The organism is Clostridium sp. YIM B02551 (assembly GCF_022324735.1).
Taxonomy (GTDB): domain Bacteria; phylum Bacillota; class Clostridia; order Clostridiales; family Clostridiaceae; genus Clostridium_T; species Clostridium_T paridis.
Genome location: NZ_JAKGTF010000008.1, coordinates 115343 through 173013, shown reverse-complemented (window position 1 = coordinate 173013; position 57671 = coordinate 115343). Strand labels below are relative to the sequence as shown.

The window sequence follows — 57671 nt, the reverse complement described above, 5'->3', positions numbered from 1 at the left end:
AATTATTGCATCTTGAAGATTTCCACCTAAGTCTCTTATAAAACTTATTACTTCTCCTTTAGCCCCTTTAAACTGTCCCTTTGCTTTTATTAAATCTAAGAATCTATTAGTTTCCTCATTTGGCACTTCAACCTTTCCTTCAAATAAAGGTATTATAACTGCATCTGCTTCAGAACAAGGAAACTTTTTGTAGTTTATGTCCATATTTATCACCTCTTAATAGTTACTATCAATTAATAATTTAAATATACCATAATCTTCATAAATATACTATTACTAATGATACATAATAAAGATTAGAAAACATTTATCTTTTAGTGGTATAATAAACTTAAATATCTACCTTTGTAGGAGCATAAATTTATGAAGAAATTGATTAATCGTTTTATTAAAATAATAATAACTTCATTATTACTACTTATAGGTTTTTCTTATCTTACGAATTTATTCATTTCTATTTCTTATGAAGACAAATTTAAAGATGAAAAATTTCTAGAATTAAATAATTATAAAATTAGGTATACAGATGCAGGAAGTGGCGCACCTATAATCCTTATTCATGATTTTTTAGGAAGTTCTAATGACTTTTATTCAATTAAGAATGAACTTGCAAAAAATCATAGAGTTATTACTATAGATTTACCTGGTTTTGGTCTTTCATCAAAAGACTCAAAGCAAGAATATACATATACTTCATTTAGTGAAGTCGTACTTAATGTAGCTAATGCATTATCAATAAGTAAATTTTCAGTGCTAGGACATGGAATGGGAGGAGCTGTTGCAATAAACCTATCCTTAACTCATTCAGATAGAATTAATTCTTTAATTTTAGTTAATCCCATAATACAAGCTGGTAAAAAACAGCCGCCTGTGCCTTCAGTAATTAAGAAGGAAACATACATAAACTATTACATACAAGGCGCAAGCTTTTCTAAAAAATTTATTAAAAACAGCAACATGGATATGGATTACTTTAGAGAAGATTACTATTTTAATAGGACTATTCCAGCTCAAACCCTTAGTAAACTACTTACTACTAAGAATACAGGAATTCCTATGGATAAAATAAAGACCATACCTAATAAGACTTTGCTCTTATTTAGTTCAAATGATACATCAGTGCCAGTTTCACTAGGTATGGACTTAAATAGCAATATAGCTAATAGTAAGCTTGTAGTCTTTAATAATTGCGGTCATTATCCATTTATCGAAGCAAAGGATTTGTTTTTAAAGGAAGTTAATAATTTTTAAGATAAAAAGAAGAGAGTTTCATTAAAAACTCTCTTCTTTATTTAAATTTCAACTAAAATAACTTTTCCCTCTTTTAAACTCTCTGGAACATTGATAATCCTTTGGTTTGATGATCCTCTAAACCTAAGTCCATCTTCCTTTTTATCTATTTCAAATCTTCCATCAACTAAAGCATCAATATTATTAATTAGCTCTTTCCAGCTTTCTCTTTCCTCTATATGACTTAATATATATTCAAAAGTATATCCTGTATAACTCCAAATATTTAATCCAAACTTTTTAAACTCCTTAGCCATGTAAGAGAACTTATCAGCTTGTTCAAATGGATCTCCACCAGAGAAAGTTATTCCCTTTATCATTGGATTTTCCTTAACATCTAGTATAAGTTCATCCATATCTCTAAGTTCTCCACCATTAAAATCATGGGTGTCTGGGTTAAAACATTCCTTGCAATTATGTAAACATCCTTGGGAGAAGAAAACTCTTCTAATGCCAGGGCCATTAACTAATGACTCATATGCAATTCCTGATAATCTAATATTTTTATCCATGTGTTATTCACTCCAACTTCCTAATATTCTATTATTTAATTTTATCATAAATTTATATAGAAAAAAGAAGAGTGTAAAATTAACTTTTTTTCACACTCCCTTGAAGATTTTTCTTAAATCTTTTGCTCTATATGTTTATCTAGTTCTACCGTCTGATTACTTATCTTCTCCACACCATCTAGGGTGTATTTAAATCTTATATCTATTGCTTTGTCTACCTTTATCTTTTCTGGAAAAACCCTTGAATCCCCTAACTCATCCACTGAAGCTTCATACTCCTGATTATGTTCAAATCCAAACATGGAACTTTTTATGATTTTTCCATCCTGATATATTTCCATCGAAATATCACTAATCTTTTCTTTTAAAGAACCTCTTTTCTCAATTTTATAACTTTTAGGTATATAATATTTATTCTTAAATGTAACTAAAGTAAAATCTCTAACTATAAAATCATCAGCTATTACATCAAAATTATATTTAACTACTGTATAAGTTCTCAAATTAAAATACATGGTAATCACCACTATTATAAGTGTATATAATATAACTAGTATAAATTTTGATTTCTTTCCCATAGTTACTCCACCTTTTATTTTCCATATATTACAATTTTACCACAGGTATTTTTATAGTGTCTATATTAACTTAATTACAATAGAAAAAGAACCTAGATTTCTCTAGGTCCTTTCTAAATCTTAAAGCACAGCTTCAAGTCTAGTTCTTATTTCTTTTATAAAATCTTCAGTATTTACTACTTTAATATCTTTTATTGAAGAAAGACTTGCTAAATCTTTTGTCATCGCACCTTCTTCTATTGTTTGAATAGATGCTTTTTCTAGCTTATCTGCAAAAGTTATAAGCTCAGGGATATTATCTAATTCCCCTCTTTTTCTTAAAGCTCCTGTCCATGCAAATAAGGTTGCCATAGAGTTAGTTGAAGTTTCTTTTCCTTTTAAGTGATTGTAGTAATGTCTTTGTACTGTTCCGTGAGCTGCTTCATATTCATAGAAACCTTCTGGTGAAACAAGTACTGAAGTCATCATAGCTAATGAACCAAAGGCTGTTGCTACCATGTCACTCATTACATCTCCATCATAGTTCTTACATGCCCATATAAAGCCACCTTCTGATTTAACTACTCTCGCTACTGCATCATCTATTAGTGTATAGAAGAATTCTATACCAGCTTCATCAAATTTAGCTTTATATTCCTCTTCAAATATTTCTTCAAATATATCCTTAAACGTATGATCGTATTTTTTAGATATTGTATCCTTTGATGCAAACCACAAATCTTCTTTTCTATCTAATGCATAGTTAAAGCATGCTCTTGCAAAGCTTTCTATAGATTTATTTGTATTATGCATTCCTTGAAGAACTCCTGGTCCATCAAATGTATGGATTACTTGCTTTTCAACTTCTCCATTTTCTGAAGTAAATACTAATTCAGCAGTTCCTTTTCCAGGAACCTTTATTTCAACATTTTTATAAACATCGCCATATGCATGTCTTGCTATTGTTATAGGTTTTTTCCATGTTCTAACGAAAGGTTCAATAGAATCTACTATTATAGGACTTCTGAATACTGTCCCATCTAATATAGCCCTTATAGTTCCATTTGGACTCTTCCACATTTCTTTTAGATTATATTCCTTAACTCTTGCTGCATTTGGAGTTATAGTAGCACATTTTACTCCAACACCATACTTTTTAATAGCCTCAGATGCTTCAGTTGTAACTTTATCATCTGTTTCATTTCTATATTCTAAACCTAAATCATAGTACTCTGTTTTTAAATCTATAAATGGAAGTAGTAACTCATCCTTAATCATCTTCCATATTATTCTTGTCATTTCGTCTCCATCCATTTCAACTAATGGAGTTTTCATTGCTATTTTCACCATTTGTATAGTCCCCCAATTCTTTGTATTATGCATTAATCTTTACGTAGTTTAATCTTCCACCTGCATTTATTACTTCTATTTCTTTTTCAGTTAATTCTACATTTACCTTGAAGGTATAGTTTCCTGTTTTATTTACAACTTCTAATACTCCAGAATTAAGAGCTTCTTTAATATCAGAAATAACTAACTCATCAAAATGATTTATCTTATCATAGTCTTCTTCATTAACAAAAGTCATAGGAACTATTCCATTATTAATTAAGTTAGCCTTATGAATTCTAGCAAAACTCTTAGCTATAACACCTTTAACTCCTAGGTATAGTGGTGCAAGTGCAGCATGTTCTCTTGATGAACCTTGACCGTAGTTACTGCCTCCAACTATAAATCCACCGTTATTTTCCTTTGCATACTTAGGGAAATTTTCATCTACTGTATTGAAACAGTAATCTGCTAAGTAAGGAATATTAGATCTATATGGTAGTAATTTAGAATTTGATGGCATGATATGATCAGTTGTAATATTGTCTCCAACCTTTAATATAGCTTTCCCTTCTAATGAATCCCCAAGTGGATTATTAACTGGGAATGGTTTTATATTAGGTCCTCTCTTTATTTCAACTTTGCTTCCATCTACTGCTGGAGCAATTATCATACTATCATCAATTAAGAATCTTTCTGGTAATTCAACCTTTATATCAATATTTAGTTCAGTTGGATCAGTTAAATATCCATTTATAGCTGATACAGCTGCTGTTTCTGGTGATACTAAATAAACTTTTGCTGATAGGGTTCCACTTCTTCCATAGAAATTTCTATTAAAGGTTCTTAAGGAAACTGCATCAGTTCCTGGCGCTTGCCCCATACCTATGCAAGGACCACAAGAATTTTCAAGTATTCTAGCTCCTGCACTTATAATATCTGCAAGGGCTCCGTTTCTAGACAACATCTCCATAACTTGTCTTGAGCCTGGCGCAATTACTAAGCTAACTTCTGGATGTACTTTTTTACCTTTAAGGATTTTAGATACTTTCATTAAATCCTCATATGATGAATTAGTACAACTTCCTATAGCAACTTGATCAACTTTTATTTTTCCTATTGATTTAATTTCTTCAACATTATCTGGTGAATGTGGCTTAGCTGCAAGTGGCTTAAGCTCAGATAAATCTATAGTAATTTCTTCATCATATACTGCATCTACATCTGGTTTGAATTCTATCCAATCTTCTTCTCTTCCTTGAGCTTTAAAATACTCAAGAGTTCTTTCATCACTTGGGAATATTGAAGTTGTAGCTCCAAGTTCAGCTCCCATATTTGTTATAGTAGCTCTTTCTGGAACTGAAAGAGTCTTAACCCCTTCTCCTGCATATTCAAATACTTTTCCAACTCCACCTTTTACAGTAAGCCTTCTTAATACTTCAAGAATTATATCCTTTGCTGCTACCATAGGCTTTAATTCACCTATAAGATTAATCTTGCAAACCTTAGGAGTATTAATATAATAAGCTCCTCCGCCCATTGCTAAAGCAACATCTAATCCACCTGCTCCCATTGCAAGCATTCCAACTCCTCCTGCTGTAGGTGTATGTGAATCTGATCCTGTTAAAGTTTCACCTGGTGTTGAGAATCTTTCTAAGAAGACTTGGTGACATATACCGTTTCCTGGTTTTGAAAAATATACTCCATATTTAGATGCTACTGTTTGAATAAATGCATGATCATCAGCATTCTCAAAGCCTTGTTGCAGCATATTATGATCAATAAAAGCAACACTTCTTTTAGTTTTTACTCTATCTATCCCCATAGCTTCTAATTGAAGATATGCCATTGTACCTGTTGAATCTTGCGTAAGGGTTTGGTCTATTTTAATACCTATTGGTTCTCCTACTACAAGTTCTCCTTCTACTAAATGTGATTTTAATATTTTATAAACTAAATTTTCGCCCATCTTTCTTCCCCCTTGCTTATTGCTTGTTTATTCTCTTATAATCTCTATAAAGCTGAACTATTTCTTTGTCAAAAAGGCTTCTCTTAAGGTTAACAGAGACTTCCCTAACTTTAGCTAAAAGCCACTCTGCAGCCTGACTATCTAGTTCTTCCCCATACTCCTTAAACTTATTTACTATGCTAGCTCTTCCAGAATGCTTACCTATTACTAATTGTCTTTGCAGACCAACTTCATCTGGTGAAAAAGCTTCATAGTTTTTAGGATTTTTTATTGCCCCATCTGCATGAATTCCTGATTCATGAGCAAACATATTTGTACCAACTATAGCCTTCCATATAGGAAGCTCTCTTCCTGAAGCTCTAGATACATATTCAGATAACTCTCTAAACATTTTAGTATCTGCATTAACTTCATATCCATAAACATGTTTAAGAGCCATTAACACCTCTTCTAGTGCAGCATTTCCAGCTCTCTCACCTAACCCATTTACCGTAACACCTACATGAGTCGCTCCCCCTAATATTCCTGCAATAGCATTTGCTGTGGCCATACCAAAATCATTATGGGTGTGCATTTCTATATCAAAATTTGTATTATCTCTTAAATCTTTAATGATACTATTAATTTTAAATGGTTCCATTATTCCAACAGTATCACAATATCTAAATCTATCGGCACCTGCCTTTTTAGCTTCTGTTATAAACTGTACAAGGAAATCTCTATCAGCTCTTGAGGAGTCTTCACCATTAACAGATATATATACTCCATTTTTCTTTGCATACTCTACAGCTTTTACCATGCTTTCTAAAACCCATTCTCTTGAGGTTTTAAGCTTATGCTCAATATGGATATCTGATACTGATATTGAAATAGCAACAGCATCAACACCACAATCAATAGATTGCTCTATATCTGAAACTACAGCTCTATTCCAAGCCATTATTGAAGCTTTTAAACCTCTTTTTGCGATAGTTTTTATAGCAGCTTTTTCATCTCCACCCATAGTAGGAATTCCAACTTCAAGCTGATCTACACCTAATTCATCAAGTAGTTCTGCTATAGCTACCTTTTCATGATTTGAAAAAACTACACCTGCAGTTTGTTCTCCATCACGTAAAGTAGTATCTACTATAGTAATCTCTTTACCTGTTTTTAAATCTTTAATAGACATTCTGATCCCCCTTTTTACTTTTTCTAAACCCCAACTTACACTCTTTGTCAAATTGTCATCACTTATGCAATAGATAAGCCTTTACAATTCAATATACTCAATTTTATCACAACAAAAAAATAATAACAAGATTTTTTATACACCTTTGTATTCTTGTGTTTTCAAGCTTTAGAGCCTAGATTCCTTTAAAATTCCCTATTCCTAACATTTTTTACTTTTTGCAAGTTCAAAAAAATATCTTTCACCTTCTTTGTAACAGCTCACTACAAAAAACATCATTTTTAAACATATTTTTATATTATAAGGTAATAAATTATTGTATTTTTCACTGAAAATTAAAAAAGAAAACCTTCCTAATAAATTAGGAAGGTTTTAAAAGTATTATACACACTTATAGTTCTTATTATGTTTTTCAGTATGAGTGATTCTATCTTCTCTCTCCTGATATTTTCCTGGGCCAAATCTTTCATCTAAGCTTAGGTATCCAGTTACTCTTGATACTCCTTGGATATCTGAACTTCCGCAGCTTGTGCATTTGCTCTCATTGCTATGAAGATATGTTCCACAAGTTCTGCAGTATCTTATGTGGAAATTTATTCCCAAGTAGCTTATATTGGTATTCTTATATGCATAATTAAGAATATCCATTATAGCCTCTCCATTTGGACAATCATCTACTTCAAGATAACTTATATGTCCAGCATTGCAAAGCTTATGGTAAGGAGCTTCTATTTCAATTTTAGTTTTTATAGATATAGGTTGACTTACTGGTACATGATAGCTATTTGTATAGTACTCTTTATCAGTTACACCTTTTACTTTACCAAACATCTTCTGATCTTGTTTAATAAACTTACCGCTAAGTCCTTCTGCTGGTGTAGCGTAACAACTCCAGTTTAATTTAGTTTCTTCTATAAATCTATCACATTTCTCTCTTAAATAAGTTACTATTTTAACTCCTAATTCTCTAGCTTCTTCACTTTCTCCATGATGCTTACCAATTAATGCAACTAGTGTTTCCGCTAATCCTATAAATCCTATGCCCCATGTACCTTGCTTTAATATAGGTTCAATGGAATCATTTTGATCTAACCCTTCTGCACCTTTCATTAAATGTTGTCCAGCAACAAAAGGCAAATCCTTAACTCTTAATTGTTTTAATACACCATATCTATGAAGTAATGATTCTTTTGCTAGTTCTATTCTTGAGTCAAAAATTTCAAAGAATTTATTAATATCACCTTTAGCAAGGAGACCTATTCTTGGTAAGTTTATTGTGGTTGGAGCAATATTTCCTCTTCCCTTACAACCAGGTTCCCCATTTACATTTTTCATTAGATATGTTCTACATCCCATCGTAGCAGGCATGTATCCTTTATCATAGTATTCCTTATTAAAGTCAGCATCTATATTCATAAATGTTGGGTTCATTCTCTTTGCAGCAACTCTGCATGCTAATTTATATAAATAATGGTAAGGATCTTTTGGCTCTCTATTTACCCCTTCCTTAACTCTAAAAATTATGTTAGGGAATATAGGCTGTTCTCCTCTACCAAGTCCTTTTTCATATTCTAGTAAGAAGGCTTCACATACTAGTGCAGCTTCCTTCGAATGAGGAATTCCTAAGTTTATTGAAGAAAATGGTACTTGTGATCCAGCTCTTGAATGCATTGTATTAAGATTATAAACTACTCCTTGCATTGCTTGATGAACTCTTTCAACAAGTTTTCTCTCTATAGTTTCTTCTAACTTTTCTCCTTCTAAGCCATATGATACAAGCTCTTCTTTAATTTCCTCTCTTGTTGGCTCAATGAATATAGCCATATCATTATCAAAGTCTGGATGAGACTGTCCACCAAACATATCATTTTGAGTAGATTGTAATAATATACAAGAAAGTTCTGCTGCTGTTTCAATTCTTCTAGGCTTATTTATCGTACCATATCCAGTATTGAAACCCTTTTCAAGCATTTCCTTTGTAGGAATATGTAGACAATTTGTTGTCAAGTTGTACGAATCTAAATCATGGTAATATACATCTCCATTTTCGTGAGCTTTTGCTAGATGCTTTGGCATTGATGCTAAGTTGTGCCATTTGTTCGACTCAGATGCAATTCTTAGTAGCTTTGAAGAAAAATTATTCCCTACATTAGCATTATCTCTATCTGTCTCTACACCTATTTTTTTAATCGCAGTCATTAGATCTGATTTTATTTCTCTAACCTTTGTTCTTTCATCTCTGTAGGCTGAATAATTACCTGCAATTTCATTTAATCCACTATCTTTTAGTGCTCTAACCACAAGATTTTGGATTTCCTCTACCGTAACTCTCTCTTGTTCTGACATTTCTATGTAGGTTATAACCTTCTGTACTAAGTCAATAACTTGCCCTTCTCTTAAGTGACTTCCAGCTTCCTCTGCCGCACGTTTAATTGCATTAGAAATTTTCTCTGAGTTAAATTTTGTTTCTCTACCGTCTCTTTTCACAACATCTAGCATGTCGCATACCTCCATAACACCATATATTGTACTTTGATTATTATATATTAGGAAATTTTTATTATCAATCTTCAAATTTCTCCTTTAAAGGTTATAGCATTTAATATATCCTTTTTACTCCTATTTTTAAGTTTTTTTAAAGGTTTTTGACCTTTGACTTTTATAAAAAAATCGTCAAGGCGATTATGAGCTGTCGATTTTTTTCTCGCATCTGCCTTTCCAAGCGCATGCGAGGAAAATTTGGCAGGCGACTAATTCTATTTTTTACTCTTTATGGGAGTATAGTGAATCCTTAGATTATAGTTTAAGTTTGTATTTTTTCCCATAATCTTAAAGCATTACCAATTCACTAAGAGTAAAAAAGCTTTAATCCCTCAAAAACTTAATAAAAATCAGTAATTTATCCGTTACTATTCTTAATATAATTTATGTAGATACTGCTATAAGGAGATATTTATGATAAAAAAATTTTTTCCCCTAATATTATGTTCGTTGTTATTACTCGTAGGATGTTCAAAACCCTCAAACACCCAATTAGATGAAAATACAGATTCTTCTCCTGTAAGTAAATCTGAAGTTACACAAGTAAGTTCTTATACCGGAGAAGATACTTCCCAAGAAGCACTAAATAATTTCCCCTTTATGGTTATCGTAGAAAATTCTACCGCCTCAAGGCCTCAAAGTGGATTAAATTCTGCTGACATTGTCTATGAAACCATGGCAGAAGGCGGAATACCAAGGTTTATAGCCCTTTTTCAAAAAAATTTACCTGCAAAAATTGGTCCTGTAAGAAGTGCTCGTGCATATTTTATTTCAATTGCAAAATCACTAAATCTACCTTTTGCTCATTGCGGAGGAAGTGAAGAAGCTCTCTCTCTTATATCAGAGGATAAATCTTATATGAGCATTAATGAAATGTTTAATAGAAATTTCTTTTGGAGAGATAATGAAAGAAAAGCACCTCATAATTTATATACTTCTGGAGAAAATATAGAAAAGTACATTAAAAGTAAAAACCTAACTTACACCCCTAATAAGTTCATGGCATTTAATAATAATTACTGGAGTAATCCTTCTCTTCAGGATCTTAATGCACTTAATCTCGTGCTAAATAAAAGCTATTCTACAAGTTATAATTATAAGGATGGTTTTTATGAGAAGTATATGGATGGGAAACCAGCTTTAGATATGAATACTAATAGTATCCTTAAGTTTAAAAACATAGTTATTCAAAAGACCGAAATAACTTTATCAAAGGATATGATTCACCTAAACATACGACTAACTGGTACTGGAAATGCCTTTGTATTATCAAATGGCAAAATATTAAATGGATATTGGAAACAAGATAATAATAGAACTGTACTTTATGATAATAAAAACAATGAGATTCCTCTATCTTCTGGAAATACAATTTGGCATATAGTTGCAAATGATGTCAGCATCAATTAAACATTATAAGAAGTATGAAGTCCTCTCTCCTAAACAATAATTGAGAGGATTTCCTTCTAAAGTATATTTAGTATATTTTTTTCAAAAATCTTATCAATACTGATACATTTAATCATTATCACTATTGATAATGTTATCTATTATGCTATAATTAGCTTACAAGTTATTTTGGAGGTTTATTATGGAAAAAATCGCTTTAATCACAGATAGTTCTTGTGATTTAGAAATGGACGAAATAAATAAGCACAATATAAAACTTCTTCCTTTTAGAATCATATATAAGGATAGAGAGTTTAGAGATAGAATAGATATTTCACCTGAGTATTTATATGCAAATATTGAAAAAGAGGTTCCTACTACTTCTCTTCCTAGTATAGAAACCACTGATGAGATTCTAACCTCTCTAGAGAGAGAAGGTTATACGCATGTTATAATAATTACAATCTCTTTAGGGTTTTCAGGAACATATAATAGTGTTAAACTAATTGCAGAGGATCATCCTAATCTTAAATTTCATATATTCGATACAAAAACTCTTTCAAGAGAGCAGGGATATATAGTTTTAGATGCGGCTAGAATGATCGAGGCGGGTGAAAGCTTTGATAACATTGTTAAAGCCCTCCCAGGTTGCAAAGACAGGACTGGTATCTTCTTTACACTAGATACTTTAGAATATCTTAGAAAAGGCGGTAGAATAGGTAGAGTTGCTGGAGTAATTGGTCAACTTTTAAACATAAAACCTGTTATAACTGTTGCTCCTGATGGAAACTTCTCTGTTCACTCAAAAGTTCGTGGAAGAAAGCAGTCTTTGAAAGTAATAAGAGAAATTTTAGATGAATGGCTAAGCAAAGGAAAATGCAAAGTTGCAGTTCTTCATGGAGGTGCTCCAGAAGAAGCCAAGAAATTCTATGATGAAATCAAAGACCTACCTAATATAACTAGTCTAGGATTTTCAGCTATCGGGCCTGCTCTTGGAGTTCACACTGGTCCTGGACTTGTAGGAATAACTTTAGAAAAGGAATAGTAGTATGAATAATTCAAGCTTTAATACGGAAGAGAATATTAGAGCAGAAGAAAAAAGACTCTATGAAGAATATAAAAAGAAACTTGCAGATTTAAAAAAGATTAATAAAGAAAAAGAGGCTGTTGGCCAAGTATTTACAAAAGGATTGTTACCAATATACGTACTGTATATATTAAGCCAAGGTGCTTCTAATGGTAATGATATTTCTCATAAAATCGGTGAAAAAACAAATGGTCTTTGGGTTCCTTCCACTGGTGGAATATATCCCATCTTAAAAAAATTTGAAAAAGAAGGATTAATTATCGGTGAATGGGATGACCCTAAGAAGAAATTTCAAAAGATATATTCTCTTACGCCACTTGGTTTAGAAGAATTCGAAAAAAGAAAGGATCTATTAAAACCTAAGATACAGGAAGCTCTAAAGGTCTTTAATACGATATATTCTCATCTTTATTAGCCTTATAAACGAATAACAATTACCTTCTATTGAAATAATAATATTATTATTTTATATAGGAGGTTTTTTAAGTGAAGGGGAAAATTCTTGAGATGAATCCAACAAGTGCATCTGTATTACTTGAAAATGGTACTACTTTAGATGTTCAAAGATCTCATATTCCAGCTGGTTATACTGTTGGAAGTGAAGTCAATTTAGATTTTTCTAATGAAAGTGCACTAAACGGACAAAACTTTATGAATGACAAAATAAGCAATGAAAAACTTGTTGATTTCTTCTAATATAAAAAGTAGCCTTTAAAGGCTACTTTTTATATTACTCTACATTTATAGCATTAACTGGACAATTTTCTTCTGCTTCCTTTGCACTATCCTCGCTATCATTTGGAACTGGATCTGCTATTACCCCTGCCTTTCCATCATCCTGCATGTCAAATACATCAGGTGCTATTGATGGGCATAATCCACATCCAATACAAGTATCCTTATCCACATCTGCTTTCATAGTTTTCCCTCCTAATGAATTTAATAACAAACATATTATTTCACTAAAAAGATAATTTTATTCAAAAAAAATCGTCAAGGCGATTATGAGCCGTCGATTTTTTTCTCGCATCTGCCTTTCCAAACGCATGTGAGGAAAAATTGGCAGGCGACTGATTCTATTTTTTACTCTTTAGGGATGCCACGGAAATCCTTAGATTATAATTTAAACTTATAATGTATATCCTAAGCCTAAAATAATATAGATTCCTAAAGAGCAAAAATAACTTGGCTTCCGCCAAGTTATTATCTAAAACTTAATTATTAATATAGTCCTTCAAAAACTAATGAATAAAGAGGATCTTCTTTAGCATACTCTTCCGCTTTTCCCTCTTCTAATGCCTCTGTTAAATCAAGATTTATAGGTAATTCTGCTAATAAAGGTAGTCCTAGATACTCAGCATGTTCTTCTGCTGACTTTTTACTAAACACTCTTATCTTATGATCACAACTATCACAAGTTATATAAGACATATTTTCCACTACACCTCTTACCTTAACATCCATCTTTTCAGCCATTATAACAACTTTTTTAACAATCATAGATACCATATCTTGAGGTGTTGATACGATTATCATTTCTTTTAATGGGAAACTTTGCATTACTGTAAGAGCTATATCTCCTGTTCCAGGTGGCATGTCTATTAATAAATAATCTAATTCACCCCAATCAGTATCTGTATACATTTGATTCAAAACTCCAGTTATAACTGGGCCTCTCCAAATAACAGGCTGATCTTCTACAGGAGTAAGTAAATTCATAGACATTACTTTTACTCCTAAGTTACTTTCCACTGGTTTGAATTTAAAATTATTTTCATCTATAGGTAGCATTTCTGCTCTTTTATTATTAATACCAAAAAATCTAGGCATTGATGGACCAGTTATATCTCCATCTAACACACCTACTTTATACCCCTTTTTAGCTAATTGAGTTGCTATTAATCCTGTAACAGTTGATTTACCAACTCCACCTTTTCCGCTTATTACTCCAATAATATTTTTAACCTCTCCATATTTAGGCATAACTTTTAAACTTACATTTTGTGTTCCACAACCTTGTTCTTTAGTAGAACAAGTATCTTTGCTTGCACAGGTTGAACAACTTGACATAATAATTCCTCCTCGAATTAAAATATTAATTTTGCTTTAAATGATCTCTTACCAATCACTAGGTTTCTTAGTAACTAATGAGATTTCCCAGCTATTAAGATCATAGTTTCCTGTTACATAGTAAGGCATATAACTATGATCAGTTTTATTTTCAATGCTAATACTAGTTTTAAAGGTTTTAGATGTGTATCCTTGATTACTTACAGTAATAATAATATCATACTTATCCTTATCACCTTTAATAACTCCTATATTGTTAACAATTTTTGAAGCATTTTTCTTAAAATCTTCTATATCAGTGGAAAGCATGTATTTTGTACACTCTACATCGGAAAGCATATCTATACCTACTTTTTTATTTCCTTCATTTAAATAATCTTTTTTCTCATTTAAAACCTTTAGGATACTTCCGAAATATATGCTTGCAAATTCTCTTGGTTTTCTAACAAATGACAAGTTTTGTATTATATCATTGTCTAATCTACTTGATACAGAGTATATTTTTTTATCATCATAAAAATTTCCCTTGTCCTTAGAATTAACCCCTACTACATAATTAAATTTTTTAACTTCGTCCCCCATATGCATCTCAAATATATAATCGGGTTCTAAATCAGTTTTTTCTTTAGCTTCTTTTGAAGAAGAAAGAAGTGAATACATATCTTGAATTGTCCTTTTATCAGTAACTACAAATCTAAAGCCTGTATCCCTTGTACTTTGTATAATTATTTGATCTACATTTTCATTTTTTATATATTCAAAATCATTGTTTTTAAGTCCCATTTTTGTTTTGGCATTATCTATAAATGAACATCCCACTAGCAAATTAGAGAATACTAATATGGGTATTAAAGCTTTGCTAATTTTTTTTAACATCTTCCTTCTCCCTTTTCAATATTTTACTTATGTTAAACAACAAAATACCAGCTATCAATGTAAAGATAGAAATAAATTGTGATGTTGATAGAACTGATACTGCTCCTCTAGGGTCATCCCTAAAGAACTCAATGATAAACCTTCCAATACTATATATAATTAAATAAAGAGCAAAAACTCTCCCATTTTTTTTGTTTCTTAAATCATATCTAAATAATATAAATGATAGGATAATATCAAAAGCAGCTGAAAACAATTGAGTCGGTATAATTCTAACTCCAAAAGGTGCTAATGAATCCGCTGGAAATACTACCCCAATAGGAAGATCTGTCTTCTTGCCATAACAACATCCAGCTAAAAAACAACCAATCCGACCAAAGCCTTGAGCAAGTGCTACCGTAGGTATTATCAGATCGAATATATCTAATAAGTTCCACCCTTTTTTTCTTGAATATAAGATAACTCCTATCGCTCCCCCAATAATAGCCCCATATATAACGAATCCTGCTCCAATATTGTCTATAAGAAGCTTAGGTTCATTTATTATATTTTCCCACTCAGTTATGTAGTAAAGTACTTTTCCACCTATTACACCACTTAAAACAGCTATTAAAGTCATGTTAAATATATGATCTACATTGTATCCTCTCTTTTTTCCCCTTTTATCTATTAGTAAAATTGCAATTATTATCCCTAATGCAATCATAACTCCATATCCGTAAACTTTAACCCCAAATATTTCAAACAATATAAATTTCATCTTTCCTCCTAAAAGATTCCTTCTAAATAAGGAGAAGCATAGCTTCTCCTTAATATAATAAATTATAATACTTAATCTCTTCTTTATCAAATTTATTTAACAGAATCCACTATTGAAGTAAAAATATTTTCATAACTTTCTTTATAGTCATTTGAATTAACCTTAAAGGCTATTTTAGCTATTTTCTCTTCATCTAGTCTTATATAATAAATCCTATTTATATATTTATTAGATTTATTATCTATGGTTTGGAAGGAAACCTTACTTCCATGATATTTCTTATCTTTTAATTGCTCCTTCTCGTAATCTTTTATTTCATCCTTTATGTATTTCTTATCAAATTCAATTAACTTTTCTTCATCTTCAGTATAGCTAATCAATTGAATATATCCGTATATTCCTAATTTACTATCAGAGAAGTTATTATTATATAAGATATAATTCCCAGGGAAGCTTTGAGTAGTAGTACTCCACTCTTGTGGTAGTAAAAATTTAACTTCTTCATCCTTTGAAGAATACTCTTTAAAAGTAGAAATATTATTATTCATGAGAGCAATCATCTTGAATTTCTCATCAAATATTCCCTGTCCTACAAAAAGCAAACCCATCAAAAATAATAACATAACTGTTATTGCTAATTGTTTTTTATTCATAAAGTCCCCCACTTTTTCTATTAGTATTACTATTATTTATACTATTGATGTTTACCTATTATTCTACTTATGACTCTAAAATCAAATTACATAATAACCCTTATTCTCTTAATATTCTTATTGCTTATATATAGGGTTTTTGATAGGAAACTTAACTTATACTTGTTTGAAAATGTCGGCTTCTGGATATTTTCAGGCATGAATAAGTTAATAGTTGAACTTAAAACCCTATAAAATAAAAAAAGAGGCAAGCCTCTTTTTCTAAACAATAAATCTATACTTTAATTTTCTGTTGGAATAACAATAACAGAATTTCTGAAATCATAAAACATTAACCAATAACCTAAGTCCTTACCTAATGTTTCATCTTCCATCCAGGTTACGAAGCCTGTTTTACCACCATATGGCTGATCACTCTTATCTTTTTTACCTGGTATTCCGTAAATTATATATTGCATCTTTCCTTTTTTATTGCACTTATATCCAATATTATAATGCCCATATTTTTTGAAATATGGATAATAATTAATCATAGGATAATATATTACTGTATACTTATTGTAGTCTGTAATATTGGTCATATCATCTAAACTAGCTATATATACTTTGTACCATTTTGTATGTTTTATATCCTTCTTCTTATTCTTATGCCTATCCATTTCGAAGTCTTCTGCTAGGGACTCAAAAAATTCTCCAACTGTTCCCTGAATTCTAAAATCTTCTTCATAGCTTTGAGCTTCAAGAGATTCTTCATATTTATCAAATGGATTTTCTTCTCTTACATCATTAATTGGCTCTTCAACCACAAATTGATTACTACTTTCTTTTATCTCTTCTTCTTCCTGTATAACTGGTTTTTCTTCTCTTGTTTCTTCCTCGCTTACTACTTTGATTTCTTCTACTTCTTCAACATTTTTACTTTCCTCAGCAATAGGTAAAGTTTCCTCTTCCCTCATATCGTCAACTTCAACTTTTTCTGGCTCAGATTTACCTTCTTCAACAATCTTAACCTGTTCAACATCTTTTATTCTATTTTCTAATTTTACTTCCTCTACACCTTGTGCCCTTGTTATTTTATAATCTTTCCATTTATCTTTTGGTTGTTCCCCGCTCATAAATCCGGTAATTAGAAACATCTTCTTGCCATCTAAATCTTTATATATAGCAGCTCCTGATACTTTATCGTAACTGATTCCTACGCCCCCTATGTTATCTGCTAAGTATTCTGTAGAAACCTCTACCTTACCTATGTCTGTTATGTTCACTTCACCTAAATTTATTATCTGCTTATTATCTTTCTTACCTGAAATTAGTACCATATAATGTTTATGTCCATCTTTTTTAATATTCTGAGCATAAAAAGATATTTTGCACCTTTCATCTTTAGCTTCTATCTTAGCATAACCAGAAAGAGGCTTATCTTCTGCTATTGAATGTCCTTTTTCGTCCTCTTGTAGAATTATAAAACTTCTATATAATTTTCCATGTGCCAACTAAGGGTCCCTCCACTATATTTATTCGTTACATTATATGTTTAAATAGTTTAAATATGTTCAAAGATTTTAAAAGTTCTGTACCTGGCATACATAATGTACTAAAATACTATTATATTAATAGTTTATAGGGGGGCCTTTTATGAATTATAATTTCAATATCCGCTTTGCAAAAGAAGAAGATATCCCTAGCATTTTAGGATTTATAAAAGAACTAGCAACATATGAGAATCTACTTGACCAAGTAGTTGCTACTGAGGAGATCTTAAAGGAATGGTTGTTTAATAAAAAATCTGCGGAAGTTCTAATTGGGGAATTTAACGGGGAACCTGTTGGATATGCACTTTTTTTCCATAGCTTCTCTACATTTCTTGGTCGTGCCGGCATATACTTAGAAGACTTATATATCAGTCCAAACCAACGAGGAAAAGGTTTCGGCAAAAAATTATTAATTTACTTAGCAAATTTAACATTAGAAAGAGGCTGCGGAAGATTAGAATGGTCTTGTCTAGATTGGAATGAGCCTTCTATAAAGTTTTACAAAAGTCTCGGGGCAAATCCTTTAGAAGATTGGACCATGTATAGAGTTGACGGAGATGCACTAAAAAAATTAGCTATAAATAATAAGTAGTTTTAATATGTCAAACAAAAAAAGAAGCTTTTGCTTCTTTTTTTAATATGAACTGTATTAACTAGCCTCTATTTTTTACTATGTAAAGCGAATTTGCTAATTCTCCAAATTCCTCAATACTTAATGTTTCCCCTCTTCTTTTTTGATCTATACCAGCCTTAAGAAATACTTCTTCTAAATCTTCTTTACTTAATCCAAAAGATTTTAGAGCATTCCACAAAGTTTTTCTTCTCATATTAAAAGAGTTTCTTACTATACTAAAAAATAACTCTTTATCTTTTAATTCTGCCTTAGGCTTATCTAATTTATCTAGTCTAATAACTATAGAATCAACTTTAGGTCTCGGAATAAAAGATGCTGGCGAAACCTTTCTTATTATTTTAGTATCGCAAAAATATTGAACTAAAATAGAAAGTGCTCCATATTCCTTGCAGTTAGGCTCAGCATTTATTCTTTCTGCAACTTCCTTTTGAATCATTATAGTTAGAGATTTAAAATTATATCCTTCATTTAAAAGTCTTGCTATTATAGGAGTTGTTACATAGTATGGTAAATTAGCTACTAATTTAACACTTTTCTCTTCTCCTATTATTTCATTAAAATCTACTTTCAAGGCATCCTCATGTACTAATCTAAAATTAGGATTATCACCTAATTCATTTGTTAATATAGGAATTAATTCAGAATCCAACTCAATTGCTACAACCTTCTTTGCTTTTTTTAAAAGCTCTCTAGTTAATGTTCCTACTCCTGGCCCTATTTCTATAACCAAATCATCTGGACCAATCTCTGCTCCTGAAACAATATCCACTAGCACTGAATCATCTATAAGGAAATTTTGCCCTAAACTTTTGGTAAATTTAAAGTTATATTTTTTTACTAAATCTTGAGTACTTATATCCATAAATTATTTTTCACTCTCCATAAGTTTTTCTACTTCATTCATAGCTTCTACAAACTCTTCCTTGGTTATTCCATAGTTATTTAATCTTGAGATTAATTGATTGCTATTGCCATAACCTATTCCTAAAGCTTTCCCTAACAAATGTCTTCTCACCTTAGCCTTATTGTCTCCAGTTAACTTAAAAAACATCATATCTTCAATGGTAAAGAAATCTCTCTTTTCTATCACTGTAGCTTTCGCTCTTTTTAATGCTTTTAATATAACCTGAGGTGTGGCATTTTCTACTCCAATATCCCCGTCCTTGGTACCTTCGTCTCTTCCTATATAGGCATGCTTGATTCCTGGTACTCTTTTAGATATAATGCTTCTAATCTTTTCACCAGCGTAGTCTGGATCAGTAAGCACTATTACACCCTTTCTTTTTTGAGCTTCTTTTATTCTATCTATTACCTTACTATTTATTCCAAATCCACCTACAGCAATTATTTCAGAGTCTACAGCTTTTTTAACGGCTGTAACATCATCTCTTCCTTCTACTACTATAACTTCCTTAATCAATGGAATTTCTCCCTTCATTAAAAATTGAAAAAGATGACTCACTTCTGAGTCACCTCTTCATTTTACCACTGTCCTGGATATGCGACAACATATAGATTTACACTTCTTACTCCCCAACTATAACACTCTCTATTGGAATTCATATATATATCTATTTTATTATTCTTTATGGCTCCACCAGTATCTTCTGCAATAGCATAGCCGTATCCTTCAACATAAACCTTTGAACCTAAAGGAACTATTCTTGGATCAACAGCTATTGTACTTATTCCTGATGGATTTCTTCTTGGGGTAGTTCCTGTTGCAGTCGTACCTCCTCCAGTATAGGCGCTTGCCTTAACGGACATTACTTTTTGATAGTAAAGTTTTGTATCTCCACCTCTGGAGAGTGCGATGAAATTTCTAGTACCTTCTGATACTATTTTGTTAGTAGGTTCCTTAGTAACTTTTTCACTAACTGTTTTCCTACTAACTTCTACACCGTCTTCGTAACTTACTCTTACTGTAACTTCCTTTTCTCCTGGAGTTCCTTCCTGAACAGTTTTTGTAAATCCTTTATCCATATTGTCATCATTTTTAACGATGGTATCAAAGTCTAATGTTTTAGTTTCAACTACATCTTTTGTTTGAACTCTTATTATTTTAAACTTCAACCCTTCTGTTATTGGGGTGTCAGCATCAACACTTAGTTTATCATCATCACCAAGTTGAATGTTTTCAGCTGCTAACATATCATTAATGTTACTTTCGGCAGTTTCAATTTTTTGGTCCTTACCATCTACGGTAACCTCTACTGGTACAGCTTTCTTAACAGTTATTACCTCATTGTCATTAAGCATAGTATCTAATCCAGGTTCTACCTTATCTTTAGATGATAGAGATATGTTGCTGCCTTGTAGCGCCCCTTTAACAGTCCCTGCGTATGTCAATATACTCTGTTCTTCGCCGTCTATACGAACAATCACTGTCTTTTTCATGTTGTAAATTGTCAGTATTAACATCGATGCTACTATTAAAAACAACACGATTTTTGCCTTAGGACCGTTAGAAAAAACTCTTTTAGCATTAACCTTGAATTTTTCTACCATAATATTCCCTCCTTTGGCAAGAGTGTCTTTTGCATTATAAACGAATTTTAAATGCTTGTCAAACTTAACATCTCCTGCAATTTGTTGTAACTGTTAAAAATGCAACTTTTGCATAATAAATAATAAATAAGATGATGACTTAATATATCTATAATCTAAAACTTCTAACCCACCCTCAATAAATTCTCAATCTTAAAGTAACCTAGAAGATAAATTTCAAAAGGGGCTGGATACCTTGTTAACTTTACTACAAGATTTTTTAGATTATTTTAAACAGTTACGTAATAGGGAATGTACATTTCTTCAGCCCAAAGCTTGGTTATAGGATTTTCTTTTGTTTGTTTCACCACCAAAATAAAACTTGCAAAGATAATTTTACCTTATTTTTCCATTTTGAACAACCTGTTAATATTATCATTAAATAGTTTGTTCGCTGATTCTGGGTGAATTTCTTTGATTTCAGCCAATTTTTCTATAATATACTCAATATAGCTAGACTTATTTCTCTTTCCTCTATAGGGAGTAGGTGCCATATAAGGACAATCTGTTTCAACTAATATCCTGTCCATTGGTACATCTTTAGCTACTTCTACTATCTTTTTTGCATTCTTAAATGTTACTACTCCTGTAAAACCAATATAATACCCTAATTTTATACATTCTCGTGCAAATTCTACGCTTCCAGAAAAACAATGAATAACTCCTATTACCTTTGGATATTCTTTTAGTATTTCTAATGTATCTGCATGAGCATCTCTGTCATGAATTACTACTGGCAATCCTAATTCCTCTGCCAAACTCATTTGTTTTCTAAAAACTTCCTTTTGTACTTCCCTAGGTGGATTTTCATCCCAATAATAGTCTAAACCTATTTCTCCTATAGCCTTTACTTTAGTATTTTTACTTTTATCTCTTATTTCTTGAACTGTATCTTCTGTAAATTCATCTGCATTCTCTGGATGTATTCCTAATGCACAATAGAAAAAATCATAATTATTTGCTAATTCATATGACTTTCTTAGTCCCTTTAAGGATGAACCACAATTTAAAACAGCAGTTACTCCATCTTGATGAATTTGTTTTAATACTTCTTCCCTATCTTCATCAAAAGCCTCATCATCATAATGTGCATGAGAATCTATTATGTTATACTTATTTTCCATTCTTTACACCCCACATTTATAAATTATTGCATATTTTTTTATTTTTATTCATATAATAACTAATTACCTATAATTACATTGTTTATTATAGTTTTACAATTAAGTAAATTCAACAATCTAAATAAATTAATTTACAGGGTTTCCTATAGGAACCTTAATTTATTCTTGTTTAATTTCAGTCATGAATAAATTATTAGTTGAACTTAAAACTCTGTACAACTATTATTTTCATATGTACAATAAAGATACTATAGGATTAATTATAGGAAACTTAAAGCCCTATAAGTTTCTGCGAGAAAAAAATCGACAGCTCATAATCACCTTGACGATTTTTTTATAATTGACCATATGATAAAACAACAAGGAGGTTTTATTTTGGATAACTCTATATTACTAGAAGGATTGAAAGCCTGTAAATTATTTAAATCTTTTTCTGAAGAAGAATTAAATTCTCTAGCTACCTCAAAAGAAGCCTTTTTAAAAAGTTATAATTCTGAAGATATATTATTTATGGAAGGTGAAGAATGTAACCATCTTAGTGTGGTTGCGGAAGGAACCATCGAAATAGTTAAATTAGACTCTGAAGGTAATATACTTATAGTTTCAACCTTAGAAAAAGGGAATGTTTTTGGAGAAAATCTTCTTTTTGGCGATATGCATTTCTATCCCATGTCAGTAGTATGTAAAAACTCAGCCAAAGTATTTCACATAAGAAAATCTTATGTTGCAACCTTACTACAAAAAAATTATGAATTTTTACTTATATTCTTAAAAGTATTATCAAATAAAGCTATGGCTTTAAGTTCAAAATTAAAACAAGTTAGCATGAAATCTCTAAGACAAATGATTTGTGATTATATTTTAGATATCTATAATAAAGAAAAGTCTTTAGATATTTGTTTGAATATGTCAAAAAAAGAGTGGGCTGATAAACTAGGTGTTCAAAGACCTTCCTTATCAAGAGAACTTATGAACATGAAAAAAGATGGCTTAATAGATTATGATCGTAAAAATATTAAAATATTAGATTTAGAGGAAATAGAATTTAATAAATAATTTTATTTTGACACTTATTTGACACATAAATACTATATATTTAATATTGTAAAGTTGTTAAAGCATTATTATTTACCCTTATACCATCATATTTTAAGACTCTTGAATAAATCTTATCCCCCTTTGATCAGATTTTCAAGAGTCTTCTTTTTTTACACTTTTTCTTCCTTAAGTTTAATTAATTCTTCCGTTGCTTTAATCTTATCTATTCTCTCAAAAAGTACTGAAACTTCCTTAACTTTTGGTTCCTTAATTTCAATAAAACTCCAAGTAGGATTTTCTATTGAAAGAAACTCTCTTATTTTCTCACATGAGAAAGGTATAAATGGTTCTAATAAGTTTGAAAGATTCGCTATTATTTGAACGCAAGTATACAGTGTCTTTTCACAACTTTTTTTATCTTTCTCAATTTTTATCCATGGTTTTTCATCATCAAAAAATTTATTAGCTTTTCTTATATATGCAAAAATATCTTCTAGTGAACTTCTAAATTCTCCATCCTCTATTTTCTCTCCTACTTCTACATATAAATCAAAAAAATCCTTTTTCCATTTAGGATTTAATTCACAATTTGAAAGCTTTCCACCAAAATTTTTGTGGATAAATACCAATGTTCTGTTAACAAAATTTCCGAAGGCACCTAGAAGTTCTCCATTATTTGAATTTACAAATTCTCTCCAAGAGAAATCTGTATTCTTAGTTTCTGGGCCGTTAATAGTCAAAAAATATCTTATTGCATCAGGATCATAATTTTTCACCATATAAGGGAGCCATACTGCCCAATTCTTCGTAGTAGAAAATTTCTTTCCTTCTAAATTCATATATTCTGAAGATATTATTCTTAAATTAGGCTTTTTAATCCCAAGCCCATTTAAAAGAGCAGGAAAAATAACAGTATGGAATGGTATATTGTCTTTTCCGTGGACGAAATAAATTCTTGAATCTTCATCTTGCCAATATTCCACCCAATCTTCCCCTCTATCTTCACAAACCTTAATACTTGAAGATAGATATGCCATTACAGCCTCAATCCATACATATATTTTTTTGTCCTCATACCCTTTAAGCGGTACTTCAACTCCCCAGGAGATATTTCTAGTTACAGCCCTATCTCTAAGACCTTCATCAAGATATCTTTTAGTAAGTTTTATAGCATTATCTCTCCAGCCATCTTGCTTAATCCAAAGCTTTCTTACATCATTCTCAAACTTAGAAAGAGAGAAAAATAGATGATTCACCTCTTTAACTTCTGGTTCTTTTCCACAAGCCTTACACTTTCTATCAATTAAGTCCTCTGGGTCTAGAATTTCTGAACATTCCTCGCATTGATCTCCTCTTGCTGTACCGTGACAATGTGGGCAAATACCTTCTATCAATCTATCAGTTAAAAATTCTCCACATTCATTACAATAATACTGGGTAACAGATTTTTCATATATATATCCTTTTTCATAAAGCTCAAGTATAAATTTTTTAACGATTTTATGATGATATGGTGAACTTGTTTTACCAAATAGGTCATAAGAAAATCCTAGTTTTTCAAAACAGTCTTTAAATTCATCATTGTATCTCTCAGATATTATCTCAGGTGCTACCCCTTCTTCTTTTGCTTTTATGGATATTGGTGTGCCATTACAGTCACTACCTGAAACAAATATTACTTCATCGCCCATTAATCTATGATATCTAGCCAGAATATCTCCTGGCATTAAGGAGGATAATCTACCTACATGTAACGATCCATTGGCATAAGGCCATGCATTTCCAATAACTATCTTCACAATATACCTCCTATTTATAAAATCAGAGTTTAGATAATAAAAAAGCCTATTACAGGGTTTTAAGTTCAACTAATAATTTATTCATGCCTGAAAATGTCCAGAAGCTGACATTTTCAAACAAGAATAAATTTAGTTTCCTATAAAAAACCCTGTTACCCAACCTCTGAAATTTATTGTGTATTTTCTATACTATCTTACTTCACTTCCAGTTGGTAATTCTCCTGGATTAACCACAAAAAGTTCTGAATCATCATCGGTTGCTGCAGCTAAAATCATGCCTTGAGATAATTCCCCTCTTAATTTTACAGGCTTTAAGTTTGCTACAAGCACAACATTTTTCCCAACTAACTCTTCAGGTTTATAATATTTTGCTATTCCTGAAACCACTTGTCTTTGCTCTCCACCTAAATCAACCTTAAGTTTTAAAAGTTTTTTAGCTCCCTTTATTGCTTCTACTTCTAAAACCTTAACTACTCTTAGATCTATTTTTTCAAAATCTTCTATAGTAATTTCTTCTTTTATAGGCTTAATTTCAATTTGTTTATTAGCTTTTATTGAAGCTTCTTTTAGTGCCTCTAGTTCTTTAAGCTTTGCATCAACATCAATTCTAGGGAATAGGTTCTCACCTTTTACCACTTTTGTGCCTGCTGCTGTTCCATCAAATGCTGAAAGAGAATTCCAAGTGTCAACTTCAGTATTAATTTGTACACTTATCTTCTTTGATGTATCAGGTAGGAATGGAAGTATTAATACACTGATAAATCTTAAGCTTTCTGCCAAGTTATATAGAACAGTTCCTAACCTATCCTTCTTTTCTTCATCTTTTGCTAATATCCATGGTGTTGTTTCATCGATGTATTTATTAGCTCTTCCTATAAGTGTCCATATTTCTTCTAAAGCTTCTGGTATTTTCAAGTGATCTATTGCTTCTTCAACCTTTTTAGGTGTTTCTAGTGCTAACTTAATAAGCTCATCATCTATATCTTCTTTAGCTAAAGGTGCAGGGATTATTCCTCCAAAGTATTTTTCAACCATAGCTACTGTTCTAGATAATAAGTTACCCAAATCATTACATAAATCGGAATTAATTTTCTTAATGAATATTTCATTATTAAATAATCCATCTGCTCCAAAAGGTATTTCTCTAAGCAAGTAATATCTTACTGCATCTACTCCAAATTCTTTTACTAGTACAACAGGGTCAACTACATTTCCTTTAGATTTTGACATTTTTCCGCCGTCTACTAGTAACCAACCATGACCGAAAACTTGTTTTGGTAATGGTTCACCTAAGGCCATTAGCATAATTGGCCAATAAATTGTGTGGAATCTTAAAATATCTTTTCCAATTAAATGTACGTCTGCTGGCCAATATTTTTCATATAAAGATTTATCCTCTCCACCATATCCTAATGCTGTAATATAGTTAGAAAGTGCATCTATCCAAACATACACTACATGATCTGTATCAAAAGTTACAGGAATTCCCCAATTAAAACTTGTTCTTGAAACACATAAATCTTGAAGACCTGGCTTTAAGAAGTTATTAACCATTTCATTTTTTCTTGATTCAGGTTGTATAAAATGTGGATTATCTTCTATATGCTTAATCAATCTATCAGCATATTTGCTCATTTTAAAGAAATAAGCTTCTTCCTTTGCTTTTTCTACTGGTCTTCCACAATCAGGACATTTACCATCTACAAGCTGAGTTTCAGTCCAGAATGATTCACATGGTGTGCAATACCAACCTTCATATGAATCTTTATATATATCACCTTGATCATAAAGTTTCTTAAATATATCTTGAACTGCCTTCATATGATAATTTTCTGTAGTTCTAATAAACTTATCATAGCTTATATGCATAATATCCCAAAGATCTTTTATTCCAGCAACAATTCCATCAACATATTCTATAGGAGTTACTCCCTTTTCTTCAGCTATTCTTTGAATCTTTTGACCATGCTCATCTGTACCAGTTAAGAACATTACGTCATATCCTGTTAGTCTTTTAAATCTAGCTAACGCGTCTGCTGCTACTGTTGTATATGTATTACCTATATGCAAATTTGCTGATGGGTAATATATTGGGGTTGTAATATAATAGGTTTTGTTTTTACACATAAATGAATTCCTCCTTTAGTAAATAAAAAAAGTCTCTACATAGGATTTTCCCTATGTAGAGACGCATTATACGTGTTACCACTCTACTTTATGCTAATGTTACCAAATAGCACCTTTGTAAGTAACCTGATGATTACCCTGCAATATAACGGTTGCCCCCGTGACTCCCTAACACTATGATATAAATTAGACTCTAATCATATAGTTCAGAAGACCTACTCCAAGACCATCTTCACAAAATTTTCACTCACTGGCTTTCACCTTTCCCAGCTCTCTTATAAGAGTTTCCATCTTGCTACTCTTCTTTTCCTAGCATTTAATTAAGAAAATATTTTCAGACTATAAATAATATATTATTCCAAATTTAAATTACTGTCAATATTATAAGGTTTTAAAAAATTTATCCAGTATGGGTTCTACTTCTCTAAGATTTCTATTTAATATATCACTTGCTTCAGGCGTTAAAAAATTAAGATATTTTTCAAGTTCTTCAAGCATCTTCTCATTTTCTCTCTCCAAGAGTTTTTTGCCCTCTTCAGTAAGTCCGTAAAAAGTATTTCTTCTATCATTTTCATCTGTTTCTCTATATACAAGATTCTCATCTGATAATCTATTAAGCATAATACAAATACTTGAAGTAGACACTTCTATTGTTTGAGATAACTCCTTTAAGGTTATTCTTTCTTTTAAATTTAATGCAGTAAGAGTCCTAAATTGCTCTACTGTTAATCTAGTATCATATTTATAAGTATTAAACTTTCTAATTAATCTCTTTGTAAGGATTGCAAAATCCATTAAAGTTCTTGCAGTTTCTTTATTATCCATAGGTTCCTCCATTTTTTTGCTTCTTTTTAATTTTACTACATTATATTATAAATTTACATAAATTCTTAAATTCAATCATCATTTATCAAATTTTTTTAAAATCAATTATATTTCCTTATTGTAAGGTTCTAATAATTAAATAAATATTGTATTATAGTATATATGGTTTTAAGTTCAACTATTAACTTATTTATGTAAGTATAAGTTAAGTTTCCTATAAAAAAACCTATAATTGAAACTAATGAAATCTAACATTTGGAGGTACGTTATGAAGATAAGACCATTACCTAAGATCGGACTAAGAAATGTTAAAACTGCACTATCCGTATTAACATGTATATTATTTTTTGAAATAATACGCTGGGGTGAATCACCATTCTATGCCTGCATTGCCTCAGTAATATGTATGGGTGATTCAGTTGAAAACTCTATGAAAGCGGGAAAAAACAGATTAATAGGCACTTTAGTTGGTGGATTATATGGCATATTTTTCATATTTATATATCCTTTTGTTCCAATACCTCTACCATTACTAGTTAGCTTAGGAATAGTAATTGTTATATATACTGGAGTTTTAATAAAAAAACCTGCCTCTGTATCAATTAGCTGTGTAGTTTTTCTAGCTATAACCACCAATCTGAAAGGAATTACGAGTTATGGTTATGCAGTCAATAGAATTGTCGAAACTGCTGTAGGCATAATCATTGCAATCTTCGTAAATAAATATGTTAATTTTCCTTCTAGAGATGACTCGCTGTCTGACTAGTTATATTCATAATAAGTCAAGAGGAGCTCAAATATATTTTGAGCTCCTCTTTTATATTTCTATCCTATACTTCCTCTTGCTTTTCCCATTCTAACTATCCATTCATTTAGGATTTTTAATTCTTCAGTTTTACTTGAAAGAACATCTTCTTCAACACCCATTAAATGCATTACTATCGGCTTAGTTGTTTTTAATAGAGTGTGATAGAATTCATTATCATTAAGGTAATCGAAATCTACTCCTAAGTCTAAAATATCATTTGCTAATTTTAAATCTTCCGCATATTCTAGTCTAGCAGATTCATCTATTATTTTCTTTGGAACCTTTGCATTTGCAAATAGAGCTGCAAATCTAAAATCCTTTCTTATTTGTGGGTAGAATTCTTTAAGCTTATCTATTCCTTCTTGTCCGTACTTTTCTTTTATTTCTTTAAGACCTCTTCCCATTCCTAAAAATTCTGGTGGCATACCTAAAGTATACATAGCTCCAGTATAAGATATTGCTCTAGGTACTGAGTATTCTACATTTAAATCAATAGAAAGTAATTCTTCCTTTAACTTAGGATCTTTTACCCAGTTTGCAATCTTATCTACTTCCGGAAGTTCTCTTGAATACTCAAGACCTGTTTTAGTCTTAGTTAATCTATCTCTATTCTTAGGAATAAAGTCAGATACGAAAGATACTGTGTTTATTATTTTTAAGAAAGTTGTCAAGTAATGTTTTGAAAATATACCTATGTATTCTTTCATTAACTCTATATCTTCCTCTGAGAAGCTTCTAGGCACTGACTTTTCTATACTACTATTAAGCTTATTTACAGCTTCTTTTGCCTTTTCAGGACCATGGTCATATCTTAAAGCTGATTGAAGAGTAAAAGTTTTAACTCCACCATATGTTTTAATCATGCTATCAACATTTTCAGCAGTAAAATGTCCTCTAAATGGAAGTGATCCGCAACCTAATATTGGTGCTACTTCCACATCATGTTCTTCTCCCCACTTATATGCCTTATCAATTGCCATAAGTACAGATAAAACTCCTGATATTAATCCATAGGACATTGCTGAGTCAGAACGCGCAAGCATGAATCTTAAGGAATCAAATTTAGCTCCTTTCTTCTCTGATGCATGATAAAACTCATCAAATATCTTATCTATATTTACTAATGCTGGTACTCCTTCAACTAGCGGAATTATTCTTATTGAGTTTTCTTCAAACTTTATATCATAATTCTTATTTCCTAATTCAATAACTGAATTAACTCTGTCTTGAAATTGACATACTTCTTCGCCTGTCTCAACCATTGGCACAACTACTTCTTTTATAGCTTGATATCCTGTGTGTTGATAAGCTTGAACGTTTGTTTCAACTATTGACATTATACTCATTAATTGTCTAAATACTGATTCTTTATTTGCATTAGGAATTCTAGGTGTAATAGCTACATCTTTTCCTGGAATTATTCCTTTTCCTATTAACCCTAAAGCTACTTGAGATGTTTGATGATATGGTGTCAATTTTCCTTCAAAGTCAATCATTATTTCATCTATTCCAAGACCCCCATCTTTTTGGAATGTTAATCCCTCTATAGCCTCTTGTGGTTCTTGTTGTATAGATACATATGTATCTACATTATCTGGATGCTGCGTCATCATTGAGTAAGGAATTTTATTCATAATGTACCCCCAAATGAATTTTTATTTATCTTATAGTTTCAATTTTAACACATATTTTAATAATGTAAAGACTTTGAGCGTTACATATGCAAGTTTATTTTTTTCAACTTGCAACATGTAATTAATTTCATATATTTTTATAAACTCTTATAAGGTACCTGATTTAATTATGCTTACTATAAGCCACAAGCCTAAAATAGCTGCTACAAAATATCCCGCTAAACCTATTAGCGACATTCCATAAATTTGTATAGGTCCTTGATTGTATATTATTAATGAGGAGCCAATAATCATGGCTGCAATGATCATTGAAAATACCACTCTATTTACCATTTTATTTAAAGCTTGAATTGATTTGTCTAAGTCTTCAACCTGAAGTAAAAACTTAGCTCTTCCTCCTTTTACACTATCTACAAGTTCCAAAAATTTCGTTGGTATAGAGAAGGTACTCTTAGCGAAATCATATGCTCTATATATTAATTCTTCTCTAGTCATATCTTTTAGAAAAAAGAACTTATTTCCGCTGCTTATGGTATTCATAAGCAATGTTAATATATCAACGTTAGGAGATAACTCTGTAATTACCCCCTCAAATATCACCATGCTTCGAGCTAGAAGTACAAGATCTCTTGGCATCAATATATTATTTTTAGACGAAATAAGCATCAACTCTTGCAGCATTTGAGAAATTTTTATGTTTTTTAAGGAGGTGCCTAAATATATATCTAAAAAGTTTTCTACATCCATATAAAGGACATTTCTCTCTACCTTTCCATTCTTAACTCCAATTGATAGTATAAAATCAACGATTTTATTAATATCTTTAGTTCCTAATGCTATGATAACATCATTTAACGATGCTTTGATTTCTGGAGAAATTTCTCCCATTATTCCAAAGTCTATAAAACATATCTTCTTCTCAGATATAAATATATTTCCTGGATGAGGATCACCATGAAAAAAACCATCTTTAAAAACCTGTTTAAAATATATCGAAACTAATTTTTGAGATATATCATCAAGATCATATCCCTTACTTATTAATGTCTCCTTATCATTAATTTTATAACCTTCAATCTTTTCCATTACCAATATCTTTTCTGTACTAAATTCATTAACTACATCAGGTACTCTAAGAGGTATTACATTAATATTGTTTTCTTTAAACTGTTTTAAATTTTCCCCTTCAATTCTAAAGTCCAACTCTTTTTCTGTCATTGCTTTTATTTCATTTAATGCTTCTAAAGGATCAACTAAAGTTTCTTTTATTCTTCCTTTTATAAGTCTAGCTAACCGAATTAATATCCTCATATCCTCTTCCATTAGCTTTTTGATGTTTGGTCTTTGAACTTTAATAACAACTTTTCGCCCATCTCTTAATATTCCTTCATGTACCTGTGATACTGATGCTGATGCTAATGGAACTTCGTCGAACTCCAAGAAGCATTCATTTATTTCCTTTTTCATTTCTTCTCTAAATACATTTTTAACATCTTCAATAGACATTTTAACTGCATCATTTTGTAGCTTCTTTAACTCTATAATATACTCTTCTGGAACAATATCTGGTCTAGTACTTAAGATTTGCCCTATCTTTATAAAGGTAGGACCAAGTTTTTCAAAAGCTTTTCTAAAATTTTCTGCTTGTTTCTTTTTATCTTCGGCTTTATTATCTTTTATCAATCCAATTCCATAGTATGTAAGAACAGATATAATCTGTCTAAATCTATCTAAAGTATACTTTTTCACTTGCTCCTCCCACCTTTACAAAACTTTTAAATATAAGATAAGAGGATGTTATTATAATGATCTTATCATTCTTTGACATCCTCTTGATTACTTTGTGCTTTTAAACAGTCTTCTGTTCTAAAGCCTCTATTCTCTTAACTAATTCATTTAATTCTTCTCTTTTTACATAACCAAGGTCTCTTAGCAATCCTTCTACATCTTCTCTATTTAATGGTTTAACTTCTTTTGCTTTATTAGAGAAGTTTGTCTTTAATTCCTCAGTTAATTCTTTTCCGTCCTCAACTGTTATTCTACCTTTTTCAACTAACTCGTCTATTACCTCAGATGCCTTCTCATAAGTAGTTGATACTGCTCCAACTCCTGCTAGTAACAGTTTTTTAACTTCACTTATCATAAAATCATCTCCCCTAAACTTATTACCTATATTATACCACTTTTGCAAAATTATAATGTAACTTTTTATAATTATGTTTATCTTTGAAAACTTATTTCATAAATTCTTCTATTTCTTCAACTTCTTTTATCATATTCTTTGTCAAAACCTCATTACCATCTTCAGTAATAAGCACATCATCTTCTATCCTTATTCCAATTCCTTCTTCATTAATATATATACCTGGCTCTACAGTGAATACCATACCTGGTCTAAATTCCACATTTCGCTTTCCTACATCATGAGTATCTAAACCTAAACTATGTCCTATAGAATGCCAATAATATTTTCTAACATCCTCTTTATCTTCTATAAGGCCTAGCTTTACACATTCCTCACCAATCCATTCAGTGGCTTTATCATTAATATCCTTAAAGCTAACTCCTGGTTTTAATTCTTTTATTACTTTTTTATTTACTCTTAAAACTGCTTCATATACTTCTTTTTGCCTCTCTGTAAACTTACCGTTTATTGGGAAAGTTCTAGTGATATCCGCATTATAATATTCACATTGTGCCCCTAAATCAAAAAGGATTAAATCTCCATCCTTCATTTCTGAATTATTGTTAACATAGTGAAGTATAGTAGCATTCACACCTGCAGCTGCTATTGTCTTAAATGCAAAATCCTTAACGCCTCTTCTTTTACAATTAAAATCAAAGTATGCCTCTAATTCATATTCTTTTAAGCCTGGCTTAGAGTTTTTCATTAAAAGTTCAACGCCTTCAACAGTTATATCTATTGCTTCACTAATATATTTTATTTCTTCTTTACTCTTTATCATTCTAATACTAGCAATTTCATTATAAATATTCTTAATTTCCTTATCAGGATATTTAAACTTTAGTTTTTTTGCAAATTCCTCTTCTAGTGTAGCTCTTTGAGTATAGCTATCCCTTTCCAAGTTAAGATATACTGTTTCAATACCTTCCTTAAACATATAACTGTGAAGTTCATCCTCAAAATCTTTTGTATATTGTATTTCTTCGAACGCGCCTCTTTCCTTTGCTTCATTATCTCTAATAGATTTCCCTACCCATTTTTCTAGCTCCAAATCTGGTTCCTTAATAAACAATATCTCCTTGTCTTCTTTTCCTTTAACCAAAAGTAAAATTATGTCCTCTTCATCTATTCCTGTAAGATAATAAAAATTTCTATTCGGAGTAAACTCATAAGCTTCGTCTGCAGTTTTTTTAGGAGCCTTACCTGCAAAAAGAAGCGCCATACTATTTTCCTCCATATGTTTGAATAATGCTTCTCTATTCTTTTTAAAAACTTCTGCTTTCATATAATTAAACTCCTTTACGTTTTTTATTTACAATAATTATATCATACAAAATTACCTGTAAAAGTAAATTAACTTCATTTGTATTTAAAGTGCTTTTTATATATAATTAACCTCAGACGAGAATAGTTATGCATCTTAAACTATGAGGAGATTTTTATTATGATAAATAAAAGCAGTATTAAAGAAGTATTAAGTTTAGCTCTTCCTGCCGTAGGAGAGATGATTTTATATATGATGATATGGGTTTTTGATACAATGATGGTTGGAAAATATGGAGGAAATCTTTCAGTTAGCTCCGTAGGATTATCTTCAGAAATTATTACTACTTTTTCTAACATACTCATTGCTTCTGGTATATCTATTGGAATAACTTCCTTAGTTGCGAGAAGTATAGGTGCAAAAAAAAGTGAACGAGCTGAACAATATGCATCTATAGGTTTCTTATTAACGCTTATAATAGGATTTTTTCTTTCACTAATATTCTTCTTTTTCTCAAAAGAGATTCTTACTTTAGCTGGTGGAAATAATGATGTAGTTTCCTTGGGAACAGGATATATGAAGATAGCCTCGATAGGTATTTTCTTTTCAATGTCAATGAATGCTCTTAATGGTGCATTAAGAGGCTCTGGTAATACTAAAATTCCTCTAATCGCATCAATTATAATTAATATAATAAATATTTCTCTAGACTATATACTTATTTGGGGTAGATTTGGACTTCCTGAGTTAGGCATAAATGGAGCTGCTACTGCTACTTGCATAGCTCAAATTGTAGGATTTGTTTTTATATTCGTATATGTATTTAAATTTTCTAAAATCAGGCCTAGATTTAAATATATTGTAGAGCTTCAAGGAACTAAACTTTCTTCTTTAGTTCGTCTATCTATACCTTCAGCACTTCAAGAAAGTGCCTTCAGCATAAGCAGACTTTTAAGCAATATATTTATTATTTCACTTGGAACTATCTCCTTTGCTTCAAACCAGATTGCCACCACAATAGAATCAATAAGCTTTATGCCTGGTTGGGGCTTTGCTGTTGCTGCAACAACATTAGTGGGCCATAAAATAGGCGAAGGAAATTATAAAAAAGCTAAGGAATATGCTAACACTTCTATTTTCTTAGGCGTTATTATAATGCTATTTTGTTCTTTGTTGTTTTTAGTAATTCCTAATACTCTTATTAACCTATTCATTACATCATCAGAAAGAGAAGTTATCACCTTAGGAACTTACTGTTTAATGATTGCATCAATTGAACAACCCTTCATGGGAATATCCATGATTGTTGGTGGCGCATTAAAAGGCATTGGAGATACTAAAACCCCATTTAAAGTTGCGATGTTTTCCTCTTGGATTATAAGATTACCTCTTATGTATGCTGCTATTTATGTATTTAGACTCCCTGTTACTTTTGTATGGATTATAACTTCAATTCAATGGGCAATAGATGGAACTCTAGTTTATACTTTATATAAAAGAAAATTTAACAAATTATATTCTTAACTTTAACCTTCATAAATTTATCCTTGTAATATTAAAACTATTTAATTCATAGTATGTAATTAGTAAGTTTATTTTATATAGCCTTAATATGCTATATATAGGAGGAGTAATTTATGAAAAGTTTGAAGGAAACCTTTGAAACTATAGGTATTAAACAAGTATTAAATTACATCGAAAAAGACCCTGAGAAAAATATTCCCAAGGTATTAAACTGGGTAGAAAAGCTTGATAAAGGAGATATTTATCACGGTGCCTATGAAACTATTCGTGAAGGAATCTCTGATCCCAATAGCAATTGGAATACTCTTATTAAAAGCTTTTATACCGATATTAATCCCTCGGTAAGGAAGAAAATTTTTGTTAACTTTATAGTGAAGTCTGCAATTTTAGGAACTGAACGAAGAGAATCTCTAAAAGCTAAATATGATTGCAATATTCCTTGGGCTATATTAATGGACCCAACCTCTGCCTGCAACTTAAAGTGCATTGGCTGCTGGGCTTCAGAGTATGGTAATAAGTTGTCTATGGATATTAATACACTTGATAAAATTATTTGCCAAGGTAAAGAACTAGGAATATATATGTACATATATTCTGGCGGTGAACCCTTAGTTAGAAAGAAGGATATTATTTCTCTTTGTGAAAAACATGATGATTGCATATTCTTAGCTTTTACAAATGGAACACTTATTGATGAAGACTTTTCAAATGAAATGCTTAGAGTTTGCAATTTTATACCAGCCATAAGTGTTGAAGGCTTCGAAGCTGAAACAGATATGCGTAGGGGAAAAGGAACCTATAAAGCAGTTATTGATGCTATGAACTTATTAAAAGCAAAAGAACTACCTTTTGGTTTTTCAACTTGCTACCATAGCAAAAATACTGATGTTGTTGGCTCGGAAGAATATTTAGATCTAATGATAGAAAAAGGGGCTAAGTTTGGTTGGTACTTCACTTATATGCCAGTAGGAGTTAACTCACCTACCGACCTTATGGTTTCAAATACTCAAAGAGAGTTCATGTATAATAGAATCAGAAAATTTAGGGAAGAAAAACCCGTATTTACTATGGACTTCTGGAATGATGGCGAATATGTCGATGGTTGTATAGCTGGTGGAAAGTGTTATATGCACATTAACGCTAATGGAGATGTTGAGCCCTGCGCTTTTATTCACTATTCAAATACTAACATTAAGGAATCTTCTCTTTTGGATTCATTAAAATCACCTCTTTTTATGGAGTATAGAAAAAATCAACCTTTTAACTCTAATCATTTAAGACCATGTCCATTACTAGATAACCCAGATTATTTAAAGGAGATGGTTAATAACTCAAAGGCTAAATCTACCGATTTAATGGAACCTGAAAATGTAGATTTTCTTACTTCAAAGTGCACTGAAACCTCAAAAAGATGGGCATTAACTTCTGATGAACTTTGGAAAACTTCTCAAATAAAGAAGTGTGAAAAATGTAATAGATGTAGTTAATTATAAAAGGTGTTTCCAAAACTTATTTGGTAAACACCTTAAATTATTATTATTCTATTTTTTCCAGTCTTAATGTTGCTTTATTAACTAATATATTGTAACTAATTACGATTCCTATAATTAATGCTATTACAACAATACTTATTCCAAATAAATTTGATACTGCAAGTGAACCTGCTACATAAAGTATTATTGAAACTATAATTATTAACAAAGTAACACCCATTGTTTTTAGAACATTCAAGTTATTCTTTACTGCTTGTTGTTCACTTTCCCATTCTAGCTTAGGTGCATAAGTATCAATTATTACACCTAAAATACAAATAAGTGCAATTACTATCTCTCCAGCTAGAAAAGCCCCAATAACTACAAGTAAATTCGCTTTAAATATAACTAATCCTAACGTGCATATTAAATTTGTTATACTACTTAATAAAATAGCAACATATACCTTCGCTAATAGTTGAGTCTTCTTTGTTGTAGGCAAATACTTTGTAACAAATATTTCTTGTCCTTCTCTAGATATAGCTGTTGATGCTATAGAATTAGCACTTACAAAGAAAGCCATGGTTCCCATGTACCCAGCTAATATTATCAAAGAAACACCTGTACTAGATATTAATTTAATGACTTCCCCCATTCCATTTGATGCTCCTCCAAGAAAAGGAATTACAAAAACTATAATTGGCAATACCAAAGTACTAATACAGTTAATAACATAAGATGGAGTTCTAAGCAATACTTTAACTTCCCTCTTCATCCAAGTGACTAACTGAGAATTTTCCTTAAGTAAATTCTCTTTTTGTTTATTAGATAAAATCTTTTTATTTGAGTTAGACTCTGATATTCCTACTACGCCTTTAATATATAGTGTATCTGCTAGCTTATACAAAACAAACATAATAATAGCAATAATCAATACTAATAATCCTATATTAATTAAGCCTTTTCCAGTAGAGCTCTCTGTTAATGCATAAGTTGAATACTTTACATTAAAAAATATAGTGGTCATTCTATCAAAAATGGATCCCTGCCCAAATATAGCTTGAATATCCTGGGGATTATCAACTTTAAACCCGTTCCCCATTCTTTGCATTACTACATTTATACCTAACCCTAATATTATCCCAAAGAAACCAACTATAACCTTGAATGCATCCTTGTGTTTAGATAAATTAGTAAATCTCATTAGTACAAAACTCAGTATTGTCCCATAAGCTATTGGAACTATAGGCAAAGTCAATAATACTATTATTGAGTACAAATAATATATAATACCTGCTCCACTTATTACCCCGTAAGTAATTACTGCAGGAACAATACATGCTAGTATTATATATTCGTAGAATAACAAGGTTAAAAACTTTCCTATCACTATATGGGATGGCTTTATGGGTAATGGCAATAACCATTCTACATCTTGAGAAAAATAAAATATACTTATTATCCCGGTTATTCCAAATATGAATACTACTGTTGAAGCTGCATTAAATAATGTGCCTAAAATCAATTCTTTTTGATTTAATTGTACTAAAGGTTCATATATAGCTGATACTAAAATAGTAATAGGCACAGCTATACTAACTAAAAGTATTAATATAGCAATTACAGTTGCTACTTTTTGACCTGTACCTTTTAAACTTGCAGTAAGTCCATGAAGAAAGTTTTTAAGAAAGAATTTAGTTAATACCCATAGCTTATTCATTTTCAGTCATCTCCAAGAACATTTTTTCCAAGGATTCATCTACTGCAAATTTGTCTTTAATTTCATCTAATGTTCCACAGAATAAAATTTTCCCTTTATTTATAATAGCGACTCTATCACATAGCTTTTCTGCCACCTCAAGGACATGAGTTGAGAAAAACACATTTTTCCCTGATTCAGCATGTTCTTTCATCATTTCTTTTAATATAAATGATGATTTAGGATCTAACCCTGTCATAGGTTCATCAAGAATCCAAACTTCTGGATTATGAAGTAGTGCACCCATCAAAATTATCTTTTGCCTCATTCCATGAGAATAGCTTTGAAGCTTATCTCCTAATGCATTCTCCATTGAGAAACGTTTCGATAATTCATCAATCTTAACACTTCTCTCTTTGGAAGGGACATCATAAATATCTGCCATAAAGTTCAAATATTCTATACCTTTCATCCTAAGAAACATATCTGGATTATCTGGTACATACCCAAAACTTTTTTTATATTCTAATGGTTTATCCTTTAAACTTAAACCATTAATTAATATTTCACCTTTTGTAGCTTCTATGATTCCTGTAATCATCTTAATAGTCGTGGTTTTTCCTGCCCCATTGGGACCTAAAAATCCAAATATTTCTCCATCTCTTATCTCAAGGGATATGTCATCTACAGCATTTACTTTTCCATTATAACTTTTAGTTATTCCATTAATCTCAATCACTCTTATCACCTCAACTTCATTATAGCTTAGCAATATTAAGAAAATCTTAATTTTTCCTCAAAATTTTAATAAGTGATATTTTTATAATAATATTTTCACCATAAGTATAGATAATATAATTGCTGTTATATCTGCCATTACTGCTGCCCATAAAGTATGTCTTATCTTTTTAATTTTAACTGCTCCATAGTATACAGTTATGGTGTAAAATATTGTTTCTGTAGTTCCCATGAGTACAGATGCTACTAGACCTATATAAGTATCTGCACCATAATTTTTTATAATGTCAGTAAATACCCCTACTGCTCCGCTTCCTGATAATGGCTTTATTAATACTAATGGAAGTATCTCTTTTGGTAATCCAATTAATGAAGTAATAGGTGACAATATAAAATTAAGTATATCTAACAAGCCTGCTTGCCTAAATATATTAACGCCTATAATCATCGCTAAAAGATATGGAAATATTCTCATACATACCTTTGCCCCGTCTTTTGCCCCTTCCACAAACCACTCATAAACTTTTTTGCCACTTATCATACCGTAAGTTATTATAATAAAAAATATTATCGGAATTATACTCAAACTTAAATATTTAATCATATTCCCCTCCTAAAAATACCTTTGAAGTATTTTTGAAGCAACAACTCCCACAACCGCTGCTCCTCCAGTTGCAACCATTGCTGGTATTATTATTATGGCTGGATTTTTTGAATCACAAGCTGCTCTTATAGAAATTATGGTTGATGGAATAAGCTGAATGCATGCAGCATTTAACACTAAGAACAATGCCATATCATTAGAAGCTTTAGATTTGTCTTTATTTAATCTTTGCATCTCTTCCATTGCTTTTATTCCAAAAGGGGTTGCCGCATTTGATAATCCAAACATATTTGCTGTTATGTTCATGACTATGGCACCTAACGCCTTTTCATCTCTGGCTGCATCCTTAAATATGACTCTTAGTATTGGCCTTAGTACCTTTGCTAATTTTTCTGTTAACCCACTTTTCTCTGCAACCTTCATTACTCCACACCAAAAACACATCATACCTAAAAGTCCGATAATAAGTTCAACAGATGCTCCAGAGGAATCTACAATACCTTTACTTATCTCTGCACCTTTACCTGTAATAAGCCCTACTATAATTCCTAAAGCAATCATAAAAAACCAAATATAATTTATCATTCTACACCTCATTTACTTAAATATTCTTATTTATGATAATCTGATAAAATATATGCCTTGAAGCCTTAGTTAATACGTGATAGGATTTAATTATAGATTAAAGATGCATAATCTATATTACTTTAAGCTAGATTATTAAATATCAAGGAGACTTATTTATGGAAGAAATCAAGTTAAAATTAGCACAACAAGAGGTTGATGAAGCTTTAGCAACTGTTGAGTCTATGGAACAAGTAATTGACGAAGAAAATTCAAAAGAAATATTAAAAGAAAAGTTCTTTACTCTTTCTCAAAAAGTACAGGAATTAGAAAATCTATTAAAAACTGAAGGAATACTATAAAATTTCAATAGAATACTCTATTAAGCAGTAAATTACCCATAAAATCATTTTTTGATTTTATGGGTAATTTATTTACGTTTTATTATTAACTTTAGTAAATTTTATACCTACTTCCATTAACTCTTAAGAACTCTCTATGCTTCTTATATTCTCCATCAAAAGTTTCAACTAACATCCAGAAGTTCTTTGAATGATTCATCTCCCTTAGATGACAAAGTTCATGAATCATTACATAATTTATTACTTCCTCCGGCATCATTATAAGCCTATAATTCAAATTAATATTTCCCTTAGAAGAACAACTTCCCCATCTAGTATTTACATCTTTAACCCTTACATCATTAAATTTAAACCCTAGTGTTTCTGCTTTTTCTACTAACATCTTAGATAAATACGCTTTCCCTATCTTCTTGTACCATTCAGTTAAAAGATTTTTTATAATTGTCTCTTTACTTTTTTCTTCATTAAAAATAAATACTTCTATTTCATTCCCCGTATATTTCAATCTATTATTAGACTCGTATATATATTGAAGCTTTATAGGAATCTTTTCTCCTAATAAAAATACATATCCTTTCTCTAAAATACCTTTTTCCTTCGATACTTTTGCTTCAAGTAGCTTCTTTTCAATAATCGTTTTATTTAAATTAACTATCTCTTCAATATATTTTTTTGTAGTATATTTGGGAACAAGTACAATTATCTCATTTTCCTCTGATATTTTTATAGCAATTTTCTTTCTTCTACTATTTCTCACTATTTTATAATCCATATATTTAATCCTTAAAAATAAGTAGACTTATCATATTCTTAATGATAAGTCTACCTTAATTTTCTAATAAAATTCAAAAACTATTTGCAACTTTCTCTTTCAATTAGTTCATGCTCTAAAACATAGTGAGCTTGATCTATTGGTTTTTGATTTATTATCTTTATTAACATTCTCATAGCAACAGATCCCATATCATACATTGGTTGAGCTACTGTTGTGATTTTAGGATAGAAAAGTTCTGCTACAGATATGTTGTTGAATCCAATTACTTTAACATCTTCAGGTACTTTTATACCTTTATCTCTTAAAGCATTTATTGCTCCCATGGCAACTTCATCTGATCCGCAAACTAATCCATCAAGCTTTTTACCTGAAGATAATATTTCATTTATTCCTTCATAACCAGTATTAGCTTTTAATGATTTGAAGAAAGTAAGCTTCTCATCAACATTTACATTTGCTTCCTTCAGAGCTTTTTCATATCCATTGTATCTTTCTGCCCAAGCATTTAAAGCTTCTTTTTCCATTCCTATGTATCCAATATTTTTTAGTCCTTTATCAAGCAGATACTTTGTAGCATCATAAGTTGCTTTAACATTATCAATAATAACACTTGGAAGTGTTCCTTCTTTATCCTTAGTTTCTACAAGAACTGTCTTTAAGTCCAATTCATTAATTAAATCTAATGTTTCGTCTTGTAGTGATGAGCTCATATATAGAACTCCATCAACCATTTTTTCTTTAAGTACTTTTAAGTATTCTTTCTCTTTTTCTCCATCAAAATCAGAGTTGCATAGTATAACATTATAATCGTAAATATTTGAAACGTCTTCTGCTCCTCTAACTACTTCTGGATAGAATTGACTTGATATGTCCGGAACTAATATTCCTATAGTTTTGGTCCTTTGTGTTTTTAAGCTTCTAGCTACTATATTGGGTCTATAACCCAATTTCTTTATAGCATCTAAAACTTTCTTTTTTGTTTCTTCATTTACTACATCGATATCATTTAAAACTCTTGATACAGTAGCTATAGACACGCCCGCTTCTCTTGCTACATCTTTAATAGAAGTCGCCATTAATATCACTCCCATTCACTTATTTATTACAGCTTTATAATTAACAATATGAAATTCACAGTCTCATTAAACGTTTTCCTACTCTAATTATACGAAATGCAATTTGCGTTTTCAATTGTTTTCATAACATAATTATCATTTTAACAATAATAAATAAAAAATCAACCCTTATTTTTATATTCGAGGTTGATTTTTCTAACAATTATACGTTTGCATTAATTTAATTATTAAGGAATTGGAGATACCCTCCAATTCCTTAGGTTTATTTAAGAATTAATCTTTACTTATATCTTCTCTACAGCCATATTTAGCTTTTCTCCATTAATATTGCTTTCTGCATAATTCTTATCTTCATTAAAGAATATATTTTCAGTTAAAGTTTCCTTTTTAATATTTTCTTCAAACTTTTTAGCAACATTTTGTAGCATATCATTACCAGCTAGATATAAGTTAATTTTATCAGCTACTTCAAAGCCACTCTCTTTTCTCATATTTTGTATCTTTGAAATAATCTCTCTTAAATGTCCTTCTTCTTTTAATTCTTCAGTTATAGTGGTATCTAAAACTACACCTATTGAACCTTCTCCTGCAAAGGCATATCCCTCTAATCCTTGCATGGTTACAAGAAGACTTTCATTGTTTAACACTATTTCATTTCCTTCAATTGATATAACTTCTTCTCCACCAGATTGAATCTTTTGAGCAAGTTCCATTTGATCTCTTGAAGCTATTTCTTTTCTTATTGCAGGAATCATCTTACCATAAGCTTTACCTAGTACAGGTAGATTTGGCTTTATTTCAAAATTAACATATTTTGATAAGTCTGCACCAAAATCAATATTCTTTATATTAAGTTCATCCTTTATTATATCCCCATAATATACTGGAAGTGATGCAGTAGAAACTAACATTTCACCAAGTGGCTGTCTGTTCTTAATGTTTGCAGTATTTCTTGCGCTTCTTCCCATCTTAACTATTGCATATGCTAGATCCATTTCATTTTCTAATTCATGGTTAACTGCTGATGCATCATATTCTGGCCAAGTGCATAAATGAACACTTTCTGGGGCATTATCATCCAATGAAACTACTAAACTTTGATATATAGCTTCAGTCATAAATGGTACAAATGGAGCTGCTACTTTTGTTAAAGTTACTAATACCTTATATAACGTTGTATATGCACCAATTTTGTCTTCATTTAATTCTGTAGTCCAATATCTTGCTCTATTTCTTCTTACATACCAATTTGATAACTCATCAACAAAATCTTCTATATCTAAAGCTGCTTGAGTTATCTTATATCCTTCTAAATTCTCTTCTACAGTCTTTATTAAAGTATTTAACTTAGATAATATCCATTTATCCATAACATTATCTGATTTAAAATCAGCATATTTTGTTGCATCGAATTTATCTAAATCAGCATATAGAACATAGAAAGAGTAAACATTCCAAAGAGTGCTTAAGAACTTTCTTTGAGTATCTGCAACATCATCCTTTGAGAATCTTGTTGGTAACCAAGGTGCACTAGCTGTATAGAAATGCCATCTTGTAGCATCTGCTCCCACTGAATCCAAAACATCATTTGGAGCTACAACATTACCCTTAGATTTTGACATCTTTAATCCTTTTTTATCTAAAACGTGTCCTAGTACTATACAATTTTCAAAAGAATTTTTATCAAATATAGCTGTTGATATAGTTAATAGAGTATAGAACCATCCTCTTGTTTGATCTACAGCTTCTGATATAAATTGAGCTGGGAAATTTTCTTCAAATAATTCTTTATTTTCAAATGGATAGTGTAATTGTGCAAATGGCATTGATCCTGAATCAAACCAGCAATCTATAACTTCTGCATATCTCTTCATTTCTTTTCCACACTTATCACATTTCAAATGAACATTATCAATGAATGGTTTATGAAGCTCTATATCTTCAGGAACATTAATTCCCTTTCTCTTTAGCTCTTCTATACTACCTATACATTCTCTATGTCCACATTCACATTCCCATATTGGTAGTGGAGTTCCCCAATATCTATCTCTTGATATACCCCAATCTATAACATTTTCAAGGAACTTACCAAATCTTCCTGTTCTTATGTTATCAGGATACCAATTTATCTTATTATTATTTTCTATTAGCTTATCTCTTAATGAAGTAGTTCTTACAAACCAGCTATCCTTTGGATAATATAATAGTGGAGTATCACATCTCCAGCAATGTGGGTATGAGTGAAGGTGCTTTTCTGCCTTGAATAATTTATTATTTTCCTTTAAATATTCAACAATACTTTCATCACATTTCTTAACAAATTTTCCTGCCCAAGGAGTAACTTCTGGTTCAAATTCACCTTGTGCATTTACTAAGTTAACTAATGGAAGATTGTATTTCTTACCAATTAAGCTATCCTCTTCACCGTAAGCTGGTGCAATATGAACTATACCAGTACCATCAGATAAAGTTACGTAGTCACCATGAACTACATAGAAAGCTTTTTCTTCAACCTTGGCAAATGGTAGTAATTGTTCATATTCTGTTCCTAAAAGCTCTTCGCCTTTAAATTCTCTAATTATTTCATAATCTTCGCCTAAAACTTTTGTAATTAAATCTTTAGCTAATATATATACCTCATCATCCTTTTTAACTTCAGCATATACATATGCTTTGTTGATACATAAAGCCACATTTGATGGTAATGTCCATGGAGTTGTTGTCCATGCTAGTATATATTTATTTTCTTCTCCCTTAACTTTAAACTTACCAATTGCAGTTAAGTCTTTTACATCCTTATATCCTTGAGAAACTTCATGTGAAGACAAACCTGTTCCGCATCTTGGGCAATATGGCATTATCTTGTGACCTTTATATAAAAGTTCCTTATCCCACATTTCTTTTAATGCCCACCATACAGACTCAATATATGAATTATGATAAGTTACATATGGGTTCTCCATATCAACCCAATAACCTATTTTATTGGTCATTTCTTCCCACATGCTTACATAACTAAATACACTATCTTTACACTCTTGAACAAACTTTTCTACTCCATAATCCTCTATTTGTTCCTTACCTGAAATTCCTAATTTCTTCTCTATTTCAAGCTCAACTGGAAGACCGTGAGTATCCCATCCTGCTTTTCTTATTACTTTATATCCCTTCATAACTTTAAATCTTGGGATAATATCCTTCATTACTCTTGTTAAAACGTGACCTACGTGTGGCTTACCATTAGCAGTTGGAGGTCCATCATAAAAAGTAAAAAATTCTCCTTCTTTATTCATATCGAAGTTTTTCTTAATAACATCTTTTTCTTTCCAAAGGCCAGCTATTTGGTTTTCCATATCTACAAAACCTTTAGATGTATCAATCTTTTTGTACATAACTTTTATCTCCCTTCTCGGAATTGTAATAATAATTTCAGAATAAAAAATAAAATAAAAAAAACTCCATCCAATTGGACGAAGTTATATTCGCTATACCACCATTAGTTTAACGCTACTAAATAAGTTTTGAACTATATCAAAAAACTTAGTAGTTATCTCAAGTACTATCATACTCTATCCTTTAACGCAGGCCAACGGGAAAAGCTTACTAGGAATTTCAACTGTGAAACTTAACTTAAACTTGTTAGAAAATTGCGGTTTCTGGCGATTTTCTTGCACGTTTAAGTTGTAGTTGAACTTGAAATTCTAAAGAGTTTAGTTACAAACCTCTAACTTACACTTTTAATGTATAAATTATTGACTCAATTGTAAAACTCTATATGATATTGTTCAGCCTCCAACTCCCAGGTGATTTTCCTTAAACCTAGCTATGACTTTCCACCATACAGTCACTCTCTAAAAACTAATATTTTTAAGTACTTGCCCTGTTCATAGTCTCTAGAGAAATTATATACTAGGGTTTTTAAATTGTCAACGAAGTGGTAAATATTTTAATTATGTAACTGATAATTTTTATTAATTAATATTGACTTTTGTTGAGCGGTATGTTTTAATATAGTTACAGAAAGAAATCCCCCACTCTCCCAATACTTTAATATACTTAAAGAAAATGTGAGGTAAAATTTGACATGGATAATAACTTAAATGAAGAAGTTTTAGATAAACTTACAAAGGTTTGCTTATGTAAAGCAATCCCTAGATCCAAAATTAAAGCAGCAATAAGGAACGGTGCTACTACCGTTCAGGAGGTACAAAGAGCAACTGGCGCTGGATCCGGTGGTTGTTCAGGAAGAAGATGTACCCCTAAGATACAAGAGCTAATTGATAAAGAATTAGCTATGAAATAACCAATATCTCCCCTTATCGTATTGGTAAAAACATTTTATATCTCCCTATTTATATTATGGAGTCTCAAAAATATTTTTGAGGCTCCATTTTGTTTGTATTATATAAATCTATTAACGCCTAAAGCAATTTATTTTCCTTATTCCTTTCTAAGCCAACCTAAAATATTCTCTCCATCACCTAATGTATATTTACCATCTTTTATAGTAAGCTTTATATCTTCTCTTGTCTTTTCATAGACATTTTGCTGTATTACCTCTATACTGTTGTTCTCAACTTTTGTTACTATTGCAACATGTCCATATTTGCCTTCTGAAAAAACAATTATATCTTCCTTTTTAGGACTTATCTTGCTCCCATTCTTATATTGTATTAATCCTCTTTCAATATTTAACTCTCCATCCTCAATTCCATCTTTATAGAAATCCTTTGCATTTCCTTTTGTAGAGTTCATCTTAAAATTTTTAGCGTAATAATAATATCTAACTATAAATTCTGGACATTGCCATTTATAACCGAATATATACCCATCCTTGCTTTCACTAATTCCATGAGTAGCTAGTATATCCTTTCCATTAGAATAAACTTTTACTCCATTAAAACTATCTATACCCCTATTTGATGTTCTTGTAAGTATAAATGAAATTAAAATTGAAATTAAACATACTGATAACACACCCACTATTAAGAAAGTTATTAATTTAAGTTTATTTAGAAATCTATATCTAGTATTCATTTAAGTTATCCCTAAAACTCCATGATAGTGGATGTCTCGGGTACCCCCTTAAACTCATTTCACCAACTACAAATACTTTCTTTTCTTCCTTAGCCTCCAGTATACATTCTCTCAATATCTTGAGAACACTTTCAATTCTTTCATTATAAAGTGTCTCCATTCCTTTTATTGGTTCTCCCCATGCCAGTATTATTTTTTGTGATTCTCTTATTGCATTTTTTATTACTTCATCATTTCTTATAGGAATGTCCCCCTGACCTACTACACCTCTATTTCCTACTATATAATGTTTATAATCCTTATCTAATTTTCTATTTATCATATCACTATTCAAATCATGTTCAACAAATAGGTTTACCATTATGAGTTCCCTTACTTTTTCCTCAGGACAAATCTTTAACTTAAAATATTTAAAAATCCTTTTTGTTACCTTGTTACAATGTCCATCTTGTACTCTATATGGATTTCTCCCAATAACTAAATATGTTCCCCCATCTTTATTACCAAAACTTATACCTATTCTAAAACATCTATCTCCATCCTTATCATATATACTATTTAATAAATGTTTATAATGATTTTTAGGATATCGAAATCCCCCCATCTCTTTACTCCTTTATGTCTATTATAATTATTAATATACAATATGAATAAAGTGTGCTTAATTATGTGCTTAATTACATAAAAAAGAAGATAAAAATATTTTAATTAATATTTTTATCTTCTTAAAATTATAGTTTTCCTAGAAGTTCTTTAATAATATCTACCTGATTAACTGTAAGGCCCAAAATCTTCCCCATTGACCTAGAGTCATATCCTTCATGAATATACCACTTAAAGCTTTCCAATTTTTCTGGACTTGTAATATAATCCTCTACCCTGCTTGAGTCATCTTCTGATATATCTTTTAATTCTGAACTAATTTTATCATAAAGATTCATTTCCTTTATTTTATCCCAAGTCATAAAAAAATCCCTCCTTTCTACCTATACTTAGTATGTGAGAAGGATGAGATTTTTATAATAATTTATTCAATATTAGTTTCTAATTTTTTCAAAAGTGTCTTACTTATTAAAACACATATTCCAATCTGTATTATATACCCTATAATTGCTATTGCAGTAAAGTCAGCTATAGCTCCATAGATACCATTAATTACCCCTGCAGCTAAATATACATATATTGCTTTCTTCTTCCACATGAATATTCCTATAATAGCTACTAAAGTTATTAAGGATAAAATAGTTGATATTACAATCTGCATAGGTGTTAATGGAGTATAGAACTGTGCAAATGTAGGCTGATCTTTCAGTATTTGTTGCATACGTTGCTCATTAAAATATGTTGAAAGACCTAGAAATGAAAAAATACCTTGAATAACTAAAATTATAGTAATAAGTATACCTCTCTTCCTTTTCTCCATGTAAGAATCCTCCTTAAGTTTATATAATTAATAATACGATAAGTAAAAAATATAGTAAATAGGCAACATATATAAATCAAGTACTCTATATGCTATAATCTAATGTGAATTTATATTAAGGAGTGAAATTATGATTAGTAAGTTCTATTTAAATAAAGGCATTACAAAAAAATCACTTCATGGTCGCCCATGGATATACATAAGCGAAATCAACGAATATGATGGAGACTATGAAAATGGTGATATTGTTGAAGTTTATGATTCAAAAGGAATCTTTATTGGTAAAGGTTACATAAATGATCGTTCAAAAATAACTATTCGAATTTTAACGAAAGACATTGAAGAAGAAATAAATGAAAACTTCTTTAGAGAAAAGCTTCATATGGCATGGAATTATAGAAAAAAAGTTATCGACACTTCCAGCTGTAGATTTGTTTTTGGTGAAGCTGATTTCCTTCCAGGACTCACTATTGATAAATTTGAAGATTATTATGTACTTCAAATATCTACATTAGGAATGGATAAATATAGAGATATAATTGTAAAATTACTTGTGGAAGACTTTGGTGCTAAAGGTGTTTACGAAAGAAGTGATATAACTACTAGAGAAATTGAAGGACTAGAACAAAAGAAGGGCTTCTTAACAGAACCTTTTGATACCATGGTTCAGATAATTGAAAATGGTGTTAAATACTATGTTGATATTGAAAATGGTCAAAAGACAGGATTTTTTCTTGATCAAAAGGAAAATAGAAAGGCTATCCATAGAATATGCAAGGATGCTGATGTATTAGATTGCTTTACTCATACTGGTTCTTTTGCTCTAAATGCAGGTATTGCTGGTGCTAAGTCAGTATTAGGTATAGATGTTTCTCAGCATGCTGTAGATTTTGCTAGAAAAAATGCTGAACTTAACGGTTTATCTGATACAGTAAAATTTGAATGCCATAATGCTTTTGATATCCTTGCTGATTGGTCAAAAGAAGGTAAAGAATTTGATGTTGTAATTTTAGATCCACCTGCCTTTACAAAATCAAGAGATACCATTAAGGGTGCAAAAAGAGGATATAAAGAAATTAACCTACGTGGTCTTAAAATGGTAAAGAAAGGCGGATACTTAATAACTTGCTCTTGTTCTCATTATATGAGCCAAGAACTTTTATCTGAAACAATTATGGATGCAGCTAAAGATGCTAAAAGACAACTTAGACAAGTAGAATTTAGAACTCAATCTTGTGATCATCCAATACTTTGGGGTTCAGATGAATCATATTATTTAAAATTTTATGTATTCCAAGTAGTTTAGTTTAGTTTAAAGCAGAAATCAGAGATGGTTTCTGCTTTATTTTTTATAATAAGCAATAAATTTTTTCAAAAACTACTTTATACTATAGAGTAGTCTATAGTATAATATTTACAGGAGGTGTGATTATTGGAAATTCATAAAGAGATGCTAAAAGGATATATTGAAAGCATAATTCTTTCACTCCTTACAAAAGAAGATTTATATGGTTATGAGATTTCAAAAAGAATAAGGCTAATAAGCCAGGATAAATTTGAAATAAAAGAAGGTACTCTATATGTAGTTTTAAAACGATTAGAGAGTAATGGTCTAGTCTCAACCTATTGGGATGATAGTGAAAGCGGTGGTGGACGAAGGAGATACCACAAGATAACAAATGAAGGTTTAAGTTATCTTAAACTCAAGAAAGAAGAATGGACATTTTTTAGAGATATTTTAGATCTATTCTTTAAGGAGGTATAAGAATGAAAGAAATAGACGATTACATCGAATCTTTATATAAAAATTCCAAAGAAAATTCAAAAGAAGTAAAAGAATTAAAGGATGACATGAAGACTCACTTAATTGAAACAATAGAAGAATTAAAAAGAGAAGGCAAAAACCAATCTGAAAGTATAAAAATAGCTCTAGATAGATTTGGAGAAACATCCGTGCTAGAAGATGAGTTATCTGAAGTAGTTCCCATTTATAAGAAAAGCGTGAATTCTATATTACTTTTATCTATTGGAGCATTAGTAATATTATTTTCACTAATCATATTATTAATTTCAGAACTTAGTTTTGGTGGATTAAAAGGAATAATAGTTGTATTTTCGTTCCCTCCTACCTATTTAATCATTAGAAGTGCAACCTTAAAAAATCAAACTAAAACAGAACATAAATTTAATATAGTAACCGAATTATATAAATTTATTTTTATATATTATATTAGTGTACTCATTGGCAAAATGCTATTTCCGATATATACTTATCCCAACTTTAGTAATCCACCTATATTTGACATAGGACTTATACCTATTAAATGGACTATCCAAAATGTTACTACAGGACTTAAACATGGTTTAACACTAAGTTATATATTGATTAATCGTATACGTGCTATTGCTTTATTTATACCTTTAGGATTTTTAGCTCCTATAATCTACAGTAAATTTAGAAGTCTAAAAAAATCTATTTTACTAGGATTAATAACCTATATAATATTTTTACTAGCAAACATTCTTCTAACATTGATTGGTATATCTGAACTTAAATATATATTAATAAGTGTGGATATGTTATTGCTTAATCTTTGTGGTGTGTCAATAGGATATTTATTATATTCTTTATGCAAGAATATATACAAGTTAAATCCGTATAAATACTATATATCCTTATGTTCTTTTTTTGTTATAAATATATATTTCTACGTTTTTTTAATACGTATGTAAAATTAATCAGCTAAAAATATAGGGTAGAATAACCTCCTAAGCCATTCTACCCTAATCTTTTTCCTAAAATCAGTTAAAAATTCTGTAATTGCATAACTCAATATCATTTGAGCTAATATATTGTTTTACACTATCACTAGTTAATGTATCTAACTCTTTAGCTCTTTGAATTGCATATGCACTATTTCTAAGAATGTATTCATCCAAATATCCTGGATGACACATCAATTCTAGTATTTCTATATTTTTATTTTTCTCCATAATATCAATAAATCCTTCTGGCTTAATATATGGTAAGTCATAGAAATATCCGATAAATCTATCCGTATGCTTTATTTCACTAGGCATCTTTTTATCTTTATCTTCTAATAGCCTAAGTGGAAGTTTGTATTCTATAGCCAATTCTTTAACTACTTCGAAAACTTTTTCTATAGAATGGATGTGATGATGAGCATCAATATGGGTTGGATTAATTCCAAAGGAAATAAATTTCTCCATTTGACACTTAAACTCTTTTCTAACATCTTCAATTTTTAGGTTCTCTTCAATTTTTGAAATCTTCTTAAACTTTCCATACTCATCCACTAAAGAATCTACCCCTTTAGAGAGTGGATATCCCGCAGTTAATACCAGATGTATTCCTATGCCTAAATCTGGATAGTCCTTTGCAAGTTTAGCTGCCCATTCCGCACATGGCATATTACACATCATTGTAGTAGAAGTAATTATGCCATTTTTGTGACCTTCTATAATTCCTAAACTTACAGCTTTTGATATTCCAAAATCATCTGCATTTACTATTAATCTCATTATATTTCCCCTTTACTTATTATGAAATTGTGGCAGATATTTCTTATGAGCTTCTAATAATTCATCAAATAGTATCTTTGCCATTTTATCAGATTGTACAAGTGGATTTATAGTCAAAGCCACTATTCCTGCATTATAATCACCCTCTGCAGCTGCCTTTGCTCCAAGTATTTCAAAACTCTTTAATTGTTGAATTAATCCCCTTATTTGTATAGGTAAACGTCCCATTGTTATTGGTTTAGGACCATCCTTAGTTATAATACAGCTAACTTCTACTGCAGAATTATAATCTATATCGCTTATAGCTCCTCTATTCATTGTATCAACTGGTTGAATATCTCTTTTATCATTATAAATAGAATTAATTAACCTACATGCAGCATCACTATAATATGCTCCACCTCTTTCCTCTAATTGCTGAGGTTTAACATCTAAGTCAGGATCCTTATATATTTCGAATAGTTGTTTTTCTAAATCTTTAACAACCTCTGCCCTTGTTCCATTAGCTGAAAACTTTTCTAGTTCATTTTGAAGCATATACTCTTTCATGAAATAATATCTTGCATAACTACATGGCAATACACCTAGTCCTTCCAAGAACGAATCTTCCCACCTTATACCATCAATATTTTTGACTTCTGATCCTGCATTTGTTTCAATCATTTTTTGTATTACTTCTTTAGTGACAACCTTTCCATCCAAGTATATATTTAGACCAAATACCAAGTGATTTAGTCCTGCAAAATCAATTCTAATTCTATCAACATCAACTTCAAGTAACTTAGCTGTTGATTTTTCTAATCCTATTGGAACGTTACATAATCCAATCACTTTATCAATAGCTCCATATTTTAATAATGCTTCCGTAACCATTCCAACTGGATTTGTAAAATTAATTAGCCATGCATCAGGACATAACTCCTTCATATCTTTAGTAATATCTATTAACACAGGTATTGTTCTTAATCCTTTAAATAAGCCGCCAGCTCCATTTGTTTCCTGCCCTATATACCCATGACTCAAAGGTATTCTTTCATCCTTTTTTCTTGCATCTAATAAGCCAACTCTCATCTGAGTAGTAACGAAATCTGCATTTTTTAGTGCTTCTCTTCTATCTAATGTTAAGTGAATATCAATTGGCACTCCAGCCTTTTTTACCATTCTTTTTGCCAATTCTCCTACTGCTTCTAACTTTTCTTTTCCAGCTTCTATATCAACTAGCCATAATTCACTCACCGGTAGCTCATTATATCTCTTTATGAATCCTTCAACTAATTCTGGAGTATAGCTGGATCCTCCACCAATTGTAACTATTTTTAATGAATGCATTTTTAATCCTCCTTATTAAATTTTTCATACATATTAATAAATTGTTCTGCTAAGTCCCTTACTGTTACAGCATTCATTAAGTGGTCTTGTGCATGTACCATTAATAACCCTATATTGACTTTTTCTCCTTTAGCTTCATTTTGTATTAATGATGTTTGTATATTATGTGCCTTTTCTAAAGCTTTATCTGACTTCTTTATTAATTCTCTTGCTCTAGAAATATCATTATTTTGTGCTGCCTCTATAGCCTCCATTGAATAATTCTTTGCATCTCCACCATTTATTATTATTTCCATTATTACTTCTTGCATTTTTAAATTCTCCTTCGTATGACATATCTATTGATCATTTACTACCACACTTTGTTCTTGCTCATCTTGTAGTTCCTCTTTTACTTTTTGCTTGTCCCACATATTAAAGAATGGATACCATATTGCCATGGCTACAAGTAAATTAACAAGTTGTAATATTGCTCCTGATATCTTTCCACCAGTTGCTAAGTATCCACTTACAAATATCGGCATTGTCCAAGGCACTGCTATTCCCACTGGTTTAGGTACTAATCCTATTTTCATTGACATATAAGCTATAATAACCATTACTACTGGCGCAAATATAAACGGAATCATTAAAACTGGATTTAAAACTATTGGTGTTCCGAATAATATTGGTTCATTAATATTAAATAAACCTGAACCTACTGATAATTTACCTAGAGCCTTTAGTTGCTTGCTTCTTGCTCTAAAAATCATCAAAAGCGTAAAAATCAATGTTGCCCCTGCGCCTCCAGCGAAAACGAATACATCTACAAACGTACTGGTAAATATATTTGTTACTGGCTCTCCTGATTGATAGGCTAATCTATTAGCATCATTTAATGTGAGTAGTACTGGTCCTAATATTCCTCCCATGATAGCTCCACCGTGAATACCAAAACACCATAATAATCCAACTAACAATGTGTAAATAATTGCCCCTATTAAACTATTACCTAACCCTGATAACGGAGCACTAATAATTTTTGTAATAAGTGTATGCACATCTCCAAATGTTGTCATTTCTAATATCAACTTTATTATCCAGAAAAATGTCAAAACTACTGCTGCTGGTATTAAAGATGCAAAAGACTGTGACACAGCTGAAGGAACACCCTTAGGCATTCTAATCACTATACCCTTTTGAATAACTTTTCTATATATTTCTGTCGATATTAATCCAACTATAATTGCTACAAATAATCCTTTACTTCCCATAAGAGCTATTGGAATTCCTCTTACTGCATATGCTTGTGTTGCACCTTCTGGTTTAAAGGCAATGCTAAAAGGTGTTACTAAAAAGAATGCACATAATGCAATTGCCCCTGCTGCTAAGGCTTCAACCTTATAGCTTTGAGCTAGCCTATACGCTACTCCAAGTACTGTTATTATAGCCATAATATCAAATGTAACTCCAACTACATATCCTAACTTATCTGCCCACCCAGCTCCAAATATTGATGCAATAAGTTCTGGAAATCCAGGTATAGGCAAGTTTGCAATTACTAAAAATACTGACCCTACAATTATTAAAGGCATAACTAATAGCAATCCATCTTTCATAGCCGTCAAATGCTTTTGTTCTGTCACCTTTTCTGCCAAAGGCATAAGCAACTCTTCTACTTTACTCATAATTTTATTCATTTAACTTTACCCCCTATTAATTAACCTCAATGCTTGTTTTAGTACATTTTTACCATCAACACGCCCATAGTCCACAGTGCTTATTAGCTCAACTGGAATGGACTTTTCATCTGCCACACTCTTTATGTGCTTTAACTTAAATTTTATTTGTGGTCCTACCAAAACCACATCTGCTTCCCCAATATTACTCTCCAAAAGGCTAACTGATATTGCCCAAATTTTTGCCTCTATACCTTGTTCTTTTGCTGCATCTTCCATAGATTCTACTAATAAACTTGTAGACATCCCTGCTGCACAACACAATAAAATTTTCGTCATACTTAATCCTCCTTAAATCGCATATTTATAATTACATTAATATACAAAGCAAGTTCAGTGCCAACTATTTAAATTATCATAACCACTTGCTTACCAAATTAGTGTTATAACACTAATCTATAATCTCTACAAAATAAATAATAGTGTTATAACACTACGTTAAACACTATTATTTAAAAGTTACATCTCTGAAAAGAATTCAGTTATATAGCAATACTCGTCTTGTGTAATTGTTATATCGTATTTATCAACAATTACCTCTAGCTCCTTTTTCACTAGATTATACATCTCCAAATTATTATCCTTATATTCGTTACTATCTTTAAATTCAACTGCTGTTTCTTCTTTCAATAATCGGTCTACCATACATGCAATATGCATTGCTATTGGTATGAATATCTCGCTACTTAAAGTATTATTAGTTTTCTTTTGGAAATTAAATAAAACTTGTACCACATCATTATAAAGAATCTCTCCATCAGTATTCTTAATATGTTGTTTGAGTGTTTCATTAAGCTGTTCATAAGTACACTTAATATCAATGATATCCTGGATTTTATCTATAGCCTTTAAGCTTAACATATCATTTAAAGTATATTGTGGAATATCTACTTGTAACTTTAGTGAACTAACTATACAAACTACTTCTTTATCCTTTTCTATATTCTTCACATAACTCTCAAAATTCTTCTTGTTATTTATACTTAAAGGTACTATCTCGAAAATATTTTTATTGTATCTTAAATGACTCCTTAAATAGTTAGCCATAATATCTGCACTACCCTCACCTGTGAGGCACGCTGTAATAACAACATATTTTTTCTTATAATTCGTTTCTTTTTCTACGTATTTTACTTCCTTATCTATAATCAAACTATCATATATATCATTTAGCTTATCTCCTATTAGTGCTTTTCTAGTAGCTTCTATTACATGTATAGTACTAACATTAGTTATTTGTTTAATCTTTACATTAAGTTCTTCACTCAGTATTGTACTAATGGATACTAATGAACCCATATCAACTAAGAAAAGGTACCCCTCTTTTCTATTATTTTTTATAAAGTTTCTTAAAATATCTAAAATATCCATCCTGCTTTTGTCCAAAGGCAGATCTATTCCTATTGCATATTTTTCTCCTAAAAGTTTATTTGCAACCTTCACCATAGATGTGGCAGTTGAATCGCCATGACATATTACTAGTACGCCTACACGTTTCTCAGGTATCTTTATACCTTTATCTTCTCTTACTAGAAACAGAGTTATGTATCCTGCTTCGTCTATCGGAAGTGTAAAATCTAACTTGTCCTCAATTACTTTAATAATCTCTAATGCAGTTTCGAATTCTAGTCTATGTTTAGTTCTTATATAAAATAACTGAGGATTTAAAATGTGCCTGTTAGTTTTCACTTGTTCAATTGCAGTATTCAAATATAATACTAATCCTATACTTGTATTTTTACTCAATCTTCTATTAAGCTTTCTATATATGATTTCTTTAAATTCCTCTATTAAACCAGCAATGCTTTCATCCACTAAGCTATTTAAAATCTTTTTATCATTAGACATATATTTATTAAAATAGTTATCAAATTCTTTTTGAAGCATCTTATTAACTTCTTCTTCATCTAGTGATTTATTTTTCAAGTCTTTTACTTTTTCACTAATAAAATCATATATACTTGTTCTAATATTACTGTCACTAGCTATTACTATAGTATCGTCTTTATTTATTGTTAGGTACTTTCCATTCTCTCCTATATTTTCTAACAAGTCTTCATTATCCTTTCCTAGGTATAAGTATTCA

General features: G+C 30.7%; 56 protein-coding genes and 1 other annotated feature (2 of these 57 running past the window's edge). Of the genes, 15 read left to right on the top strand and 41 right to left on the bottom strand.

The window, feature by feature from the left end:
- Window positions 1–204, bottom strand: partial view of a leucyl aminopeptidase gene (locus L1S47_RS11340; protein WP_238883663.1) — the start only. 1272 nt of this gene lie to the left of the window's left edge; 204 of the gene's 1476 nt are visible here — the first part of the coding sequence; the start codon lies at window positions 202–204; its stop codon lies beyond the left edge, outside the window.
- A gap of 159 nt (window positions 205–363) precedes the next feature.
- Here L1S47_RS11340 and L1S47_RS11335 point away from each other — a divergent pair, with 159 nt between their 5' ends.
- Window positions 364–1251, top strand: a complete 888-nt coding sequence (locus tag L1S47_RS11335) for an alpha/beta fold hydrolase (RefSeq protein WP_238883662.1) — start codon at window positions 364–366, stop codon at window positions 1249–1251.
- 41 nt (window positions 1252–1292) lie between these two features.
- On the opposite strand, the gene nrdG is transcribed toward L1S47_RS11335, so the two are convergent.
- The 6 genes from nrdG to L1S47_RS11305 all read right to left on the bottom strand — a co-directional run bounded on the left by nrdG (window position 1293) and on the right by L1S47_RS11305 (window position 9327).
- Window positions 1293–1802 (bottom strand): anaerobic ribonucleoside-triphosphate reductase activating protein, encoded by a 510-nt coding sequence (gene nrdG, locus L1S47_RS11330; RefSeq protein ID WP_238883661.1) that lies wholly within the window; start codon window positions 1800–1802, stop codon window positions 1293–1295.
- A gap of 113 nt (window positions 1803–1915) precedes the next feature.
- The gene (locus tag L1S47_RS11325; RefSeq protein WP_238883660.1) at window positions 1916–2380 is read right to left on the bottom strand and encodes a hypothetical protein; all 465 of its coding nucleotides are present in this window, start codon (window positions 2378–2380) and stop codon (window positions 1916–1918) included.
- A gap of 120 nt (window positions 2381–2500) precedes the next feature.
- Entirely contained in the window at window positions 2501–3709 is a 1209-nt protein-coding gene (locus tag L1S47_RS11320; RefSeq protein ID WP_238883659.1) for an NADP-dependent isocitrate dehydrogenase, read from the bottom strand.
- Between the two features lie 25 nt (window positions 3710–3734).
- Window positions 3735–5657, bottom strand: coding sequence for an aconitate hydratase (locus tag L1S47_RS11315; protein WP_238883658.1), 1923 nt, complete (start codon window positions 5655–5657; stop codon window positions 3735–3737).
- A gap of 16 nt (window positions 5658–5673) precedes the next feature.
- On the bottom strand, window positions 5674–6828 hold the full coding sequence (nifV, locus tag L1S47_RS11310) for a homocitrate synthase (RefSeq protein WP_238883657.1): 1155 nt from the start codon (window positions 6826–6828) through the stop codon (window positions 5674–5676).
- 381 nt (window positions 6829–7209) lie between these two features.
- A complete protein-coding gene (locus L1S47_RS11305) occupies window positions 7210–9327 on the bottom strand; it encodes an anaerobic ribonucleoside triphosphate reductase (protein WP_238883656.1) in 2118 nt (705 codons plus the stop codon).
- A 456-nt stretch (window positions 9328–9783) separates the two neighbouring features.
- Here L1S47_RS11305 and L1S47_RS11300 point away from each other — a divergent pair, with 456 nt between their 5' ends.
- From L1S47_RS11300 to L1S47_RS11285, 4 genes are all read left to right on the top strand, one after another.
- Window positions 9784–10779: a DUF3048 domain-containing protein gene (locus L1S47_RS11300; protein ID WP_238883655.1), complete on the top strand. Its 996-nt coding sequence runs from the start codon at window positions 9784–9786 to the stop codon at window positions 10777–10779.
- Between the two features lie 181 nt (window positions 10780–10960).
- Entirely contained in the window at window positions 10961–11803 is an 843-nt protein-coding gene (locus L1S47_RS11295; protein WP_238883654.1) for a DegV family protein, read from the top strand.
- Window positions 11804–11807: 4 nt separating this feature from the next.
- The gene (locus L1S47_RS11290; RefSeq protein WP_238883653.1) at window positions 11808–12260 is read left to right on the top strand and encodes a PadR family transcriptional regulator; all 453 of its coding nucleotides are present in this window, start codon (window positions 11808–11810) and stop codon (window positions 12258–12260) included.
- Between the two features lie 71 nt (window positions 12261–12331).
- Entirely contained in the window at window positions 12332–12541 is a 210-nt protein-coding gene (locus tag L1S47_RS11285) for a hypothetical protein (RefSeq protein ID WP_202766822.1), read from the top strand.
- Window positions 12542–12575: 34 nt separating this feature from the next.
- On the opposite strand, the gene L1S47_RS11280 is transcribed toward L1S47_RS11285, so the two are convergent.
- The 6 genes from L1S47_RS11280 to L1S47_RS11255 all read right to left on the bottom strand — a co-directional run bounded on the left by L1S47_RS11280 (window position 12576) and on the right by L1S47_RS11255 (window position 17697).
- Window positions 12576–12764, bottom strand: coding sequence for a ferredoxin (locus L1S47_RS11280; RefSeq protein WP_202766821.1), 189 nt, complete (start codon window positions 12762–12764; stop codon window positions 12576–12578).
- 302 nt (window positions 12765–13066) lie between these two features.
- Window positions 13067–13915, bottom strand: coding sequence for an Mrp/NBP35 family ATP-binding protein (locus L1S47_RS11275; protein ID WP_202766820.1), 849 nt, complete (start codon window positions 13913–13915; stop codon window positions 13067–13069).
- A gap of 48 nt (window positions 13916–13963) precedes the next feature.
- The gene (locus L1S47_RS11270; RefSeq protein WP_238883652.1) at window positions 13964–14791 is read right to left on the bottom strand and encodes a hypothetical protein; all 828 of its coding nucleotides are present in this window, start codon (window positions 14789–14791) and stop codon (window positions 13964–13966) included.
- Window positions 14775–15551: a prolipoprotein diacylglyceryl transferase gene (locus L1S47_RS11265; RefSeq protein WP_238883651.1), complete on the bottom strand. Its 777-nt coding sequence runs from the start codon at window positions 15549–15551 to the stop codon at window positions 14775–14777. Before L1S47_RS11265 ends, L1S47_RS11270 begins: the two co-directional genes overlap by 17 nt.
- A 92-nt stretch (window positions 15552–15643) precedes the next feature.
- Entirely contained in the window at window positions 15644–16204 is a 561-nt protein-coding gene (locus L1S47_RS11260) for a hypothetical protein (protein WP_238883650.1), read from the bottom strand.
- A gap of 281 nt (window positions 16205–16485) precedes the next feature.
- On the bottom strand, window positions 16486–17697 hold the full coding sequence (locus tag L1S47_RS11255; protein WP_238883649.1) for a hypothetical protein: 1212 nt from the start codon (window positions 17695–17697) through the stop codon (window positions 16486–16488).
- Between the two features lie 142 nt (window positions 17698–17839).
- On the opposite strand from L1S47_RS11255, the gene L1S47_RS11250 reads away from it, so the two are divergent.
- Window positions 17840–18328 carry a GNAT family N-acetyltransferase gene (locus L1S47_RS11250; protein ID WP_238883648.1) on the top strand — a complete coding sequence of 163 codons (489 nt, stop codon included), beginning with the start codon at window positions 17840–17842 and terminating at the stop codon, window positions 18326–18328.
- Between the two features lie 61 nt (window positions 18329–18389).
- On the opposite strand, the gene rsmA is transcribed toward L1S47_RS11250, so the two are convergent.
- From rsmA to L1S47_RS11225, 4 genes are all read right to left on the bottom strand, one after another.
- Window positions 18390–19232: a 16S rRNA (adenine(1518)-N(6)/adenine(1519)-N(6))-dimethyltransferase RsmA gene (gene rsmA, locus L1S47_RS11245; RefSeq protein ID WP_238883647.1), complete on the bottom strand. Its 843-nt coding sequence runs from the start codon at window positions 19230–19232 to the stop codon at window positions 18390–18392.
- A gap of 3 nt (window positions 19233–19235) precedes the next feature.
- Entirely contained in the window at window positions 19236–19790 is a 555-nt protein-coding gene (gene rnmV / locus L1S47_RS11240; protein WP_238883703.1) for a ribonuclease M5, read from the bottom strand.
- Window positions 19791–19852: 62 nt separating this feature from the next.
- The gene (locus L1S47_RS20620) at window positions 19853–20878 is read right to left on the bottom strand and encodes a G5 and 3D domain-containing protein (protein ID WP_202766812.1); all 1026 of its coding nucleotides are present in this window, start codon (window positions 20876–20878) and stop codon (window positions 19853–19855) included.
- Between the two features lie 380 nt (window positions 20879–21258).
- Entirely contained in the window at window positions 21259–22041 is a 783-nt protein-coding gene (locus tag L1S47_RS11225) for a TatD family hydrolase (protein ID WP_238883646.1), read from the bottom strand.
- A gap of 375 nt (window positions 22042–22416) precedes the next feature.
- Here L1S47_RS11225 and L1S47_RS11220 point away from each other — a divergent pair, with 375 nt between their 5' ends.
- A complete protein-coding gene (locus L1S47_RS11220) occupies window positions 22417–23097 on the top strand; it encodes a Crp/Fnr family transcriptional regulator (protein ID WP_238883645.1) in 681 nt (226 codons plus the stop codon).
- Window positions 23098–23249: 152 nt separating this feature from the next.
- Here the strand turns inward: L1S47_RS11220 and metG (L1S47_RS11215) are convergent, their stop codons facing one another.
- The 3 genes from metG (L1S47_RS11215) to L1S47_RS11205 form a co-directional block, all read right to left on the bottom strand.
- Window positions 23250–24878, bottom strand: coding sequence for a methionine--tRNA ligase (gene metG, locus L1S47_RS11215; protein ID WP_238883644.1), 1629 nt, complete (start codon window positions 24876–24878; stop codon window positions 23250–23252).
- A 189-nt stretch (window positions 24879–25067) separates the two neighbouring features.
- Entirely contained in the window at window positions 25068–27005 is a 1938-nt protein-coding gene (gene metG / locus L1S47_RS11210; protein WP_202766809.1) for a methionine--tRNA ligase, read from the bottom strand.
- A gap of 54 nt (window positions 27006–27059) precedes the next feature.
- Window positions 27060–27325: a binding site (T-box leader), on the bottom strand.
- Window positions 27326–27386: 61 nt separating this feature from the next.
- Window positions 27387–27830, bottom strand: coding sequence for a MarR family transcriptional regulator (locus L1S47_RS11205; RefSeq protein WP_238883643.1), 444 nt, complete (start codon window positions 27828–27830; stop codon window positions 27387–27389).
- Window positions 27831–28098: 268 nt separating this feature from the next.
- Between L1S47_RS11205 and L1S47_RS11200 the strand changes: the two genes are divergently transcribed.
- Window positions 28099–28596, top strand: coding sequence for an aromatic acid exporter family protein (locus L1S47_RS11200; protein WP_238883642.1), 498 nt, complete (start codon window positions 28099–28101; stop codon window positions 28594–28596).
- 59 nt (window positions 28597–28655) lie between these two features.
- Here the strand turns inward: L1S47_RS11200 and ppcA are convergent, their stop codons facing one another.
- The 4 genes from ppcA to L1S47_RS11180 all read right to left on the bottom strand — a co-directional run bounded on the left by ppcA (window position 28656) and on the right by L1S47_RS11180 (window position 33742).
- A complete protein-coding gene (ppcA, locus tag L1S47_RS11195; RefSeq protein ID WP_238883641.1) occupies window positions 28656–30272 on the bottom strand; it encodes a phosphoenolpyruvate carboxylase in 1617 nt (538 codons plus the stop codon).
- 147 nt (window positions 30273–30419) lie between these two features.
- Window positions 30420–32021, bottom strand: a complete 1602-nt coding sequence (locus L1S47_RS11190) for an AarF/UbiB family protein (RefSeq protein WP_238883640.1) — start codon at window positions 32019–32021, stop codon at window positions 30420–30422.
- 100 nt (window positions 32022–32121) lie between these two features.
- The gene (locus L1S47_RS11185) at window positions 32122–32415 is read right to left on the bottom strand and encodes a phasin family protein (RefSeq protein WP_238883639.1); all 294 of its coding nucleotides are present in this window, start codon (window positions 32413–32415) and stop codon (window positions 32122–32124) included.
- Window positions 32416–32506: 91 nt separating this feature from the next.
- Window positions 32507–33742: an aminopeptidase P family protein gene (locus L1S47_RS11180; RefSeq protein WP_238883638.1), complete on the bottom strand. Its 1236-nt coding sequence runs from the start codon at window positions 33740–33742 to the stop codon at window positions 32507–32509.
- A gap of 156 nt (window positions 33743–33898) precedes the next feature.
- On the opposite strand from L1S47_RS11180, the gene L1S47_RS11175 reads away from it, so the two are divergent.
- Both L1S47_RS11175 and L1S47_RS11170 read left to right on the top strand, forming a co-directional pair.
- Window positions 33899–35245, top strand: a complete 1347-nt coding sequence (locus tag L1S47_RS11175) for an MATE family efflux transporter (RefSeq protein ID WP_238883702.1) — start codon at window positions 33899–33901, stop codon at window positions 35243–35245.
- Between the two features lie 113 nt (window positions 35246–35358).
- Window positions 35359–36732 (top strand): radical SAM protein, encoded by a 1374-nt coding sequence (locus tag L1S47_RS11170; RefSeq protein ID WP_238883637.1) that lies wholly within the window; start codon window positions 35359–35361, stop codon window positions 36730–36732.
- 49 nt (window positions 36733–36781) lie between these two features.
- Here L1S47_RS11170 and L1S47_RS11165 read toward each other — a convergent pair whose 3' ends face one another.
- The 4 genes from L1S47_RS11165 to L1S47_RS11150 form a co-directional block, all read right to left on the bottom strand.
- A complete protein-coding gene (locus tag L1S47_RS11165) occupies window positions 36782–38437 on the bottom strand; it encodes a hypothetical protein (RefSeq protein ID WP_238883636.1) in 1656 nt (551 codons plus the stop codon).
- A complete protein-coding gene (locus L1S47_RS11160) occupies window positions 38430–39155 on the bottom strand; it encodes an ABC transporter ATP-binding protein (RefSeq protein WP_238883635.1) in 726 nt (241 codons plus the stop codon). The genes L1S47_RS11165 and L1S47_RS11160 overlap by 8 nt, the downstream gene beginning before the upstream one ends.
- A gap of 81 nt (window positions 39156–39236) precedes the next feature.
- Window positions 39237–39758: a spore maturation protein gene (locus L1S47_RS11155; RefSeq protein WP_202766799.1), complete on the bottom strand. Its 522-nt coding sequence runs from the start codon at window positions 39756–39758 to the stop codon at window positions 39237–39239.
- A 9-nt stretch (window positions 39759–39767) separates the two neighbouring features.
- Window positions 39768–40343 (bottom strand): nucleoside recognition domain-containing protein, encoded by a 576-nt coding sequence (locus tag L1S47_RS11150; protein ID WP_238883634.1) that lies wholly within the window; start codon window positions 40341–40343, stop codon window positions 39768–39770.
- Between the two features lie 158 nt (window positions 40344–40501).
- On the opposite strand from L1S47_RS11150, the gene L1S47_RS11145 reads away from it, so the two are divergent.
- Window positions 40502–40684 (top strand): hypothetical protein, encoded by a 183-nt coding sequence (locus tag L1S47_RS11145; RefSeq protein WP_238883633.1) that lies wholly within the window; start codon window positions 40502–40504, stop codon window positions 40682–40684.
- Between the two features lie 91 nt (window positions 40685–40775).
- Here the strand turns inward: L1S47_RS11145 and L1S47_RS11140 are convergent, their stop codons facing one another.
- From L1S47_RS11140 to ileS, 3 genes are all read right to left on the bottom strand, one after another.
- A complete protein-coding gene (locus L1S47_RS11140; protein WP_238883632.1) occupies window positions 40776–41456 on the bottom strand; it encodes a M48 family metallopeptidase in 681 nt (226 codons plus the stop codon).
- Window positions 41457–41536: 80 nt separating this feature from the next.
- Window positions 41537–42535 (bottom strand): LacI family DNA-binding transcriptional regulator, encoded by a 999-nt coding sequence (locus L1S47_RS11135; protein WP_238883631.1) that lies wholly within the window; start codon window positions 42533–42535, stop codon window positions 41537–41539.
- 284 nt (window positions 42536–42819) lie between these two features.
- Window positions 42820–45927: an isoleucine--tRNA ligase gene (ileS, locus tag L1S47_RS11130; protein WP_238883630.1), complete on the bottom strand. Its 3108-nt coding sequence runs from the start codon at window positions 45925–45927 to the stop codon at window positions 42820–42822.
- A 692-nt stretch (window positions 45928–46619) separates the two neighbouring features.
- Between ileS and L1S47_RS11125 the strand changes: the two genes are divergently transcribed.
- Window positions 46620–46838: a (2Fe-2S)-binding protein gene (locus L1S47_RS11125; RefSeq protein ID WP_202766793.1), complete on the top strand. Its 219-nt coding sequence runs from the start codon at window positions 46620–46622 to the stop codon at window positions 46836–46838.
- Between the two features lie 137 nt (window positions 46839–46975).
- Here the strand turns inward: L1S47_RS11125 and L1S47_RS11120 are convergent, their stop codons facing one another.
- From L1S47_RS11120 to L1S47_RS11105, 4 genes are all read right to left on the bottom strand, one after another.
- Complete coding sequence (locus L1S47_RS11120) at window positions 46976–47572, bottom strand: CHAP domain-containing protein (RefSeq protein ID WP_238883629.1); 597 nt, start codon at window positions 47570–47572, stop codon at window positions 46976–46978.
- Window positions 47562–48176 (bottom strand): DUF1643 domain-containing protein, encoded by a 615-nt coding sequence (locus tag L1S47_RS11115; RefSeq protein WP_238883628.1) that lies wholly within the window; start codon window positions 48174–48176, stop codon window positions 47562–47564. The genes L1S47_RS11120 and L1S47_RS11115 overlap by 11 nt, the downstream gene beginning before the upstream one ends.
- Before the next feature lie 127 nt (window positions 48177–48303).
- On the bottom strand, window positions 48304–48537 hold the full coding sequence (locus tag L1S47_RS11110; protein ID WP_202766790.1) for a hypothetical protein: 234 nt from the start codon (window positions 48535–48537) through the stop codon (window positions 48304–48306).
- A 62-nt stretch (window positions 48538–48599) separates the two neighbouring features.
- On the bottom strand, window positions 48600–48995 hold the full coding sequence (locus L1S47_RS11105; protein ID WP_202766789.1) for a hypothetical protein: 396 nt from the start codon (window positions 48993–48995) through the stop codon (window positions 48600–48602).
- Window positions 48996–49125: 130 nt separating this feature from the next.
- Here L1S47_RS11105 and L1S47_RS11100 point away from each other — a divergent pair, with 130 nt between their 5' ends.
- From L1S47_RS11100 to L1S47_RS11090, 3 genes are all read left to right on the top strand, one after another.
- Window positions 49126–50301, top strand: coding sequence for a class I SAM-dependent rRNA methyltransferase (locus L1S47_RS11100; protein WP_238883627.1), 1176 nt, complete (start codon window positions 49126–49128; stop codon window positions 50299–50301).
- 126 nt (window positions 50302–50427) lie between these two features.
- A complete protein-coding gene (locus L1S47_RS11095) occupies window positions 50428–50760 on the top strand; it encodes a PadR family transcriptional regulator (protein WP_238883626.1) in 333 nt (110 codons plus the stop codon).
- A gap of 2 nt (window positions 50761–50762) precedes the next feature.
- A complete protein-coding gene (locus tag L1S47_RS11090; RefSeq protein WP_238883625.1) occupies window positions 50763–51728 on the top strand; it encodes a VanZ family protein in 966 nt (321 codons plus the stop codon).
- Window positions 51729–51797: 69 nt separating this feature from the next.
- Here the strand turns inward: L1S47_RS11090 and chbG are convergent, their stop codons facing one another.
- The 6 genes from chbG to L1S47_RS11060 all read right to left on the bottom strand — a co-directional run.
- The gene (gene chbG, locus L1S47_RS11085) at window positions 51798–52538 is read right to left on the bottom strand and encodes a chitin disaccharide deacetylase (RefSeq protein ID WP_238883624.1); all 741 of its coding nucleotides are present in this window, start codon (window positions 52536–52538) and stop codon (window positions 51798–51800) included.
- A 12-nt stretch (window positions 52539–52550) separates the two neighbouring features.
- Complete coding sequence (locus L1S47_RS11080; RefSeq protein ID WP_238883623.1) at window positions 52551–53867, bottom strand: 6-phospho-beta-glucosidase; 1317 nt, start codon at window positions 53865–53867, stop codon at window positions 52551–52553.
- A 2-nt stretch (window positions 53868–53869) separates the two neighbouring features.
- Window positions 53870–54178 (bottom strand): PTS lactose/cellobiose transporter subunit IIA, encoded by a 309-nt coding sequence (locus tag L1S47_RS11075; RefSeq protein ID WP_238883622.1) that lies wholly within the window; start codon window positions 54176–54178, stop codon window positions 53870–53872.
- Between the two features lie 27 nt (window positions 54179–54205).
- The gene (gene celB, locus L1S47_RS11070; protein WP_238883621.1) at window positions 54206–55546 is read right to left on the bottom strand and encodes a PTS cellobiose transporter subunit IIC; all 1341 of its coding nucleotides are present in this window, start codon (window positions 55544–55546) and stop codon (window positions 54206–54208) included.
- A gap of 6 nt (window positions 55547–55552) precedes the next feature.
- Window positions 55553–55864, bottom strand: a complete 312-nt coding sequence (locus L1S47_RS11065) for a PTS sugar transporter subunit IIB (RefSeq protein ID WP_238883620.1) — start codon at window positions 55862–55864, stop codon at window positions 55553–55555.
- 180 nt (window positions 55865–56044) lie between these two features.
- On the bottom strand, window positions 56045–57671 hold the 3' portion of the coding sequence (locus L1S47_RS11060) for a sigma 54-interacting transcriptional regulator (RefSeq protein ID WP_238883619.1). Its footprint extends 1055 nt past the window's final position; 1627 of the gene's 2682 nt are visible here — the last part of the coding sequence; its start codon lies off the right edge, out of view — the gene reads right to left on this strand; its stop codon occupies window positions 56045–56047.

Excerpts from the sequence above, each read along its gene's own strand:
- L1S47_RS11335 (WP_238883662.1), top strand. The coding sequence starts at position 364 with ATGAAGAAATTGATTAATCGTTTTATTAAAATAATAATAACTTCATTA.
- nrdG (WP_238883661.1), bottom strand. The coding sequence starts at position 1,802 with ATGGATAAAAATATTAGATTATCAGGAATTGCATATGAGTCATTAGTT.
- L1S47_RS11325 (WP_238883660.1), bottom strand. The coding sequence starts at position 2,380 with ATGGGAAAGAAATCAAAATTTATACTAGTTATATTATATACACTTATA.
- L1S47_RS11320 (WP_238883659.1), bottom strand. The coding sequence starts at position 3,709 with ATGGTGAAAATAGCAATGAAAACTCCATTAGTTGAAATGGATGGAGAC.
- L1S47_RS11315 (WP_238883658.1), bottom strand. The coding sequence starts at position 5,657 with ATGGGCGAAAATTTAGTTTATAAAATATTAAAATCACATTTAGTAGAA.
- nifV (WP_238883657.1), bottom strand. The coding sequence starts at position 6,828 with ATGTCTATTAAAGATTTAAAAACAGGTAAAGAGATTACTATAGTAGAT.
- L1S47_RS11305 (WP_238883656.1), bottom strand. The coding sequence starts at position 9,327 with ATGCTAGATGTTGTGAAAAGAGACGGTAGAGAAACAAAATTTAACTCA.
- L1S47_RS11300 (WP_238883655.1), top strand. The coding sequence starts at position 9,784 with ATGATAAAAAAATTTTTTCCCCTAATATTATGTTCGTTGTTATTACTC.
- L1S47_RS11295 (WP_238883654.1), top strand. The coding sequence starts at position 10,961 with ATGGAAAAAATCGCTTTAATCACAGATAGTTCTTGTGATTTAGAAATG.
- L1S47_RS11290 (WP_238883653.1), top strand. The coding sequence starts at position 11,808 with ATGAATAATTCAAGCTTTAATACGGAAGAGAATATTAGAGCAGAAGAA.
- L1S47_RS11280 (WP_202766821.1), bottom strand. The coding sequence starts at position 12,764 with ATGAAAGCAGATGTGGATAAGGATACTTGTATTGGATGTGGATTATGC.
- L1S47_RS11275 (WP_202766820.1), bottom strand. The coding sequence starts at position 13,915 with ATGTCAAGTTGTTCAACCTGTGCAAGCAAAGATACTTGTTCTACTAAA.
- L1S47_RS11270 (WP_238883652.1), bottom strand. The coding sequence starts at position 14,791 with ATGTTAAAAAAAATTAGCAAAGCTTTAATACCCATATTAGTATTCTCT.
- L1S47_RS11265 (WP_238883651.1), bottom strand. The coding sequence starts at position 15,551 with ATGAAATTTATATTGTTTGAAATATTTGGGGTTAAAGTTTACGGATAT.
- L1S47_RS11260 (WP_238883650.1), bottom strand. The coding sequence starts at position 16,204 with ATGAATAAAAAACAATTAGCAATAACAGTTATGTTATTATTTTTGATG.
- L1S47_RS11250 (WP_238883648.1), top strand. The coding sequence starts at position 17,840 with ATGAATTATAATTTCAATATCCGCTTTGCAAAAGAAGAAGATATCCCT.
- rsmA (WP_238883647.1), bottom strand. The coding sequence starts at position 19,232 with ATGGATATAAGTACTCAAGATTTAGTAAAAAAATATAACTTTAAATTT.
- L1S47_RS20620 (WP_202766812.1), bottom strand. The coding sequence starts at position 20,878 with ATGGTAGAAAAATTCAAGGTTAATGCTAAAAGAGTTTTTTCTAACGGT.
- L1S47_RS11225 (WP_238883646.1), bottom strand. The coding sequence starts at position 22,041 with ATGGAAAATAAGTATAACATAATAGATTCTCATGCACATTATGATGAT.
- metG (WP_202766809.1), bottom strand. The coding sequence starts at position 27,005 with ATGTGTAAAAACAAAACCTATTATATTACAACCCCAATATATTACCCA.
- L1S47_RS11205 (WP_238883643.1), bottom strand. The coding sequence starts at position 27,830 with ATGGATAATAAAGAAACTGCAAGAACTTTAATGGATTTTGCAATCCTT.
- L1S47_RS11200 (WP_238883642.1), top strand. The coding sequence starts at position 28,099 with ATGAAGATAAGACCATTACCTAAGATCGGACTAAGAAATGTTAAAACT.
- ppcA (WP_238883641.1), bottom strand. The coding sequence starts at position 30,272 with ATGAATAAAATTCCTTACTCAATGATGACGCAGCATCCAGATAATGTA.
- L1S47_RS11185 (WP_238883639.1), bottom strand. The coding sequence starts at position 32,415 with ATGATAAGTGAAGTTAAAAAACTGTTACTAGCAGGAGTTGGAGCAGTA.
- L1S47_RS11180 (WP_238883638.1), bottom strand. The coding sequence starts at position 33,742 with ATGAAAGCAGAAGTTTTTAAAAAGAATAGAGAAGCATTATTCAAACAT.
- L1S47_RS11170 (WP_238883637.1), top strand. The coding sequence starts at position 35,359 with ATGAAAAGTTTGAAGGAAACCTTTGAAACTATAGGTATTAAACAAGTA.
- L1S47_RS11165 (WP_238883636.1), bottom strand. The coding sequence starts at position 38,437 with ATGAATAAGCTATGGGTATTAACTAAATTCTTTCTTAAAAACTTTCTT.
- L1S47_RS11155 (WP_202766799.1), bottom strand. The coding sequence starts at position 39,758 with ATGATTAAATATTTAAGTTTGAGTATAATTCCGATAATATTTTTTATT.
- L1S47_RS11150 (WP_238883634.1), bottom strand. The coding sequence starts at position 40,343 with ATGATAAATTATATTTGGTTTTTTATGATTGCTTTAGGAATTATAGTA.
- L1S47_RS11145 (WP_238883633.1), top strand. The coding sequence starts at position 40,502 with ATGGAAGAAATCAAGTTAAAATTAGCACAACAAGAGGTTGATGAAGCT.
- L1S47_RS11140 (WP_238883632.1), bottom strand. The coding sequence starts at position 41,456 with ATGGATTATAAAATAGTGAGAAATAGTAGAAGAAAGAAAATTGCTATA.
- L1S47_RS11135 (WP_238883631.1), bottom strand. The coding sequence starts at position 42,535 with ATGGCGACTTCTATTAAAGATGTAGCAAGAGAAGCGGGCGTGTCTATA.
- ileS (WP_238883630.1), bottom strand. The coding sequence starts at position 45,927 with ATGTACAAAAAGATTGATACATCTAAAGGTTTTGTAGATATGGAAAAC.
- L1S47_RS11125 (WP_202766793.1), top strand. The coding sequence starts at position 46,620 with ATGGATAATAACTTAAATGAAGAAGTTTTAGATAAACTTACAAAGGTT.
- L1S47_RS11120 (WP_238883629.1), bottom strand. The coding sequence starts at position 47,572 with ATGAATACTAGATATAGATTTCTAAATAAACTTAAATTAATAACTTTC.
- L1S47_RS11115 (WP_238883628.1), bottom strand. The coding sequence starts at position 48,176 with ATGGGGGGATTTCGATATCCTAAAAATCATTATAAACATTTATTAAAT.
- L1S47_RS11110 (WP_202766790.1), bottom strand. The coding sequence starts at position 48,537 with ATGACTTGGGATAAAATAAAGGAAATGAATCTTTATGATAAAATTAGT.
- L1S47_RS11105 (WP_202766789.1), bottom strand. The coding sequence starts at position 48,995 with ATGGAGAAAAGGAAGAGAGGTATACTTATTACTATAATTTTAGTTATT.
- L1S47_RS11100 (WP_238883627.1), top strand. The coding sequence starts at position 49,126 with ATGATTAGTAAGTTCTATTTAAATAAAGGCATTACAAAAAAATCACTT.
- L1S47_RS11090 (WP_238883625.1), top strand. The coding sequence starts at position 50,763 with ATGAAAGAAATAGACGATTACATCGAATCTTTATATAAAAATTCCAAA.
- chbG (WP_238883624.1), bottom strand. The coding sequence starts at position 52,538 with ATGAGATTAATAGTAAATGCAGATGATTTTGGAATATCAAAAGCTGTA.
- L1S47_RS11080 (WP_238883623.1), bottom strand. The coding sequence starts at position 53,867 with ATGCATTCATTAAAAATAGTTACAATTGGTGGAGGATCCAGCTATACT.
- L1S47_RS11075 (WP_238883622.1), bottom strand. The coding sequence starts at position 54,178 with ATGCAAGAAGTAATAATGGAAATAATAATAAATGGTGGAGATGCAAAG.
- celB (WP_238883621.1), bottom strand. The coding sequence starts at position 55,546 with ATGAATAAAATTATGAGTAAAGTAGAAGAGTTGCTTATGCCTTTGGCA.
- L1S47_RS11065 (WP_238883620.1), bottom strand. The coding sequence starts at position 55,864 with ATGACGAAAATTTTATTGTGTTGTGCAGCAGGGATGTCTACAAGTTTA.